General features: G+C 64.1%; 55 protein-coding genes and 1 pseudogene (1 of these 56 only partly in view). 24 read left to right on the top strand and 32 right to left on the bottom strand.

Features of this window, described 5'->3' with window-relative positions; translation table 11 throughout:
* From HWX36_RS12715 to HWX36_RS12695, 5 genes are all read right to left on the bottom strand, one after another.
* Window positions 1-252, bottom strand: the 5' end (the start) of a protein-coding gene (locus HWX36_RS12715; RefSeq protein ID WP_175952428.1) for a prepilin peptidase. 288 nt of this gene lie to the left of the window's left edge; the window shows 252 of its 540 coding nt (coding positions 1-252); the start codon lies at window positions 250-252; its stop codon lies off the left edge, out of view.
* 28 nt (window positions 253-280) lie between these two features.
* The gene (locus HWX36_RS12710) at window positions 281-487 is read right to left on the bottom strand and encodes a Flp family type IVb pilin (protein WP_175952427.1); all 207 of its coding nucleotides are present in this window, start codon (window positions 485-487) and stop codon (window positions 281-283) included.
* Window positions 488-578: 91 nt separating this feature from the next.
* Window positions 579-761 carry a Flp family type IVb pilin gene (locus tag HWX36_RS12705; protein WP_089444318.1) on the bottom strand — a complete coding sequence of 61 codons (183 nt, stop codon included), beginning with the start codon at window positions 759-761 and terminating at the stop codon, window positions 579-581.
* 140 nt (window positions 762-901) lie between these two features.
* Window positions 902-1,093, bottom strand: a complete 192-nt coding sequence (locus HWX36_RS12700; RefSeq protein WP_175952426.1) for a Flp family type IVb pilin — start codon at window positions 1,091-1,093, stop codon at window positions 902-904.
* A gap of 388 nt (window positions 1,094-1,481) precedes the next feature.
* Window positions 1,482-1,976, bottom strand: coding sequence for a hypothetical protein (locus tag HWX36_RS12695; RefSeq protein WP_175952425.1), 495 nt, complete (start codon window positions 1,974-1,976; stop codon window positions 1,482-1,484).
* 166 nt (window positions 1,977-2,142) lie between these two features.
* On the opposite strand from HWX36_RS12695, the gene HWX36_RS12690 reads away from it, so the two are divergent.
* From HWX36_RS12690 to HWX36_RS12665, 6 genes are all read left to right on the top strand, one after another.
* Window positions 2,143-3,384 carry a glycosyltransferase family 87 protein gene (locus HWX36_RS12690; protein ID WP_175952424.1) on the top strand — a complete coding sequence of 414 codons (1,242 nt, stop codon included), beginning with the start codon at window positions 2,143-2,145 and terminating at the stop codon, window positions 3,382-3,384.
* Window positions 3,381-4,760, top strand: a complete 1,380-nt coding sequence (locus tag HWX36_RS12685; RefSeq protein WP_175952423.1) for a glycosyltransferase family 87 protein — start codon at window positions 3,381-3,383, stop codon at window positions 4,758-4,760. The genes HWX36_RS12690 and HWX36_RS12685 overlap by 4 nt, the downstream gene beginning before the upstream one ends.
* 25 nt (window positions 4,761-4,785) lie before the next feature.
* On the top strand, window positions 4,786-5,829 hold the full coding sequence (locus HWX36_RS12680; protein WP_175952422.1) for a glycosyltransferase family 2 protein: 1,044 nt from the start codon (window positions 4,786-4,788) through the stop codon (window positions 5,827-5,829).
* Between the two features lie 15 nt (window positions 5,830-5,844).
* A complete protein-coding gene (locus HWX36_RS12675; RefSeq protein ID WP_175952421.1) occupies window positions 5,845-6,261 on the top strand; it encodes a GtrA family protein in 417 nt (138 codons plus the stop codon).
* 268 nt (window positions 6,262-6,529) lie between these two features.
* Window positions 6,530-7,033, top strand: coding sequence for an inclusion body family protein (locus HWX36_RS12670; protein ID WP_175952420.1), 504 nt, complete (start codon window positions 6,530-6,532; stop codon window positions 7,031-7,033).
* Window positions 7,034-7,098: 65 nt separating this feature from the next.
* Complete coding sequence (locus HWX36_RS12665) at window positions 7,099-7,620, top strand: AidA/PixA family protein (protein WP_175952419.1); 522 nt, start codon at window positions 7,099-7,101, stop codon at window positions 7,618-7,620.
* Between the two features lie 231 nt (window positions 7,621-7,851).
* On the opposite strand, the gene HWX36_RS12660 is transcribed toward HWX36_RS12665, so the two are convergent.
* Window positions 7,852-8,361: a GNAT family N-acetyltransferase gene (locus HWX36_RS12660; protein WP_208457801.1), complete on the bottom strand. Its 510-nt coding sequence runs from the start codon at window positions 8,359-8,361 to the stop codon at window positions 7,852-7,854.
* A gap of 148 nt (window positions 8,362-8,509) precedes the next feature.
* Between HWX36_RS12660 and HWX36_RS12655 the strand changes: the two genes are divergently transcribed.
* The 3 genes from HWX36_RS12655 to HWX36_RS12645 are packed head-to-tail and all read left to right on the top strand — an operon-like array spanning window position 8,510 to window position 11,686.
* Window positions 8,510-8,743 carry a hypothetical protein gene (locus tag HWX36_RS12655; RefSeq protein WP_175952418.1) on the top strand — a complete coding sequence of 78 codons (234 nt, stop codon included), beginning with the start codon at window positions 8,510-8,512 and terminating at the stop codon, window positions 8,741-8,743.
* Between the two features lie 32 nt (window positions 8,744-8,775).
* Window positions 8,776-9,978: an AAA family ATPase gene (locus tag HWX36_RS12650; protein ID WP_175952417.1), complete on the top strand. Its 1,203-nt coding sequence runs from the start codon at window positions 8,776-8,778 to the stop codon at window positions 9,976-9,978.
* Window positions 9,979-9,982: 4 nt separating this feature from the next.
* Window positions 9,983-11,686 (top strand): cobalamin biosynthesis protein CobT, encoded by a 1,704-nt coding sequence (locus tag HWX36_RS12645; protein WP_175952416.1) that lies wholly within the window; start codon window positions 9,983-9,985, stop codon window positions 11,684-11,686.
* On the opposite strand, the gene HWX36_RS12640 is transcribed toward HWX36_RS12645, so the two are convergent.
* From HWX36_RS12640 to HWX36_RS12625, 4 genes are all read right to left on the bottom strand, one after another.
* Window positions 11,649-13,463 carry a histidine kinase gene (locus HWX36_RS12640; RefSeq protein ID WP_175952415.1) on the bottom strand — a complete coding sequence of 605 codons (1,815 nt, stop codon included), beginning with the start codon at window positions 13,461-13,463 and terminating at the stop codon, window positions 11,649-11,651. The genes HWX36_RS12645 and HWX36_RS12640 overlap by 38 nt on opposite strands.
* An 80-nt stretch (window positions 13,464-13,543) precedes the next feature.
* The gene (locus HWX36_RS12635; protein WP_175952414.1) at window positions 13,544-14,956 is read right to left on the bottom strand and encodes an HD domain-containing phosphohydrolase; all 1,413 of its coding nucleotides are present in this window, start codon (window positions 14,954-14,956) and stop codon (window positions 13,544-13,546) included.
* 137 nt (window positions 14,957-15,093) lie between these two features.
* Window positions 15,094-15,543 carry a GNAT family N-acetyltransferase gene (locus HWX36_RS12630; RefSeq protein WP_175952413.1) on the bottom strand — a complete coding sequence of 150 codons (450 nt, stop codon included), beginning with the start codon at window positions 15,541-15,543 and terminating at the stop codon, window positions 15,094-15,096.
* A gap of 93 nt (window positions 15,544-15,636) precedes the next feature.
* Window positions 15,637-16,074, bottom strand: a complete 438-nt coding sequence (locus HWX36_RS12625) for a hypothetical protein (protein ID WP_175952412.1) — start codon at window positions 16,072-16,074, stop codon at window positions 15,637-15,639.
* 302 nt (window positions 16,075-16,376) lie between these two features.
* Between HWX36_RS12625 and HWX36_RS12620 the strand changes: the two genes are divergently transcribed.
* Entirely contained in the window at window positions 16,377-17,000 is a 624-nt protein-coding gene (locus HWX36_RS12620) for an ABC transporter ATP-binding protein (protein ID WP_175952496.1), read from the top strand.
* A 462-nt stretch (window positions 17,001-17,462) separates the two neighbouring features.
* On the opposite strand, the gene pntB is transcribed toward HWX36_RS12620, so the two are convergent.
* The 5 genes from pntB to HWX36_RS12595 form a co-directional block, all read right to left on the bottom strand.
* Window positions 17,463-18,875 carry a Re/Si-specific NAD(P)(+) transhydrogenase subunit beta gene (gene pntB / locus HWX36_RS12615; RefSeq protein WP_175952411.1) on the bottom strand — a complete coding sequence of 471 codons (1,413 nt, stop codon included), beginning with the start codon at window positions 18,873-18,875 and terminating at the stop codon, window positions 17,463-17,465.
* A gap of 13 nt (window positions 18,876-18,888) precedes the next feature.
* A complete protein-coding gene (locus HWX36_RS12610) occupies window positions 18,889-20,481 on the bottom strand; it encodes a Re/Si-specific NAD(P)(+) transhydrogenase subunit alpha (RefSeq protein WP_175952410.1) in 1,593 nt (530 codons plus the stop codon).
* A 580-nt stretch (window positions 20,482-21,061) separates the two neighbouring features.
* Window positions 21,062-21,574 (bottom strand): AAA family ATPase, encoded by a 513-nt coding sequence (locus HWX36_RS12605; RefSeq protein ID WP_175952409.1) that lies wholly within the window; start codon window positions 21,572-21,574, stop codon window positions 21,062-21,064.
* A gap of 44 nt (window positions 21,575-21,618) precedes the next feature.
* Window positions 21,619-22,422 (bottom strand): lipid II flippase Amj family protein, encoded by an 804-nt coding sequence (locus HWX36_RS12600; protein ID WP_175952408.1) that lies wholly within the window; start codon window positions 22,420-22,422, stop codon window positions 21,619-21,621.
* A gap of 110 nt (window positions 22,423-22,532) precedes the next feature.
* Window positions 22,533-23,438 (bottom strand): LysR substrate-binding domain-containing protein, encoded by a 906-nt coding sequence (locus HWX36_RS12595; protein ID WP_175952407.1) that lies wholly within the window; start codon window positions 23,436-23,438, stop codon window positions 22,533-22,535.
* A 168-nt stretch (window positions 23,439-23,606) separates the two neighbouring features.
* On the opposite strand from HWX36_RS12595, the gene HWX36_RS12590 reads away from it, so the two are divergent.
* The 6 genes from HWX36_RS12590 to HWX36_RS12565 all read left to right on the top strand — a co-directional run bounded on the left by HWX36_RS12590 (window position 23,607) and on the right by HWX36_RS12565 (window position 27,924).
* Window positions 23,607-24,149: a sugar ABC transporter gene (locus HWX36_RS12590; RefSeq protein ID WP_175952406.1), complete on the top strand. Its 543-nt coding sequence runs from the start codon at window positions 23,607-23,609 to the stop codon at window positions 24,147-24,149.
* 6 nt (window positions 24,150-24,155) lie between these two features.
* Entirely contained in the window at window positions 24,156-24,482 is a 327-nt protein-coding gene (locus HWX36_RS12585; protein WP_175952405.1) for a hypothetical protein, read from the top strand.
* Between the two features lie 18 nt (window positions 24,483-24,500).
* Window positions 24,501-25,346, top strand: coding sequence for an MBL fold metallo-hydrolase (locus HWX36_RS12580; RefSeq protein ID WP_175952404.1), 846 nt, complete (start codon window positions 24,501-24,503; stop codon window positions 25,344-25,346).
* 216 nt (window positions 25,347-25,562) lie between these two features.
* Window positions 25,563-26,309, top strand: coding sequence for an SDR family oxidoreductase (locus tag HWX36_RS12575; protein WP_175952495.1), 747 nt, complete (start codon window positions 25,563-25,565; stop codon window positions 26,307-26,309).
* Between the two features lie 153 nt (window positions 26,310-26,462).
* Window positions 26,463-27,317, top strand: a complete 855-nt coding sequence (locus tag HWX36_RS12570) for a DJ-1/PfpI family protein (RefSeq protein WP_175952403.1) — start codon at window positions 26,463-26,465, stop codon at window positions 27,315-27,317.
* A 124-nt stretch (window positions 27,318-27,441) separates the two neighbouring features.
* Window positions 27,442-27,924 (top strand): DUF4440 domain-containing protein, encoded by a 483-nt coding sequence (locus HWX36_RS12565; protein WP_175952402.1) that lies wholly within the window; start codon window positions 27,442-27,444, stop codon window positions 27,922-27,924.
* Between the two features lie 100 nt (window positions 27,925-28,024).
* On the opposite strand, the gene HWX36_RS12560 is transcribed toward HWX36_RS12565, so the two are convergent.
* Together HWX36_RS12560 and HWX36_RS12555 are read right to left on the bottom strand one after the other, a co-directional pair.
* On the bottom strand, window positions 28,025-28,972 hold the full coding sequence (locus tag HWX36_RS12560; RefSeq protein ID WP_175952401.1) for a GlxA family transcriptional regulator: 948 nt from the start codon (window positions 28,970-28,972) through the stop codon (window positions 28,025-28,027).
* A 189-nt stretch (window positions 28,973-29,161) separates the two neighbouring features.
* Entirely contained in the window at window positions 29,162-29,626 is a 465-nt protein-coding gene (locus HWX36_RS12555; RefSeq protein WP_175952494.1) for a GNAT family N-acetyltransferase, read from the bottom strand.
* A 150-nt stretch (window positions 29,627-29,776) separates the two neighbouring features.
* Here HWX36_RS12555 and HWX36_RS12550 point away from each other — a divergent pair, with 150 nt between their 5' ends.
* The 3 genes from HWX36_RS12550 to HWX36_RS12540 all read left to right on the top strand — a co-directional run bounded on the left by HWX36_RS12550 (window position 29,777) and on the right by HWX36_RS12540 (window position 32,239).
* Window positions 29,777-30,439, top strand: coding sequence for a GntR family transcriptional regulator (locus tag HWX36_RS12550; RefSeq protein WP_175952400.1), 663 nt, complete (start codon window positions 29,777-29,779; stop codon window positions 30,437-30,439).
* A complete protein-coding gene (locus tag HWX36_RS12545) occupies window positions 30,423-31,661 on the top strand; it encodes a dicarboxylate/amino acid:cation symporter (protein ID WP_175952399.1) in 1,239 nt (412 codons plus the stop codon). Before HWX36_RS12550 ends, HWX36_RS12545 begins: the two co-directional genes overlap by 17 nt.
* Before the next feature lie 173 nt (window positions 31,662-31,834).
* On the top strand, window positions 31,835-32,239 hold the full coding sequence (locus tag HWX36_RS12540; RefSeq protein ID WP_175952398.1) for a hypothetical protein: 405 nt from the start codon (window positions 31,835-31,837) through the stop codon (window positions 32,237-32,239).
* Window positions 32,240-32,649: 410 nt separating this feature from the next.
* Here the strand turns inward: HWX36_RS12540 and HWX36_RS12535 are convergent, their stop codons facing one another.
* From HWX36_RS12535 to HWX36_RS12525, 4 genes and pseudogenes are all read right to left on the bottom strand, one after another.
* On the bottom strand, window positions 32,650-33,078 hold the full coding sequence (locus tag HWX36_RS12535) for a MarR family winged helix-turn-helix transcriptional regulator (protein ID WP_208457800.1): 429 nt from the start codon (window positions 33,076-33,078) through the stop codon (window positions 32,650-32,652).
* Complete coding sequence (locus HWX36_RS12530) at window positions 33,071-33,493, bottom strand: SRPBCC family protein (protein WP_175952397.1); 423 nt, start codon at window positions 33,491-33,493, stop codon at window positions 33,071-33,073. The genes HWX36_RS12535 and HWX36_RS12530 overlap by 8 nt, the downstream gene beginning before the upstream one ends.
* A 129-nt stretch (window positions 33,494-33,622) precedes the next feature.
* Window positions 33,623-33,819: pseudogene (locus tag HWX36_RS37760) on the bottom strand (hypothetical protein); the annotation flags it as partial.
* 220 nt (window positions 33,820-34,039) lie between these two features.
* On the bottom strand, window positions 34,040-34,354 hold the full coding sequence (locus HWX36_RS12525) for a hypothetical protein (protein WP_175952396.1): 315 nt from the start codon (window positions 34,352-34,354) through the stop codon (window positions 34,040-34,042).
* 202 nt (window positions 34,355-34,556) lie between these two features.
* On the opposite strand from HWX36_RS12525, the gene HWX36_RS12520 reads away from it, so the two are divergent.
* The gene (locus HWX36_RS12520) at window positions 34,557-34,772 is read left to right on the top strand and encodes a hypothetical protein (RefSeq protein WP_175952395.1); all 216 of its coding nucleotides are present in this window, start codon (window positions 34,557-34,559) and stop codon (window positions 34,770-34,772) included.
* 107 nt (window positions 34,773-34,879) lie between these two features.
* On the opposite strand, the gene HWX36_RS12515 is transcribed toward HWX36_RS12520, so the two are convergent.
* Window positions 34,880-36,325, bottom strand: a complete 1,446-nt coding sequence (locus HWX36_RS12515) for a DEAD/DEAH box helicase (protein WP_175952394.1) — start codon at window positions 36,323-36,325, stop codon at window positions 34,880-34,882.
* A 380-nt stretch (window positions 36,326-36,705) separates the two neighbouring features.
* On the opposite strand from HWX36_RS12515, the gene HWX36_RS12510 reads away from it, so the two are divergent.
* Window positions 36,706-37,440 (top strand): ABC transporter substrate-binding protein, encoded by a 735-nt coding sequence (locus HWX36_RS12510; protein ID WP_175952393.1) that lies wholly within the window; start codon window positions 36,706-36,708, stop codon window positions 37,438-37,440.
* 415 nt (window positions 37,441-37,855) lie between these two features.
* Here HWX36_RS12510 and uvrA read toward each other — a convergent pair whose 3' ends face one another.
* From uvrA to HWX36_RS12490, 4 genes are all read right to left on the bottom strand, one after another.
* The gene (uvrA, locus tag HWX36_RS12505; protein WP_175952392.1) at window positions 37,856-43,759 is read right to left on the bottom strand and encodes an excinuclease ABC subunit UvrA; all 5,904 of its coding nucleotides are present in this window, start codon (window positions 43,757-43,759) and stop codon (window positions 37,856-37,858) included.
* Window positions 43,760-44,332: 573 nt separating this feature from the next.
* Entirely contained in the window at window positions 44,333-44,854 is a 522-nt protein-coding gene (locus HWX36_RS12500) for a GNAT family N-acetyltransferase (RefSeq protein ID WP_244136402.1), read from the bottom strand.
* Window positions 44,855-44,955: 101 nt separating this feature from the next.
* Entirely contained in the window at window positions 44,956-45,432 is a 477-nt protein-coding gene (locus tag HWX36_RS12495; protein WP_175952391.1) for a hypothetical protein, read from the bottom strand.
* Window positions 45,433-46,106: 674 nt separating this feature from the next.
* A complete protein-coding gene (locus HWX36_RS12490; RefSeq protein ID WP_175952390.1) occupies window positions 46,107-47,030 on the bottom strand; it encodes a LysR family transcriptional regulator in 924 nt (307 codons plus the stop codon).
* Between the two features lie 106 nt (window positions 47,031-47,136).
* On the opposite strand from HWX36_RS12490, the gene HWX36_RS12485 reads away from it, so the two are divergent.
* Genes HWX36_RS12485 through HWX36_RS12475 form a run of 3 tightly spaced genes read left to right on the top strand, consistent with a single transcriptional unit; the run spans window position 47,137 to window position 49,276 of the window.
* On the top strand, window positions 47,137-47,871 hold the full coding sequence (locus HWX36_RS12485; protein WP_175952389.1) for an SDR family oxidoreductase: 735 nt from the start codon (window positions 47,137-47,139) through the stop codon (window positions 47,869-47,871).
* A 13-nt stretch (window positions 47,872-47,884) separates the two neighbouring features.
* The gene (locus HWX36_RS12480) at window positions 47,885-48,652 is read left to right on the top strand and encodes an SDR family oxidoreductase (protein ID WP_175952388.1); all 768 of its coding nucleotides are present in this window, start codon (window positions 47,885-47,887) and stop codon (window positions 48,650-48,652) included.
* A gap of 27 nt (window positions 48,653-48,679) precedes the next feature.
* On the top strand, window positions 48,680-49,276 hold the full coding sequence (locus HWX36_RS12475; RefSeq protein WP_175952387.1) for an NADPH-dependent F420 reductase: 597 nt from the start codon (window positions 48,680-48,682) through the stop codon (window positions 49,274-49,276).
* Between the two features lie 701 nt (window positions 49,277-49,977).
* Here the strand turns inward: HWX36_RS12475 and HWX36_RS12470 are convergent.
* The 6 genes from HWX36_RS12470 to HWX36_RS12445 form a co-directional block, all read right to left on the bottom strand.
* Window positions 49,978-52,239: an EAL domain-containing protein gene (locus HWX36_RS12470; protein WP_244136401.1), complete on the bottom strand. Its 2,262-nt coding sequence runs from the start codon at window positions 52,237-52,239 to the stop codon at window positions 49,978-49,980.
* A gap of 1,174 nt (window positions 52,240-53,413) precedes the next feature.
* Window positions 53,414-53,779 carry a transposase gene (locus HWX36_RS12460; protein ID WP_175952384.1) on the bottom strand — a complete coding sequence of 122 codons (366 nt, stop codon included), beginning with the start codon at window positions 53,777-53,779 and terminating at the stop codon, window positions 53,414-53,416.
* Window positions 53,776-54,021 (bottom strand): hypothetical protein, encoded by a 246-nt coding sequence (locus tag HWX36_RS36830; protein WP_208457799.1) that lies wholly within the window; start codon window positions 54,019-54,021, stop codon window positions 53,776-53,778. Before HWX36_RS36830 ends, HWX36_RS12460 begins: the two co-directional genes overlap by 4 nt.
* On the bottom strand, window positions 54,008-54,220 hold the full coding sequence (locus HWX36_RS36825) for a hypothetical protein (protein ID WP_208457798.1): 213 nt from the start codon (window positions 54,218-54,220) through the stop codon (window positions 54,008-54,010). Before HWX36_RS36825 ends, HWX36_RS36830 begins: the two co-directional genes overlap by 14 nt.
* A gap of 82 nt (window positions 54,221-54,302) precedes the next feature.
* The gene (locus HWX36_RS12450) at window positions 54,303-54,542 is read right to left on the bottom strand and encodes a hypothetical protein (protein ID WP_175952383.1); all 240 of its coding nucleotides are present in this window, start codon (window positions 54,540-54,542) and stop codon (window positions 54,303-54,305) included.
* 55 nt (window positions 54,543-54,597) lie between these two features.
* The gene (locus HWX36_RS12445) at window positions 54,598-56,484 is read right to left on the bottom strand and encodes a hypothetical protein (RefSeq protein WP_175952382.1); all 1,887 of its coding nucleotides are present in this window, start codon (window positions 56,482-56,484) and stop codon (window positions 54,598-54,600) included.
* Window positions 56,485-56,592 lie beyond the last annotated feature (108 nt).

Genomic DNA, 56,592 nt, shown 5'->3' with positions numbered 1-56,592 from the left:
GTCGCCGGCCGCCATCCCGCGCAACAGGTAGAACGGCAGCAGCAGCGCGAAACCGGCCGCCGCGCCGGCAAGCCAGCCGAGTGCGCCTGCCAGGACGCCGTGCAGCAGGCACTGGGCGACCAGCGCGCCGGCGAGGCCGAACGCGACGAGGCGATTCGGAATGCGGCGGGCCGCGATGTCCGTGCCGGCCGCGGCGACCGCCAGCAGCGTCACGCACAACGGAATCGGGTAAGGCGGCGCAACGGGTAACATGGCGAACCTCGCGGAGCGAATCGAAGATTCAGGAAACCATCGCCAGCGCGGTGGCCGCGGCGGCCAGGACGGCCGTTGCGATCACTGCGTACGTATCGGCAAGCGAGCCTTTCAGCGTGACTGCGGTGCCCAGCACCGCAACGGCAAACGTCGCGGCGAGGAACGCATACTCGATCGACGCCATGCCCTGCTCGTCGCCGATCCCGAGGCTTGCGATACGCGCCCTGGTTTGCATGATGGTCTCCGGTACCGGGTGATCAGACGCGTGGGAGCGGCTCGAACGCTGCACCGGCCGAGCCGTCCGCACGCTCTGCTTTTCAACGGCCTCAAACGGCCGCGGTCAGATCGGCAGCGATCGTGGTGAACACGGTCTTGAGTTGCGTGCCGACCGCGGTGACTGCCACGATGATGCCGACTGCGATCAGTGCTGCGATCAGGCCGTATTCGATGGCGGTCACGCCGTCTTCATCGCGAACGAAACGGGCGGCTTGTTGAATGAACTTGGACATGATGATCTCCTTGCGTGGTGACTTTCAAAGCCCTCGCGTGCCGGCTGGTCGGATGACCTTGCATCGATACGTCGAGAGTGGGTGTTGATGCCGTGTGGTGCCGACGAGCGATTCGGATGCGCCGTTCGTCGTACCGTCCATCAAAGTGCTGTTACCGCCGAGTCCAGACTTGAAGTGATCGTGCTGAACACGGTCGACAGGTCCGTACCGATCGCCGTCAACGCAACGACGATGCCAACTGCGATCAGTGCCGCGATCAGGCCGTATTCGATGGCCGTCACGGCGTCCTGATCCTCAGCGAACCAGGCAATCTTTTCGATGACTCTTGGCATAAATAATCTCCTTTCGGACTGCTACTAATTCCCCGTCGTCCTTCAGGACGTCGGGACGGGCACCACCGGCACTACTCGAAAAATCGGAACGCGCCGTTCAGCTGCGGGAACGGGGATGCACACCCCTGTCCGTGCGAACGGGTATCAGCGAGGCTGAGCGCGAGAGAGGCGTGTACGGTGCGACCGGCCGGATGAACCGGACGATCCGATCGACCTGAACGGCACGACTGCCGTTCGACGCATGGAATCCAGTTGAACGGGAGAGAAACGCCCCGCAAAGCTGCAATGTGTCTTTAATGCGGTTTGCGAACCGCGATGTGCTGTGGTCTTTCATTTTTATTCCCCGTATTGGCCATGCCAATTTCTTATTGCCCGACGATACCGGGCCTCATGGGTCATTCGACGAAAGCTCGTGCGGTCGATCGGCCTGGAGCTGCGTATTCCCCGACGCGCTCCGGCCTTCCTTTCCGCGGGTGATTCCGAAGCCGGTTCCGTCCGTCTTTTGCCGGAACCGCCTGCTCGTCACCTCGTCGACTGCCGTGCCAACGCTTACGCAAAGAGCGGGCCACCCGGAGCGAAATCGAGGCGCATCAAGGGTTCCGGCGATGCCAGCGCTCTCCGGCCCGGGGCCCGATACGCGAAATGTTTCAAATTTGACATATGTTTTCCCGCAAGCGTTGTAAGCCGGAATGCCCGTCGCCGCGCTGCGCAAAGGATCGAAAATTTTTACTCGGGACTTTCCCGAACGCGCGAAGCGGCCTGCGTGCCATGCCGCCAGCGGGATGCGGAGCCGGTCAAAATGGCCGAATGTTTCAAAACAGAAACACGAAATCCCGCCGCATCGATTTCTCAACCCTGAAAACGCGGTTTTCACGTGCGTCATCGGCCAATCCAAATGCCGGCTTTCAGTAGGCGATTTGCATCACGCGGTTTTTTCTTCAACAATGAATTCACCGGACAGCGCCATTTGAGCGCGATTCGATCCGAAGGCACGACAACATCAAACGGCTGCGACACGCCAGGCAGCCTCTACACACATACGGGGAATCATGTACACAGCCAATCGTGGGACGCGCGTTCGCGCCATACGCTGTGCTCAATGGCTGACAGCCGACCGGATCATTCCGTACAGCTGCATCATGCTGATGCTCTTCGTCGCGTTGGCGGTCGTGTGGGGTGTCGTGTCCGATGGCTTTACCTCGAGCGACACGGTCCGTCCGGGTATCGACTTCTCGGTGTTCTGGACCGCATCGCATCTCGTGTTGCAAGGCCATGCCGCATCGGCCTACGACGCTTCGTCATTCCTGCAGGCCGAATCCGCGCACTTCGGTGCGTATCTGCAGCATCGGCCGCTTCCCTGGCTCTATCCGCCGACGATGTTGCTGTTCATCGCGCCGGTTGCCCTTGTGCCTTTCCTGCCCGCTTACTTCCTCTTTTCGGCGGGCAGTCTTTTATGCTACGCGTTCGCTATCTCGCGGTTGTCGGGATTGCGCGCGCATCTTCCCGTGCCGCGCGCCGCGGCGCTCGTCGTGATCGCGTATTCGGCGGTGTGCCTGTCCGCACTGTTCGGCCAGAACAGCATCCTGACCGCCGGCCTCGCCGCACTCGCGCTGCATCTGCTCGGCAAGCGCCCGGTCGCGGCCGGCGTGCTGATCGGGCTGCTCGCGATCAAGCCGCAACTGGCCGTCGTGTTCCCGTTCGCGCTGATCGCGGCGCGTGCGTGGCGCGCGTTCGGCGCCGCGGCAATCACCGCGATGCTGTTCGCGGCGGCCGGGATCGCGCTGACCGGAGCCGGCGCGCTGCACGGGCTCGGCGCGGCCGTGTCGACGGTGCGCGACCAGCATTTCATGCTGCCGTCGTACTGGCTCGCGTCGCCGACACCGTTCGCCGCGCTGCGGCTCGCAGGCTTGTCGGTGCCGGTCGCGCTGGCCGCGCAGGCGGCGGTCGCACTGCTCGCCATCGCGGCGACCGTCGACGTGTGGCGCCGCACGCCCGACATGCGCTTACGCGGCGCCGCGCTCTCCGTCGCTACCTTGCTGACCTCGCCCTATCTGTGGCACTACGAACTGACCTGGCTCGGGATCGCGATCTTCTGCCTGATCGCCCTTGGCTTCGAGGAAGGCTGGCGGCCCGGCGACCAGGCGGTGATCGTGCTCGCCTGGCTGCTGCCGATCTTCGAGATGCTGAACCGGTTGATGAAGCTGCCGCAGATCGGTCCGGTCGTCCTGCTTGCCGTGCTGTTCGTCATCGTTCGCCGCACGGTGCGGCACTCGCCCCGGAATTCGCGATGAAGACGCCCCTTTCCGCTCGCCACGCCCATCCTGCGATGGATGCCCATCCGGAACTCCCGATCGCGGGCCCGCGCCGTTACCCTCACTGGCTCAATCGCGACCGCGTGCGCGTCTATGCCGGCGGGGCGTTGCTGGCCGAGCTGCTGTGCCTCGGCATCTACCTTGCCCGGCTGTACTTGCAGCATGGCGCTTCGCTGGTCCCGCTGTCGCAGGATTTCTCCGCGATCTGGAGCGCGGCGTGGCTCGCCGCGCACGGGCGTGCCGCCGACGTCTGGCATTTCAACGCGCTGTTTTCGATCCAGCAGCTCGCCGTGCCGGGAATCAATCTCGAGGACGGCATGCTCCTGTGGCTCTATCCGCCCAGCATGCTGTTGCTGGTCATGCCGCTCGGCTGGCTTCCGTACACGCTGGCGGTCACGCTCTGGCTCGGCGTCACGTACGCGCTGTTCGCCGTCGTCGTTCATTCGACCGTGCAGCGCGGCGCCGCGTGGCTGTGCGCGCTGGCCTTCCCCGCCGCATTCGTGACCATCGTCGTCGGGCAAACCAGCCTGTTTACCGCCGCGCTCGGCGGCCTCGGCCTGCTGCTCCTGAATCGTCGCCCCGTGTGGGCCGGGATCTGCTTCGGCATGCTGACGATGAAGCCGCAGATGGCCATCCTGTTCCCGCTCGCGCTGCTGTGTGCCGGCCAGTGGCGTGCGCTGGCCGCGTGGGCCGCGACGATCGCCGCATGTGTCGCGCTCGCCGCGCTCGCGTTCGGCACCGGCTCGTGGATCGCCTTCGCCCACGGGATGCACGATGTCTACCAGGTCGTCGGGGCCGGCCATGCGAAGCTCGCGCGGATGCCTACCGTGTTCGCGCTGGCCGCGATGGCGGGCTGGCCCGCCTACGTCGCCGGCGGCCTGCAGCTGCTGTCCGCCGCGATCGCGGCGATCGCCGTCGTCCATGCATGGCGCGGCGCATGCTCGTACGCGCTGCGCGCCGCGACCCTCGCGTGCGCCTGCCTGCTCGTCAGCCCCTATCTGTACGACTACGACCTGACCTGGTACGGCATCGTGATCGCGTGGTACGCACGCTATGCGTGGACGCACGGCTGGCGGCGCTTCGATCGCGAATGGCTGCTGCTGCTGTGGCTGATGCCGCTCGCGGGCCTCGCGGTCGTGCCGCATCTGTCGTTCCAGTTCATGCCGCTCGTCACGCTGGCGTCGCTCGGGCTGCTCGTCAGCCGGATCGCCCGGGAACGACGCGACGTGCCGTCGATGCCGGACGCGCACGATCACTCGACCGAAACCGCGTTCACCCATCAGGCCAGAACGCACCACCGCACGGCGTACGGATTGCGCCGCACCGGCCGGCCCGCCATCGGCGCGCATCGGTGAAACGGACATCACAAGGGGAATCATCATGCGGGAATCGCTCTATACACCGCTCGTATCGCTGGTCGTGCCGTTCTATAACGAAGGCGAGGCCGTCGAGCGCTTCTTCGACGTCGTGATTCCGCTGATGACGTCCATCGACGCGATCCGTTTCGAAATCGTCTGCGTGAACGACGGCAGCCGCGACGACACGCTCGAGCGGCTGATCCGGATCAGCACCGGCGAGCGGCGCGTGCGCGTGATCGATCTCACCCGCAACTTCGGCAAGGAAGCCGCGCTCACGGCCGGCCTCGACGAAGCCCTCGGCGATGCCGTGATTCCGCTCGACGCCGACCTGCAGGATCCGCCCAGCCTGATTCCGGTGATGATCGAACACTGGCGCGACGGCGCGGAAGTCGTCGCCGCGAAGCGCAGCAGCCGTGCGTGCGATTCGTTCGCGAAACGCACGGCGGCCGCGATCTACTATCGTGTGCACAACCTGCTGTCGGACGTGAAACTGCCGGAGAACGTCGGCGATTTCCGGCTGATGGACCGCAAGGTCGTGAACGCGCTGCGGAACCTGCCCGAGCGGCATCGCTTCATGAAGGGGCTGTTCGCGTGGGTCGGCTACCAGACCGTGATCGTCGAATACCAGCGCGACGCACGCAGCGCCGGGCACTCGAAGTTCTCCGGCTGGAAGCTGTGGAATTTCGCGCTGGAAGGCATCACCAGCTTCAGTACCGTGCCGCTGCGCAGCTGGACCTACATCGGCGTCGGCATCGCCGCGCTCTCGTTCCTGTACGGCTTGTTCATCATCGTCCGCACGTTGCTGTTCGGCAATGCGGTGCTCGGCTACGCGTCGCTGATCTCGGTCACGCTGTTCATCGGCGGGATCGAGCTCATCGGGATCGGTGTCGTCGGCGAATACATCGGGCGGATCTACGACGAGTCGAAGCAACGGCCCGTCTACCTGATCCGCCGCCGCTACCAGGCGCACAGCAAGGTGATCGACCTCCGGGTCGCGCGCGATGCGCGCCGCCAGACCGCACGCCGGCGCGTGCAGCCGGCCCGTGCGCGGATCGGCGCACGCTGACGGGCGCCGGCGGCCATGATCGGCCTGCTCCATGGCGAGCGCACGCGGCTCGTGCGCTTCGGCGTGTCCGGGCTCGGCTCGACCGCGATCCACACGCTGGTCGCGGCGGCGCTGTTCGCGCGGCTCGATGCGACGCTGGTGACGGCGAACGCGATCGCCTTCCTCTGCGCGACGGCGTTCTCGTATCTCGCGAATACGCTGTGGAGCTTCTCGTCGACGATGTGCACGCGCAACGCGGTGCGCTTTCTCGCGGTCACGCTGGCCGGCTTCGTCGAAACGATGCTGCTCGCGCGGGCTGCCGAAGCGCTCGACGTATCCCGCGGGATGAGCATCGTCGCGATCGCGCTGCTGGTTCCGCCGACCACGTTCGTGCTGCACCGGTGCTGGACCTACCGGCAAGTCGCTCCCCTCCCCAGCCGCTCCCGAAATTAATCGGCCACTCAATTAACAGGTTCAATGTCGCCACATTTAAGTAACACATCGAATCGATTGAATTAGATTTCAAAATTACCGTATGAAACAATATTAAATACCCTGTTTACTTTTACAGCTCCCAGAATTAACCGAACGGGATAACCTGCATTCGCCATCTCGACTGCACATGGCTTGATCGGAACAAAGCCTTGCAGGACAACGCGATGGCGGCCGCACGAAGCAATTCGCGCAACAATAAGTCCCATTCATTCAAACGGGAGCTTCTATGTCACGCGTTACCGATGTGCTCGTCTCTTTCGATACCGAAACCATTCTCAAAAAATATCCGAATCCCAGCAAGAATCCGAATAGCCCGACGCTGATCGACTGGAAGCACGTGTACATGGTCACCAACCAGGACAACGTGGTTTCGGGTCAGGCGGGCGGCGAACTCGACCTGAAGGCGCAAGTGGGCGACCTGATCCGCTGGCGGGAAACGAGCCTGTCGCTGGGCTTCGAGAACCAGGTGGTGTTCTACAAGTTCATCGGCAACGTCGGCAACGAGCTGATCTCGACGCCCACGCCGCGGGTCGCGGAAGCGTCGATTCCGGTGCCGAACACCAGCAAGCCGGACGTGCCGACCTGCCAGAAGGTCGCGAACTACTACTGGTCGTCGGAATGCCTGAAGGTCGGCCGCGTGACCTATCACTTCCAGTTCCAGATCATCGATCGCAACTGCCAGAGCCAGGGCTGCTTCTCCTGGGATCCGTTCATCTCGATCCATAACTGATCGCGGCAGGCGGGCGGCCGCACGGCGGCTGCCCGCGTCACCCACTTGTTGCGGAGGAAGCGCTCATGCCTGGTCTTCGTTGCGATGTGCTCGTGATCGTCGACGCCGTCACGCTGCTGTCGGCCTACCCCGAGGCGAGCCGGAACCCCGACGCGCCGACCGCGATCGACGGCCGGCACCTCTACGTGGTGAGCCCGGGCGACACCGCGCAGCTCGGCCACAACGACAGCCGGCTCTTTACGGGCCTGTCGCCCGGCGACCAGTTGCACCTGCGCGAAACCGCCCTGGCATTGCGCGCCGAAGCAAGCGTGCTGTTCGTCCGGTTCGCGCTGAAGGATGCGGGCATCGTCACGCCGATCGAACCCGAAGTGCGCGATGCGGCCACCCCGGTGCCGGTCGCCGACGACCTGCTGCATCCGTCGTGCCAGCCGATGAAGGACCACTACTGGCGCAGCGACGTGCTGGCCGCGGGCGCCACCACGTGTACGGCCGATTTCGCCGTGTTCGACCGCGACGGCGCCGTATCCGGTTATTTCCGCTGGGAAACGTCGATCGAAATCGCCGAGGGCCGGACGGACGCGAAATAGCCCGGTTTCAAACCGTCGCCGGATCGTCACGGCAACTTCTCGCGGCCACCGAAACCCGCGTTCCAGGCGATCTTTCATGCGAATGCCGCCGACCGGCAGGGCCTGAAACGCTTCATCGACAATGCGCCGGAACCGGCCGCGCCCCATTGCCGCCCGGTACGGCGGCCGTTTCATGGGCTGCGCGTTGCCCGTCGGCTGATGGGCCGCACGCAAAGTCGCGGCCACGCACCGTCACACGCTACGTCCCAACAACTGCCCCGGCCAGCCGTCCACGTCGAAGGTTGAAATTCGCTCATACCCGCAGGACTCGTAGAAGCGCACCAAGGCGCCCGTCCCGCCGCCATAGCAGTCCACCCGCAAGCGCCCCACCCCGGCCGCCCGGGCGCGCTCATCCGCGAAGGCCATCAGGCGCCGGCCGACACCCCGCGCCCGTGCATCGCGCGACGCCACCAGCACGCGCACATAGATCTCCGGCTCGGTCGCCGGCGGCACGTAGGGCATGGACTCGCCGAGGATCAATGCGCCCAGGACGCGACCCTCCCGATCCTCCGCGACCCACGCGTCGGGCAGCGCACACGCTTCGGTCACGAACGCAATCCGCCCGGGTTGCGTCGACCATGGCTCGCGGCCCCATTGCCCGTCGTTGCCGATGGAAACGAACCACGCTATCACGTCATCGAAGATCCCCAGCACGGCCGGCGCATCGAGCGCACTGGCGCGACGAATCACCTGTTCGTCCATTCCTGACTCCTTCACGCTCAACCCTCCTTCGCCGGATTCGACGACCGGCGCGCAACTGGATGTCGTGCCGAGCCGCCCGAGGACGCGCGATCGAAACCCGGCGATCAAGCCCGCTACGGTACCGACATTCCCCCCGGTCGAGCAAGACGTGACGGCCCGCGAGCCGCAACCTTGCCGGCGGAGCGGCACGATAAAAGCGGTTCGGCGCCATGCCGAGGGGGCCGAAAAACCCTGCCGCAACGCACACTCCATCGCGCTCGCCCGATCCGGCTGGCCGACGCGCCGCCTGCGCCGCACCGGATCGCAGCGGATCGATTCCCGCGCGAATGCCCTCCTTGACGACAAAAATATCTACAATCGACGCGATGCATCGCAGGCATGACGCGCCAGCCGCCCCCACTCTCGCTCGCCACCATGAACGCACCCGCTGATTCCCCCCCGTCCGCCCCGTCGGTACTCGGCGTCTATCGTCAACTGGCGGATCCGTCCGCCGGGCAATGGATCGTCAGCCGCTCCGAGCGTGCGCACCTGTACCGCATCCAGCATCACCGGCCCGACGGCAGCACATCGGTCGATACGGTCGTCGATGCGGACAACCTCGACGCGAAGCTGCACAAGTGGATTCAGGAAGGCTTCGTCCGGCGCGAAGCCGGCGACCGTGCGGCGCCCGCCCATCGCGGCGCGTTCATGCTGGACCTGCGCCGCGCGCACGCCGCGCGCCCGGCCGCAGCCGGCGCTGCGGCGCACGTCGTGCAGGTGGGCGGCGTGCCGATGCCGCGCGGCCCGGGCGGCCCGCTCGTGCCGCCGCTGAACCCGGCCTACCTGTTCACCGCGCGCGTGACGAACGTGCTGGAAGACATCGTCGAGAACCGGCGCATCCTGCTGATCGGCCACACCGGCACGGGCAAGACGAGCCTCATCGAGCAGGCCGCCGCGCTGGCCGGCCATGGCGTGCTGCGCTCGAACATGAACGGGCAGACGACGGTCGGCGACTTCGTCGGGTTCTGGACCGTCAAGGGCGGCGAGACGATCTGGGTCGACGGCGTGCTGCCGACCGCGATGCGTGAAGGGCTGTGGCTCATCGTCGACGAAATCGACTTCGCGGAACCGGCGATCCTCGCGGTGCTGACGGCCGTGCTCGAACCGGCCGGCCGCTTGTTGCTGAAGGAAAAAGGCAACGAGATCGTCGTCCCGCATCCGTCGTTCCGCCTGTTCGCGACGGCCAATGCGGTGGGCGCGATGGGGCAGTTCCGTCATCTGTACCAGGGCGCCAACGTGATGAACGAGGCGTTTCTCGACCGCTGGCGCGTCTACCGCCTCGACTACCTGCCAGCCCCCGACGAGGCGCGCGTGCTGCAGCGCACGTTCGGCGCGGCCATGACCGCGGCGATGGCCGACACGCTCGCGGCCATCGCGGCCGACTGCCGCGCCGCGTTCGTCCGCGAGGATCTGGCCAGCGCGTTCTCGACGCGGCGCCTGATCGACTGGGCCGAGCTGATGCTGCGCACCGGCGACCCCGAATCGGCCGCCGGCCCGACGATCTATGCGAAGGTCGGCGCGGAAGACGCCGACCTGATCCGCAGCATCATTCGCCACTACATCGACGTCGAGGCCTGACGCGATGGACCGGGACGACGACGCGCGCTCGCTTCACCTGACCCGGCTGGCCCGCACGCTCGCGCAACGGCACGGCATCGAGGTCCGGTTCGCGCGCCACGGGCACGTTGCGCGGCCAGACCTGCTGGTGCTGCCCGACACGCTGCTCGCCGGCGACGTGGACGACGACGCGATCACCGGTCTCGTCGACCTCCACGCGGCGCGCGCCCGCTTCGGCGCGATCGACGAGGTTGCCGCGCTGGCGTCGCCCGCGGTGCGGGCCATTGCGCAGGCGATCGACGATCGGCGCGCGGCCGGTCGCCTCGCCTCGATCTATCCCGGCGCGATGACATTCCTGCGGCGGATGCGGGCAGCGGCGTCCGCCGACACGCTCCATCGGTGGCCGCGCATGGCGTGGCGCGACCGGCTGATGTGGCGCATCGAGCGCGCGCTGTGGGACGAACCGCCGTCCCCCATCGAGCGCGTGCCGTCGCTCGACGCGACGATGGCGGCTTCGGACGATCTCGTCGACGAAGCCCGTGCGGCCACATCGACCGCCGACAGCATCCGCGCCGCGCACCGGATCGTCGAGCGCGTGCGCGCGCTGGCGTCGGCCGGCGCGAACAACATGATGTTCACGGCCGATCCGGTCGGCACGATCGACAGCGACAGCATCGCTGCGGAATTCGAATCGGACGGACAGGGCGCGCCGGACGACTCACGTGCGCCGGTTTCGGCCGAATCGAGCGCCGGTGCGATCGCCGATACCGAATCGTCGGCCGAGGCGCCGCCACCGGGCGATGCAACGCCCCGCACGATTCCCCTGTCGGCCGACCGCCGGCCGCTGCTGTCGGTCCCGCTGACCACCGCGTTCGACACGGTGACGGACTTCACCGGCAAGGGCGAGCCGGCGCGCTGGCACCGCCTGCGAAGTGCGGCCCGCGCGCAGACCGAGCCGCTCAAGCTGCGACTCGAACGCGCGTTGAAAGTGGACGAGCAGACGCGCTGGAAGCGCGAACAGGAGCGCGGCGAGCTCGACCGGATGTCGCTCGCCCACCTCGTCACCGCGCCCGGCTATCGCACGCCGTTCCGCGTCCGGCGTGCGGCGCCCGGACGCGACGCGGCCGTCAGCCTGCTGATCGATTGCAGCGGGTCGATGACCGGCAGAAAGATCGAGCTCGCCACGCTGTGCGCGGCGGCGCTGTGCGATGCGCTGACGCAGCTCGGCTTCGCGTGCGAAGTGCTCGGCTACAGCTCCGTCGAGGATGCCGCGATGCGCGCGCACTACCAGCGCTGGATCGACGCCGGCCGCGACACGTTCGGCTACAACCGGTTCGTCGAACGGCTCGACCTGCGCGTCTACAAGCGGTTCGATTCCGACAACCCGAGCGGCCTCGCCTGCATCGAATGCGGTCACGAGAATCCCGACGGCGAGGCGTTGAGCTGGGCCGCCGAGCGGTTGCTGGCGAAGCGCGCGCGGCGGCGGATCCTGATGGTGCTGTCGGACGGCTATCCGGCAACCGGCGACGGCAACCCGGCGATCCTGCGCTCCGACCTGCGCGCACGCATCGATGCGCTGCGCGAGCGGCGCGTCGAACTGATCGGCGTGGGGATACTCGACGATTCGGTCGAAGCGTTCTATCCGGTCAGCAGCGTGGTCGAGCATCTGCACGCGTTGCCGGGCGCGGCGTTCAGTGTGCTTGGCGATACGCTGCTGGACCGGCGCTAGCCTCCGCCACGGCCGCGGTTGCAATCGAACCCGCACTCGCATTGCCGCCGGCCCGCCGGATCGGTATTCGCACGCAGAACGTCGAGCCGCGGCCGGGCTCGCTCGTCACGTCGATGGTGCCGCGATGGCGCTCGACGATGCCGTGCGATACCGACAATCCGAGCCCCGTGCCCTGCCCGACCGGCTTCGTCGTGAAGAACGGATCGAAGATCCGCCGGACGACGTCCGGCGTCATGCCCGTTCCGGTGTCGCTGATCGCGATCGACACCTGCTCGCCATCGCTCGACGTGCGGATCGTGATCACGCCGCGCTCGGGAATCGCGTGCGCCGCGTTCACCAGCAGGTTCATGAAAACCTGGTTCAACTGCGACGGCAGGCATTCGACCTGCGGCACGTCGCCGTAATCGCGCACGATGTCGGCCTTGTACTTGAGTTCGTTGTGGACGACGTTGAGCGTGCTTTCCAGGCCCGCGCGGAGATCGACCACGCTCCACTCGTCGCTGGCCGGACGCGAGAAATCGCGCAGGTCCTGCACGATGCGCCGCACGCGCAGCGCGCCGTCGATCGATTCGTCGATCAGGGTCTCGATCTCGCCGCGCACGTAGTCCAGGTCCGCCGCGCGGCCCATCGCCGCCAGCGCGTCGCGCGCGGCCGGGTCGAGCTGCGGCAGCGCGGCTTCATGCGCGGCGATCACGTCGAGCAGACCGTGCACCCACGTCTTCAACGTATTGAGGTTCGCACTGACGAAGCCGATCGGATTGTTGATCTCGTGCGCGACACCGGCCGCGAGCTGACCGATCGACGCGAGCTTTTCCGACTGCAGCAGTTGCTCGTGGGTGTCTTCGAGTTCATGCAACAAGCGCCGCTGCTCGTCCTTCTCCTGTTCGAGCCGTGCCTGCGCGACCTTGCGCTCGTCGATCTCGGTCGCCATGATCTCGCGCGTGTGCTGCAGTACCGTCGTCGTCTGTTCGTAGCGATGCAACGCGCGTTCGAGTTCCGCGGTCCGCACCCGCACGAGCCGTTCGAGCGTATCGGTCATGCCGCGCAGGAAGGTTGTGCGCGCATCGAATCGGCTCAGCAACAGCGTGACGACCAGCGTCCCCATCGTAAACAGCGCGACGGTCGTCGCGAGCCACGGCGCGTCGACCCCGTTCGCGGCCCCGCACCGTGCGTCCGGCGCGAAATGGGCGGCCGCCATCGCCGTGTAGTGCATGCCGGTGATGGCGATCCCCATCACGAGGGCCGCGCCGACCCGCTGGGCGGTCGCATGGCGCGCGTGCTGCACGCGCAGCGCCTGCGCGATCCACAATGCGGCGGTCGACGCGATCACCGCAATGCCGATCGAGGCCGCGAACAGCCCGGCATCGTAGCGAATGCCGGGCTCCATGCGCATCGCGGCCATCCCCGCGTAATGCATGCCGGCGATCCCGCCGCCCATCAGCGCGCCGCCCGCGAGCAACCGCCGCCAGCCCAGCCGCGCGCGCGTGACGACAGTCAGCGCGAAGTACGACACGAGCACGGCAATCGCCAGCGACGCCCCCGTATCCGGCAACGCGTAGCCGAGCGGAATCGGCAGCGAGAACGCGAGCATGCCGACGAAGTGCATCGACCAGATGCCGGCGCCCATTGCCACCGCGCCGCCGCCCAGCCACGCCCGCTTGAGCTTCGGGTTGTCGAGCAGCGAGATGAAGGCGGCCAGGTCGAGTGTCGTATAGGAGGCCAGCGTCGCGATCGCGAGCGACAGCAGGACGAGCGGGAGATTGTAGGTGCCGTACATGATCGAGCGCCCGGATCGAGGTGAGTGCGTTGCCGCGGCGCCCAGTCGCGCACCGCGCCCATCAGGCCGCGCCTGCGGACTCAGGCCGGCGCCGCCCCCGCGTTCGACGCCGGCTTCGAGGCCGCCTGGCCGGCCAGCACGAGGATGTCGAACGACGTCCCCTCGCGCGTCTCGAAGCGGCGCACGAGTTCGATCTGGTGCGCCGACATCACGCTGCCCTTGGTCATCAGCAGCACGCCGCGATGCGTGCGCAGATCGTCGGCGAGCTGCATCCCTTCGCGCAGCTGCGCGGACTTGATCTCCGCGACGGACGCCGCGATGCCGAGGCCTGCCGGGTCCCGCATCAGTTCGACCAGGCTATCGACGACCAGCGCGTCGTAACGCACGCCGGCCTGCGAGCGCAGCGCGTCGATCGCCTGTTCGACCGAATGCGGCACGCCGATGTCGCCATTCCGCAGCCCTTCGAAATCGCGCGCGATCGCCACGATCCGCGAGCCGAGCGGGATCGCGTCGCCCGCCAGCCCGTCCGGCGTGCCGCGTCCGTTGAAGCGTTCGTACTGGTGCAGCACGATCGACGCGACCTTGTGCAGTTGCGCGACCGGCGTCAGCACCATCTGCGCGCGCAGCGGATGCTGCAGGAACAGGCCGTGTTCTTCCGCCGTCATTTTCGCGAGCGGCTTGTGCAGCAATTCGTCCGGCAGCGACAACTTGCCGATGCCGTGCAGCAGCCCCGCGAAATAGACATCCTGTGCATGCAGCTCGCTCATCCCGGCGGCCAGCGCGAGCCGCCGCGCAATCTCGCCGACCCGCATCGCGTGACCGCTGGCGGACCCGCAGCGCATCTCGATCATGCTCGCGCAGACCTGAACCATCGCGGTGAAACTGCTTTTCAGGTCACGTTGCGCGGCTTCGAGGAACATCACGGTCTGGCCGAGCTCTTCGGTGCGCGCCCGAACCTGCGTTTCGAGTTCCGTATTGAAGCGGCGCAGCGCTTCGTTCTGCGCTTCCGTCAGCGCGGCGAGCCGGGCCGCTTCACGCCGCAAGCGCCGCTGCTCCAGCGCCTGTTCGAGAGTCAGCAGCAGGTCGTGATCGTCCCACGGCTTGTTCAGGTAGCGATAGACGCCGCCGTCGTTGACGGCCTGCACGACCGACGCGATCTCCGCATAGCCGGTCAGCAGGATGCGCATCGTGTCCGGGTAGAGCGCCCGGGCCCGCGCGAGGAACTCCGCGCCGCTCATGCCCGGCATCCGCATGTCGGACACGATCAGGTCGACTTCGGTCGATGCCAGTATCTCGAGGGCCGCCTCGCCGCTTTGCGCGGTCAGGATCTCGTAGCCGGCAGGCCGGAACACGCGCTTGAGCGCCGACAGCATGCTTGGCTCGTCGTCGACCAGCAGGATCGACGGTACGCCACCCGCGTCGTCGGATGTCGCCGGCGCCCCGCTCGTTTCAGGCGATACCGCATTCGGTCCGTTTGTTGCAGATGTCGTCATGATAGGCCTCGGATCGCTTATTTATATTCTCTCTGTATCATCGGCAGACACTGCGGATTCGATATCCGGGAAAACGCCGATGCGCTCGTCCGGAACACGCCGCGGATGCGTCACCGCGGCGCGCGGCCGCATGCGATCTACCCCGCCGCCGAACCCGGTTCGCGCACGTAGAAGATGTCCCACTCCGCTTCGTCCGCCTGCACGAAGCCGTGCCGCGCATAGAAGCGGTTCGAATCGCTGCCGCGCAGCGCTCCGACGCGTACGGGCACGCGCATCTCGTCCGCCTCGGCAAAGATCCTGCGCAGCACGGCCGCGCCGATGCCCTTTCCCTGATGCTCGGGCACGATGTACAGATGATCGAGCAGCCAGTGGTCTGCCTGCCGCCGAACCACGAAAAAGCCCGCGTTCACTCCATCGGCTTCGATGAAGCGGCACAGCGCCGGGTCGAACGACGCGAGAAAGCGTTCGCGCGCACGCCGGGGATCGAAGCGGCCGATGCGTTCGAGGCTGTCGCGCATCGCGGCGATGCGGATCGCAACCAGCGTTTCGGCGTCGGATCGGGTGGCGACGGGAAAGGTCAGGTTCATGGGCAAGTCGCGCTCACGCGGAGAAAAGGCCCGGCGTCGCAGCGCAAGCGTCGAAGCGTTCTCGCGACGCCGGCCGCCGGCACGAACGGCACGTCAGGGCGTCTCGATGCCTTCTGCCTGCGTCGCCAGGAATCGCAGGTACTTGCCGTCCTCGTCCTCGAACAGTTCCGGCCCGCCACCCATGTACGCGCGCATCAGCTCGTCGGCCGCGCGGTCGAGATTGCCCAGTTCGAACTGGCATTGGCCGAGCCTCAGGTGCAGGAACGGGTTGCCGGTCGCGTTCGGAAAATGCATCGACTGGGCGAGCGTGTCGCGTCCGGCCGCGTAGTCCCCTTGAAGAAAATTCGCGTCGCCGATCGCGGCCATCAACCAGGTTCCGGCTTCCCATTGGGTCTTGGGTTCGGGCAGCAGGTCGAATCCCGCCCGGAATTTCGCCAGCGCGCTTGCGTAGTCGCCGTCTTCCATCAATGCATCGCCCGCGTCGCTCAGCGCGCCGATCCGTTCGTACAGCGCGTTGTCCAGTTCTGCCATGTCGAGTCCCTGTTCCGGAGTTGAAATCGGCCCGGTGTGGCCGGTGATTGCGATGCAATCGCGGTGATTGTGTGCAGTTTTGCCGTCCGGGTCGGTCATCCGGACGGCATTCGTCCAGCATACTCGAGCCGTATGACGCGCGCCGCGACTTTGGGTTCACCTTCGTGTGCCCGGGCGCACCGCGCCTCGCATTACACTATCTGCCGCAACGCTACGCGTCCCGACAATCCGTGCTGCCGCGCAGCCTGCTGACCGTGGTCCGGTCACGCTCGCCCGGCAAATTTTCGTTTGACTACCGATCCATGCTCCGCTTCGACAATCTCGGCAAGCGCTACGACAAGCGCGTCATCTTCAAAGGACTCAGCCACGCATCCGGCGCCGGATGCGTGGGGCTGTACGACGAAACCGGCAGTGGCAAATCGACGTTGCTCGCCATTCTCGCTGGCGCGATCGACGCGGACGAAGGCGAGGTGTGGATCGGCGGCCATTCGCTGCGCACCGCGCTGCACGATGCGAAATCCGCGCTGGCGTATGTGCCCGACGATTGCCTGGCGTATCCGTCCCAGACCGGCCGCGAGTTTCTCGGTCTCGTGGCGGCCGCCAGGAATGCCGTCGTCGATACCCGCACGCTCGAGCTGGCGGATCGATTCGGGCTTGCACCGCATCTGGAGAAGCGCTTCGAGCAGATGTCGTTCGGCACGCGCAAGAAACTGTTCCTGACGGCGACGACGCTCGGCGCGCCCGCCGTCGTGATCGCCGACGACCCGGACAGCGGGCTCGACGCCGCGTCGCGTGCGGTTCTGATCGATCTGTTCAGGACCCTGGCTGCAGACCGTACCGTCTTCTTTTCGAGTCACGATCCGGCATTGGCGCGCGCCTGCGACGCAAGGATCACCTGTTTTGCGGCGCTTGGATTCGCGGGGTAGACGGGTTCGTCGCCGGCGCGGTCACGGGGATGGACAAGGCGCGGCGGCATGACACGGGGAGGAAAGGCGCCGGTATCGTTCGCGGCAAGTACGGTATCGCCGGCAGGCGAGACCTCGGTGTTCGTCAAGTGTTCGTGCGATCAGGCGCGACCGCGCTTTGCGGCAGGAAGGACCGCGGCCGACCGGAACCATTCCGGCAACCGGAGAAGCCGCTGCGATCGTCACGCCAACGATGCGGCGGCCTCCCGTTCCAACGGCATCATGCTCATTGATCGTCGATCTACGCGCCGGCAATCGATCGCTGTCTTTTGCCGGCAGGCAGTGCGAAACGTACCACCCCGCTTCGCACTTCCATGCCTTCCCCGATGCGCATGCGCGGCGTGCCGGGCCCCGATCGGCCGACTATCCGACACCATGGCCGGCTATCGTTCGACCCGCGCACGCCCCCGGCCTTGCTCCGCGTCAGGCCTTCAACGCCCCGAACACCTCGTCCAGCATCTTCTTCGCATCGCCGAACAGCATCCGGTTGTTGTCCTTGTAGAACAGCGGATTGTCGACGCCCGCATAGCCGGACGCCATGCTTCGCTTCATCACGATCGAGGTCCTGGCCTTCCACACCTCGAGCACCGGCATCCCGGCGATCGGGCTCGCCGGATCTTCCTGCGCCGCCGGGTTCACGATATCGTTCGCGCCGATCACCATCGACACGTCGGCTTCGGGGAAATCGCCGTTGATCTCGTCCATCTCCATCACGATGTCGTAAGGCACCTTCGCCTCGGCGAGCAGCACGTTCATGTGTCCCGGCATGCGCCCGGCCACCGGATGGATCGCGAAACGCACGTCGACGCCCTTCTCGCGCAGCACCTTCGTGAGTTCATGCACGGTGTGCTGGGCTTGCGCCACGGCCATCCCGTAGCCGGGCACGATGATCACGCTCTTGGCGTCGCGCAGCAACTCGGCCGTCTCCAGCGCGCTCACCGCCACCACTTCGCCGGCCGGCTGGGCACTGCCGCCCGCCGCCGCGGGCGCACCGCTGCCGGTGCCGAAGCCGCCGGCAATCACGCTGATGAAGTTGCGGTTCATCGCGCGGCACATGATGTACGACAGGATCGCACCCGACGAGCCCACCAGCGCGCCGATCACGATCAGCAGGTCGTTGCCGAGCATGAAGCCGGTGGCCGCCGCCGCCCAGCCCGAGTAGCTGTTGAGCATCGACACCACGACCGGCATGTCCGCGCCGCCGATCGCCATCACCATGTGCACGCCGAACAGCAGCGACACCACCGTCATCACGATGAGCGGCGTCATGCCGTCCTGGATCGTCTCCGCATGCAGGAAGGCGCGGCCGAACACGATCACGATCACCAGCGCGGCCAGGTTCAGCCAGTGCCGTGCCGGCAGCAGCAGCGGCTTGCCGCCGATCTTGCCGGAGAGCTTGCCGAACGCGATAACGGAGCCCGCGAAGGTCACCGCGCCGATCAGGATGCCGACGTAGATTTCCACTTCGTGGATCGCGTGCTCGGCACCCGTGAACTGCACCGACGTATCGATGTAGCTCGCGAAGCCCACCAGGCACGCCGCCAGACCGACCAGGCTGTGCATCAGCGCAACCAGCTCGGGCATCTGCGTCATCTGCACCTTCTTCGCGGCGTAGAGGCCGACCGCGCCGCCGACCACCAGTGCAGCCACGATGTACGGAATGCCCCCGGCCGAGACGCGCGGGCCGAGTACCGTGGCGATCACGGCGATCAGCATGCCGATCATGCCGAGCAGGTTGCCGCGCCGTGCGGTCTCGGGATTGGCCAGCCCGCCCAGGCTGAGGATGAACAGAATGGCCGCGCCGATATAGGAGACGGTAGTCAGATTGGAAGTCATGGTTGTCGTCTCCTTACTTGCGGAACATCGCCAGCATGCGTCGCGTCACCGCGAAACCGCCGAACATGTTGACGGCCGTGAGCGTCAGTGCGCCCACCGCCAGGCCCAGGATCAGTCCTGACGGACGGCCCTCCGCCGCCGCGTCGCCCAACGGCGGCGCGACCTGCACCAGCGCGCCGATCGCGATGATCGACGAGATCGCGTTGGTGACGCTCATCAGCGGCGTATGCAGCGACGGCGTGACGTTCCAGATCACCATGTAGCCGACGAAGCAGGCCAGCACGAAGACCGTGAAGTGCGACAGGAACGTGGCCGGCGCGAACTGGCCGACCAGCAGGAACGCCAGTGCGCCGACGGCGAACACGATGGCGAGCGACTTCGCCGACATCGGCGCGCCGCTGCCGTGACCGTGCCCCTTGGACGCGCTTGCCGCGACAGGCGGCGCGGCGGGTTTCGGCGCGGCGGCCGGCTGCTGGATCGGCGGCGGCGGCCAGGTGACGTTGCCTTCCTTGATGACCGTGAGGCCGCGGATCGCGTCGTCGTCGAAGTTGACGTCGATCGTGCCGTCCTTGGCCTTGCACAGCTCTTCGACCACGCGCAGCAGGTTGGTCGCATAGAGCGTCGACGACTGCCGCGCCAGGCGCGACGCGAGATCCGTGTAGCCGATGATGGTCACGCCATGACGCACCACGGCCTCGCCCGGCACCGTCAGCTCGCAGTTGCCGCCCTGCTCGCCTGCCATGTCGACGATCACGCTGCCCGGCTTCATCGATTGCACCATCTCGGCCGTAATCAGCTTCGGCGCCGGCTTGCCGGGAATCAGCGCGGTGGTGATGATGATGTCCGCGTCCCTGGCCTGCTGCGCGTACATCGCGCGCTGCGCCTGCTGGAAGCCTTCGCTCATCACCTTCGCATAGCCGCCGCCGCCCGAGCCCTCTTCCTCGTAGTCGACCTTGACGAATTCGCCGCCCAGCGACTTGACCTGATCGGCCACTTCCGCGCGCGTGTCGTTGGCGCGCACGATCGCGCCGAGGCCCGCGGCCGTGCCGATCGCCGCGAGGCCGGCGACGCCCGCGCCGGCGATGAACACCTTGGCCGGCGGCACCTTGCCCGCGGCCGTGATCTGCCCGCTGAAGTAACGGCCGAATGCGTGGGCCGCCTCGATGACGGCGCGGTAGCCGCTCACGCCGGCCATCGACGTCAGTGCGTCCATCTTCTGCGCGCGCGACAGCGTGCGCGGCAGCGAATCGATCGCCAGCACCGTGGCCCGCTTCGCGGCCAGCTGCTGCATCAGTTCAGGGTGCTGGGCCGGCCAGACGAAACCGATCAGCGTGCCGCCCTCGCGCATCAGCGCGACTTCCTCGCTGCTCGGCGGGCGCACCTTGAGGACGATATCGCTACGGCCCCATAGATCGGCAGCCGTCGCCACGACTTCGGCCCCGGCCGCGCGGTAGTCGTCATCGCTGAAGTTCGCGCCGGCGCCGGCGCCGCTTTGCACGGCCACCGAGAACCCGAGCTTGATCAGCTTCTCGACCACGTCGGGAACGGTCGCTACGCGCCGCTCCTCGTGGGCCGTCTCCAGAGGGACCCCAATCAGTAATGTCATATCCTGAACTGTCAGTAGTGGCCGTCGCAAGGAATTACGGCCTGCGTTTCAAGTCACCCAACCCAATCAATCCGTGTACGACTTTGCTCCGCGCGCAGCTTGGCACTCCCGCGCAGATTTCACAAACGTTCGATCCTCTAATCGACCCTCTAGTCGATCGTCTTGCCGGAGCAAACCGGTTCATGCGCTTGCCTGATTACCCTGACGAATATCCGGCATGTGTTCCGAGCGGACAAGGCCCGCTGAGCATATCCCGTGCCAGGGTCTTTCCGAAATTTATATTTTGAATCGATGCGCATTCAATCCATGAATCCCCTGCCTGGACACGAAGGGGCGGCAACGCCCGTTCACCCGCCAGAGCCGCGCTGGCCGCCGCGTCAACACGGCAATCCGTTTGAAACGTGAATAAATGGCGATCGGCATAAAAACTCCGGAATCGGTTTCATCGAGAATTCCCCGCGTGTCGGCACAATGCCATTTGTCGCGCGCCGACGACATAATCCGCGGGGCCGACGCGCTTCAGTGCCGGCGAGTTTAAAGGAGAAGGCTCACTGACTGCCCGGCCCCCATCCGGTGACGATCATTCGCGCTGCGCGTCGACGTGCGCACGTATGCGGCGCGCGCCTTCCTCCGGCGTGCAGGTCGACGTGTCGATGCGCAGCGAGTACGGACGTGAATACGCCGGATGCCCGAACTGCGATCGAGCCATGCCTTCGCCCCGATCCGGTCTCGCGCGTTCGCGCTGCTCGAGGATGTCGAGCGGGCACGTCACGCCGATGACGAAGGTCTGTCGCGGCGACAGCGCGGCGATGCACTCGTCGAGCGCGGACCAATCCCGAAGCACGAGGTCCAGCACGATCTCGAAATGGCTGGCCGCGATCCGTGCGAGCGTCGACTGCAGGTTGAGCAGGTGAAGTCTCAGCGCCTGATTCCGTTCTTCGTCCGATCGCATGTCACGCCGGCGCGACATTTCGACGAACGCGTCGAGCGACACGTGAAACGTCGGCACGCCCGAACTTTGCTGGAGCGCCCGCGCCAGACTGCTCTTTCCTGCACTGGTCGGGCCGTGCAATACGACAGCGACGGGTTTCATGGCGATGGTCCGCTGGTGAGATTGCCGGTTGCCCGGTTGCCGCGCTAGATCAGCTCGGCGACGCGCACGATGACGAGCGCGGCCGGCACGAGCACCGCCTGCGCGCACACCGTGCCGAGCACGCGCGCGAGCGCGAGTGTCGTGATGGCGCGCCGAAAGCTGTTCTCCGATATCCGCCCTTCGATGACGTCGTCGGTCATGACGGAAACCTGCGGGTCGATGACGACCGCCAGCACGACGGTCGCGAATCCGTTGATGACGGACGACAGGTTCGCGCATGTCACTCGCAGGTCGGGTTTCAGATAGCCCGCATACAGCGACGCGAACACGCCGACCGTCCAGATCGCCATCGCGGCAACGTTCAGCGCAATGACGCCCCATGACACGCCGATGTTCGCGGTCAGTTGCGTGACGTTCTGGCTGGACGGCAGTCGTGCGCCGACGCGGAGATAGTTGATACCCGCACGACTGCACGCGTGCAGCAGCAGGCGGGGAATCGAGCGGTTCACCTGGAAGTGTTCGACAGCGCGACTGAAATAACGCTGGAACGTCGGGATCAGGAACGACCCGGCGATGGTCGCCGCGGTGGCGGCGAGCAGGAACCACCGGAAGTCGGCCAGCAATCCGCTCCCCATCCGGTGCGCGATGTCCATTTCAACCCGTTTCGCGATGAACGGCCCCTGAAAGGAATTGGCCGTTCGCGACACCAGCGCGATGATCCCGAACAACGAAAACGACAACGCAATGCGACGCGTGCGAACGCCGGCGATGCGCACCGCATACGCCAGTGTCGCGATCACATGGATGACGAAGGTAAGCCCGCAGATGATCCAAAGCTGACTGTCCATGCTGGTGCCGCGTGCGTGACGGGATCACGAGTGTACCCGAGCGCAAGCCGCGCCCGGCGCATCGGCCTGACGAGGCCGCTTTTGCAACGGTAACAGTTTGGCGACGCGCGTCAGGCGCGACCGTGTGGCGCCGAGGCCCGCGCTTCATTCAGGATCCAGGTCGCGAACGCCTGCAACGGCCCCTCGGCCAGTTCGATCGGCTCGGGCAGGACGAGGCAGAAGTTTTTCGTCACCGCCGTGCCCACCGGCCACGGTGCGACCAGGCGGCCCTGCTCGAGCTCCGCGTCGATGTAAAGGCGCGGCACCAGCGCGACACCCAGGCCGGCCAGCGCCGCCTCGATCAGCATCGAATGAAGGTCGTAACGCGCGCCGACCGCGGAATGGGTCAGCACGATGCCGGACTCTTGTGCATAGGCCTGCCACGCGTCCGGGTTTTGTCGCCGGTGAAGACGCGGCAATGCATCCAGCGACGGGCTCGCCCCGGCGCTGGCGAGCAGCGCCGGACTGCAGACGGGCACCAGCACTTCGTCCAGCAGCGGATGCAGATGCATCCCCGCCCATGCCGGATGCGCGAAATGAATCGCCGCGTCGAAACCGCTCCCGGCCAGCAGGAACGGTTCCATCCGCTCGGCGATATGCACGGTGATGTTCGGATGCCGGTCCTGAAAGTGTTTCAGCCGGGGGATCAGCCAGCGGGTGGCAAAGGTTGGAATGGCGGCGATATCGATGCTCGCGCCTTCGATCGGCTGCCCCATCAGGTACAGGCTGTCCCGTTCGAGCCGATCCAGAATCTCGCGAACCTGCACCGCATAGCGCGCGCCGTTCGGCGCAAGCCGTACCCGATTGCCGATCCGCTCGAACAGGGCGACGCCCAGGAACGCCTCCAGCCGGCCGATCTGACGGCTGACGGCGCCCTCGGTCCGCGCCAGTTCCTCGGCGGCGCGGGCAAAGCTGCCGTGTCGGGCCGCGGCTTCAAACGCCTGGAGCGCGGCATTGCTTGGGATCTTGCGGGACATGGGCGTCGTGTCGGTCAGGGTGTGTTCGCCATCAGCTTGAGAAAATATCACTGAAGGCTGACTTTAATTCGTTTTATGGCGCGAAATTGCGAGCTTAGCATTACGTTACTGCACTGAACATCGGACGTTCCCGGATGGATGTGCATCCTGCCCTAAGGACAATCCCCCATGATCTACACCGTGGAATGCAGCTTCGCCGACCGTGACAGCGAAGCCGAATGGAACGACTTCTATACGCATGAAAAGCTGCCCGCCCTGATCTCGGTGACGGGGTTTCACACGTCGCAGCGGTTCCAGGCGATCACGGGCGGTTGCCCTGTCTATCTGGCGATCCACACGATCGACGGCTTCGATGTCCTGACCGGCGACGAATATCGCCGGAAAGGCGGCGGCAATTTCGCGAAGTGGCAACACCACATCACCGACTGGCATCGGAATCTCTATGACGATATCGGCCTCGCGCCGGCGGTAAAGGAAGGTGAACACCTCGCACTGAGTGCCGTCGGCCCCGATCCGTTGATTCGGTCGGGCCTCGAACCGCTGGCCATGCAGGCCGTTGCGCTGGAGAAGTTTCCGGAGCGACGTTGGCTCGCCGTCGTGCCACCGCATCGCGCGCGGCTCGTCGAGGCGCGCCCGGAAGGCGTTCACCTTTACACGCCGATGACGCAGCAGTTGACAAGCACACGCGCCCTGTCGATCGCGCAGGAGTAGGCCACGATGCCGAACGTCACTTTCTCGATCGATGCGAAGCGAATGCCAGCTGATGAAAATCTCGCCGGGTTGTCGCGCGACTGCGTCGAACTCTGTACGCATGTGCTCGAGGCGGAGCTCAACAACGTCCACGTCATTTTTCTGGCGGTTCGCCACGGGCATGGACACCCCGTCTTCGCAGACATCCGCTATCGCGACGGGGCGTCTCGCACACCAGCGGTCATGGAACGGTTCATGGCAGCGCTGGACCAGGCGATCGCTCGCCGCACCGGCCTCACGGCGCGCATTCGGTGTTTTGGTTACACCGCGTCGAACATTCACGCTCGCAACTAGCCGATTCGGAGAAACACGATGTCCACCCTTACCTTTCCGAGCCAGCAAGTCGGGGACTTCACGATTACCGCCATCAGCGACGGGTATCTCACTGCCAGCCTCGACTTCCTGTCGAATATCGATCCGGACGAGGCGTCGAGCATGCAGCGTGACGCGGGACAGAAAGAGCCGTCTGCAGTGCATATCAACTGCTACGTCGTACGCGGAGCGGGCCGCACCGTGCTCATCGATGGCGGGGCGGGCGGGTTCAAGCAATGGGGCGGCCAACTCCGGACGAACCTGGTGCGTGCCGGTATCGAACCCGCTGCGATCGACGCCATCCTGCTTACCCACGCCCATCCCGATCATGTCGGGGGGCTGGTGAATGATGCGGGCCAGGTCGCGTTTCCGAGCGCGGAGCTGGTCGTGCATCAGCGGGAGGTCGGGTTCTGGCAGGACGACGGAAACCTCAGTCGCGCCAGCGCGCGGGCTCGCGGCAACTTTGCGAAGGCGCGTCAGGTGTTCGATGCCTATGGCGACAGGCTTCGCATGTTCGAGAACGGACACGTGCTCCCCGGCATCGGCGCGCTGCCGCTGCCGGGACACACCGATGGCCACACCGGATATGTTCTTGAATCCCGCGATCAAGGCCTTCTCGTGTGGGGGGATGTGGTTCATTTTCCGCATATCCAGATTCGGCGGCCGGACGTATCGATTGCCTTCGATCACGACGCATCGCTGGCAGCAGGCACCCGATCACGGCTTCTCGATCGGGTCAGCTCGGACGGGCTCCTGATCGCCGGCATGCATTTGGGGGAGCCCGGGTTCGCCCGGGTCAAGCGCACGAGTCGAGGATATGAATTGCTTTACGAGCGTGAAGCATGAAGCCACACGTATCCAGACGTGCGACGCCGCCGTCCAACGCCGATATCCATTGGTCGCCCGATCAAGCCGAGTGACGCTTTTTGAGGGTTATTCGACCTTTGCGCCATTCGCCTCGCGTTCCATACTTCGCGTGGACGATCGAGCCGAGAAAGGTAAAAACGCGATTGCGTTTTGAGCTTTCGGCCCGATCAATCACGACGGAGAAAGGAGCAGAAAATGAGGCTTAAAAACAAGTCGGCGTTAATCACGGGTGGTACCAGCGGCATCGGTCTAGCCACCGCGAAGCTGTTCATTGCCGAAGGCGCCCGGGTAGCGGTGACGGGTCGCGACGAAACGGTGTTCGAGCGCGTGAAGGCCGAACTCGGCGAGCGTGCGCTCGTTCTCAAGGGTGACGTTCGTTCGATCCAGGACATGCGGGCAATCGCCGCCGAGATCAAGGAGAAGTTCGGCGGCCTGGATATCGTGTTCGCGAACGCCGGCTGGGCGTTCCCGTCCGCAGCCAACGACATCGACGACGCGCTCTACAACGAGATCATGGACATCAACGTCAAGGGCGTGGTGTTCACGCTTCAAGCGGTGCTGCCGGACCTGCGCGAGGGCGCGTCGGTCATTCTCAATACCTCGTTCGTCGCGCAGACCGGCAAGCACGGCATCTCGTTGACGGCAGCCGCGAAGGCCGCCGTCCGATCGCTTGCCCGCAGTTGGTCCTACGAGTTTCTCGACCGGAAAATCCGCTTCAACGCGATCGCGCCAGGCGCGATCGACACGCCGCTGCTCTCGAGGTGGGGCATGCCGGACGAATGGGTTCGCGATCGCAAGGCCGAGTTCGCCGAAGCCATTCCGGTGGGCCGCATGGGCAAGGCCGATGACATCGCCAACGCCGCGCTCTATCTCGCCAGCGACGAATCCTCGTACGTCGTCGGCGCCGAACTGGTCGTCGATGGCGGCGCCTCGCAGCTTTGAGCCTGCGGCGCCCGATTCCCGAGCCCTGCCTGTCATCGCGGCTCATCCCCCTATCCGCTCTCACGTCCGCCACGCATTGCGTCGCGGCGGTTATTCCATCCGGCCCAGCCTGGTTGCGCTCGCACAAGGGCCGACGCGCAAGGAGAAATGATCTTGACCGACAGTAGCGAAAACAAACCGTCCGGACAGCCACTCACCGTGGCCGGTCGTTCCCGCCGCGATGTGCTCAAGTTTGGCAGCATCGCCACGCTCGGCGCCGTCCTCGGCGGCGGAGCCCTGCTTGGGCACGCCACCCCTGCGCTTGCACAGACCGGCAGCGCCGGAGAACTTGCCCCGAGTGACCCGCTCAATATCCTGATCGTTAATTACGACGGCGGAACGCTGCTCGACTTCGCCGGCCCCAGCGAGATCTTCCATCGGCTACCGAATACGAACGTTCGCTATGCGAGCCTCAATGGCGGCAACGTGACGCTCGAATTCGGCGTCGTGTACGGCAAGACCGAGCGGCTGGCCGATATCGACAGGACAGACGTGCTCCTGGTCCCCGGCGGGTCCGACCTGTCGGCGCCGATGCGCCCCGCGTATCAAGCGCAGATCCGGCGTCTGGCGGAAAGCGCCAAGCACGTGACGTCCGTATGCAACGGATCGCTCGTGCTCGCCGCAACGGGCGTTCTCAAGGGCAAGCGAAGCGCCTGCCATTGGGCCTTCGTCAACAAGCTGGCCGAATATGGCGCCATTCCCGTGCCCGATCGCTTCGTCGAAGACGACAACGGCCGGTTCATGAGCGGCGGCGGCGTGACGGCCGGCATCGACTTCGCTCTGCGCGTGGCCGCGAAACTGCGCGGTCAACAGGCCGCCGAATTCACGCAGCTCGCGATCGAATATGATCCCGCGCCGCCGTTCCACTCCGGCCACCCGAGAGACGCGCGGCCGGAAGTCATCGCGATGGTCGACAAGGAACTGCCCGGTGCATCCAGGGGGCTCGCACGCATACCCGGCGTTCGTTGAAACGCTTGCAGGCAATGTGGGCCCGCCCATCTGCAAACCGGGACGAACACCTCAACCGACATTGCCTGCCCACCCTTCAATTTTCGCAGTCCTCTCAATTCAAGCCACGATTGGAAACCGTTCGATGAAGAACACGCGTATTTTCACTGCTGCGCTTGCAGCCAGCATCACCTTTTTCGCGTTTGCTGCGCCGGCGACTGCCGGTGGTGCGCAACGTCCGCCCGAAGCGGCCATCAAAGCCGAGAATGCGCGATGGGCGAATGCCTTTGCGCGAGGGGATTACGAGGCGATCGGCCGCCTCTACACCGCCGACGGCACGCTTTTGCCGCCCGGAGGCGACAAGGTAACCGGGAGCAGCGCGATCGTCGCGTACTTCACCAAGGGGTATGCCGGATCGAAGCCCGCCACCGTTTCGTTCAGTAATTACGAGTTCTACGGTAACGACCGGATCGTGACGGAAGTTTCGGACGCGGAGATCCATGACCACGATGGAAAGCTCAAATACCGCGGCAAGCAGATTCTCGTCTTTCTGAAAGAGGGCGGCGCGTGGAAGTTGCATCGCGACATGTGGAACGATGACGGCCCGCTGACCACGGACGACCATTGAGCATCCGGCGAAACGAATAGCGACCTGCCCGGCGCGCCGCGAGTCCGTCAGAAGGAGGTTGGCCACGCAGCGCGCTGATCGGCCGGCGGCCGACGGTCGATCAGCGCGCGCCGTTCGAGCGGCTCTCGCGTCGAATCGCTTGCGGCGGGTGCCCGTGCAGCTTGATGAAGGCCCGCCGCATCCGTTCCGGGTCGGTGAATCCCACCGCCAGCGCAATCTGTTCGATCGGTTCGCTGCCGCCCTGCAGGCGCAGCCGCGCCGCTTCGACCCGCAAGCGCTCGACCGCCTTGGCGGGTGTTTCGCCGGTTTCCCGGCGAAATGCGCGCCCGAACTGCCGCACACTCAAACTTGCGGCCTCGGCGAGCCGTTCGACCGGCAACGCTTCCGCCAGATGTTCCCTCGCAAAATTCAGCGCGATGCGGATGCGATCCGATTCCGGCTCCATCTGCGACATGGCCGAGAATTGGGACTGACCGCCCGGCCGACGATACGGAACCACCAGGAGCCGGGAGACAGCGCGCGCCACTTCCGCGCCCATGTCTTTTTCGATCATGCCGAGCGCCAGGTCGATTCCGGACGCGATGCCCGCCGACGTCCAGATGCGGCCCTCCTCGATATAGATACTGTCGCCCTCGACCCGGGTGAGCGGGAAGCGCGACTGCAATTGAGCAGCGTATCGCCAGTGCGTCGTCGCTCTCAAGCCGTCCAGCAAGCCGGTTTCCGCAAGCAGAAACGCCCCCGTACACACGCTTGCCACTCGCGCGGCCCGCGCGCCCAGTTTTCTGGCGGCGGCGATGTTCTCCGGTGTCTGCATCGGGTCGATATCGCCGCCCACGAAAACGACCGTGTCGAACGTGCGCCTGCCGATCGGCCTCGTCTCGATTGAAACGCCCGTATTGCCCGGAACCGGGCCGCCGGACTGCGAGATGACATGGAGATCATAGGGCGTATGGCCCGCCGCCGTGACGACCTGATTGAAGGCCGACAGTGGCCCGCCCAGATCAAGCGCGTCGTAGCCGCGGCAAACGAAGAATCCGATTCGATGCATCACGCAATCATCAACTGAGAACCCCGGAAAGTCGCATTTTACGAGGAACCCTCAAATTGCGCCACCTGGCCTGAAATGAGGGAAAAGCGTCGTTTGCGATCCGGCCCAATCGGAGACGGCTCAACATGGAAGGCAGAAGCAGATCGCGCAGACAGCGTCAGGTTGTCTGACGTCGGTAGCAGACGGAAATCAGCATGCGATCTGGAACTGCATTAAATAGAATCTCATGTCGTCGCGACCACGTATTGAAATCGGTTCCGGATCGCGATTAAAGCCGAGCATTTCATAGAATGGGTATGCCGATTCGCGCGCCGTGCACCAGAGCAGCAATCCATGCTGTTCGCGGACATGGCGAATGGATAGATTGACCAGAAGGCGTCCGAATCCCAGACCGCGTACCGATGGATGGACAGCCATGCCGCGAAGGCGCCAGGCTTCAACGCTCAAAATACCGGATTGCCCTTCTTTACAGACAGACGCCACGGCAACAATGCCGCCGGTATCACGAACGGCAAAGTGCCTTGTCGTCGGGGCGAGATCTCCGTGTAAAGCGCTGCCCTCCTCGTCTCCGGCCATCAGGATTGCGGCCCGGAGGGGATAAGTTTCTTCCGCACGGACGGCGCAGATGGTAAAGCACACATCTTGTGAAGTCATTTGATTATCAGCTCCCTTCGTAACGCCGATTTTCTTCAGGTGCTCTTTCGGCATACCCGCTGGCAAAAATAGCAGTTGCCGGGCGCAACCAGTAAGGGTAATTTTCTATCCGCCATCTCTTTTCCAATCATACGGTAACTGCGATCACAGATGACGTCGAAAGTCTCGACCGATGCAGCGCTCGCCTACGACGAGATCCGATCGAGGATCTTTGACGGCCGCCTTGCGCCTGGGCAGAAAGTTTCCCATCGAGGCCTGTCGGAGGAACTCGGCTTCGGCCAAATGCCCGTGCGCAGCGCATTGCATTTGCTTGAGTCCGAAGGGCTGGTCGTCGTGATCGAAAAGAGTGGGACCTATGTCGCATCGCCGACGACGAGCGATCTCCGCGAAATTTTTGAAATGCGGCTGGCGCTCGAGAGTACCGCGGCGTTTCTTGCAGCCAGGTCGGGAGTAACGGCCGACCTTCGCGAAGCGGCAGAGAAAATGCAGGCGCTGATTGACCAGGACGTCGCGGACATCATGCTCGAGCAACGTATCGGCTGGGTGTTTCATCAAGCGTTGTTTGCCGCCGCAAGGAACGCGCGAATCTCGACGGCGTATGGTCTATTGCGGGCTCAAACCTTGGCGCTGAACGAACTCCCGCGGAGCGACGCCGAAACCGTTCGGCGCGGCACGATCGAGCACCTGCACATCTTTCACGCAATCGAAGCCAACAACGGCGAGCTTGCACGTCAGCATATGTGGAATCACATCGTTGACGGTACGCCCGCACGGATAAAACTGTTAAAGGCGCGGCATGAACACGAAAAATAAGGGGCTTTCCCTTCCGATGCAAATGCTTGGCGGGCTTGTCCTGGGCGTCGCTTGCGGCGTGTTTGCCCCTGGCTTTGCCGCGAAGCTGGGCTTTCTAAGCACCATGTTCGGCCACGCGATCAAGATGGTCGTCATGCCATTGATCTTCCTGTCGGTCACGGTCGGGGTCTTTCGTGCGGGCCGACTTCGCGAGCGGCTTGGAAAGGTCGCACTATCCAGTATCGGCTTCTTCGTTCTCATGACTGGCCTGGCTGCATCGCTAGGCCTGCTGCTCAACTTTGCATTTCGACCGGGTCTCGGTGCGAGCGTCATTCACTCCGGATCGATGCCCACGGCGCTCGCGTCCAGCATCGACTGGACGAAATTTCTCGTCGATTTGATCCCCGCAAACATCGTCGCTGCACTCTCTGCAGGGAACTCCCTCCCGGTACTCGTTTTCGGAGTCATTTTCGGTGCGGCATTGGCGGCTGCCCCGGAGCGGGCCGAGCCTGCGATTGCCGTTTTCGAGGCGCTGCTGTCGGGACTGTTCAAGATGACCCAGTGGGTGATCGCATGGTCGCCGCTCGCGATCTTCGCCGCGATCGCGCAGCTGTTGTCGGCCAAGGGTTTTAGCGGCGCGCACTCGCTTATCGAACTGCTCGGCGTGGCCTATCTCGGCATGGCGATTCTGGCGGTTGTCCTCACCCTCGTCATTCGCGTTTCCGGTCAGTCGCCGCTCGCCGTTTTCAGAAAGGTGAAGGAACCCCTGATCCTGGGTTTCACGACGCGTTCGTCTGAAATTACCTACCCGTTGCACCTGAAGAAACTGGTTGAATTGGGCGTTCCCCACGGCGTGGCGTCCACGATCTTGCCGCTCGCATATATTTTCAATCGCGACGGCGCGGTCCTCTACACGGCCCTTGCGGTCGGCTATCTGGCCGACGCATATCATCTTGCCTGGTCCTGGCCGCTGGCGATCACGATTTTGATCTTGACGATCATCACCATCGACGGCGCAGCCAATGTGCCCTCCGGGGCGATCGTAGCCATCACCATCGTTCTGACGTCGATCGGGTTGCCGGCCGATGCGGTGCTGCTGCTCTTGGGCGTGGATGCCTTTTTCGACATGGGGAGAACCGCCCTCAACGTCTACGGGAGCACGGCGGCGGCGGCTGTTGCGGTGAGACTTTCCGGTTCGGACAGTCTCGCCGCAGAAACCGTGACCCGCCAGGCAAGCGTGTAGGTGCTTCGGAAGCTGCGGGTGCAGGGCGCTTCGATGTTGCGCCCGCCCGTTGCAAGGCGCCGGGGCGCATCCACTCGAGCATCCAGGTACGGCGAGGCGAACAGGATTGGATGAACGTTCGTTTTTATTGATCTTCAGTAAGTAGAGCGATGCGTATTTGCAGGAGAAACAGTATGGTTGGCTCAGAATCTGCAGATTATTTTATGCTGCGCTTAGGCACGCCGCATCCGACGTGGGCGTTGACTGATGACAGCAACATGATTGGCTTTGGCGATTGCGACGGCGTGATGAGTGCCATGTTCGAACTGGATCGCGACCAAGTCGCCCGGATTAGAGGATTGGGCCAATCGGTGGAGAGAATCAGGTGTATTTGTGAACGCGCCGGCCGTCAGCTGCACTTTTATCTCCATGGCAGACAGGTGTCTCAAGGCGTGTGGGCCGGGGTCGCGTCGGCCGATCCCGACTATCTGCCGACTGCCGCGACGATCGCAACATGGGACGTGCCCAAGCCGCCCTACGATGCCTTCAAGCTTCCGGGCGTGAGTGCGCGTCTGGTCGCATCCGCTAGCCCAGCCTAAACTGCGATCACAGATTGTTGCGCAAGCTCGGGCCGGAAAAGCCCCGATTTTCGGAACCGATCGTTTGACATGCCCGTCTGGCTGCATGCGCACGCCGTTCAGTGTCTACGGTCCTGGCACACCTCAACCTCGGATCGCCAGGACCATTTTGCTGGCCAGTTCACCGGCCAGCGCTTTTCATTCATGGGGATGCGGTCATTGAGCGACGCCCTTTCATCGCGAGGCTCAATCACGGGACTGCGCGAAAGCCCGCAACAATGCAGCAGTACCTGCGCCGCACCTGACAAGGTCAACGGCCACCGCTCCGGGTGCCGGAGGCGCTTCACGAACCGCCCGATGCGTGACGACGGCAGTTCCTGGCCTTCGGGGCCCAATAGCACCGGTGCGCGAGGCTATCGGACGGGGCAGATTCATCGACTTAGGGTGCCTAGAACGCTCATCAGCACCTGTTGGTCCACGGCCTTGAAGAAGGCACGATCCGCAGCTTCAACGACCTTCACTGCGCGGACGGCGAGGTCCGCCCCGTCTGGCGTTACGTCAACGATCTGAGCTCGCGAGTCAGAAGGGTCGGGCGTTCGCGTCAACAGTTTTCGTTCGGCAAGGGCGCGGAGAACCTGTGAGGTCATCATCGGGTCCGTATTGGCGTGCTCGGCGATACGGCGTTGACTCGGGGTCTCCTTGGCAACGCTCGTCAGCCACCAAGTACTGGCCAGCAAGACGAACTGCACATGGGTCAGCCCCAACGGTTTCAGTGCAGCAGTGATGCGACGCTGCCAACTCAGCGTCGCGCGCCACAGAAGCAGACCTGGGCTTTCGCCAGGTTCCAGGGATTTACTCACCGAGCAGTTCTGCCCGTGCGCCGAGGGCAGCAATCACATCGGCGAAGTCGGAAGTGACAGCTTCACCCAGCTCTTTCGCTACGTGCTCGGGCCCGTCGATTTCACAGCGATACGTAATCCGAGTCCCCAGTTCCGTTGGCGACAGTTCGTGCCGAACGCGAACAACCGCGCCAGCGTCGGGGACCTCCGTGACGTCCTCGAAGCCTTTGTCGGCCTCAACCCACTCGAAACGGAACGGCAACGTCGTCGAGTCAGGTAGAACCATCACTGCCGTCGTACCGGACTGGAATGGGCCGTGCATCTCGATTCTAAGGACGCCAGGATTCCACTCCGACCACCTCTGCGGCTCGGCCAGGATGCTATAGACCTGCGCCGGGGTTGCTGCACACTCACCTACGACCTCAATTGACCACATGTCAGCTCCTTTCGATAAATACTATGCGCGCATAGTATAACGGCGCGGATCCGTGCGCAAAGCCAAATACGTGTGTTGGCACGTAGCCGGCGTCGTAGTGCAGGTTGTGCGCGATCGGGATTTGCGGTGCTATCGGATGTCTTTCATGGTCCAGAGCACCTGGTCCTCGGGCTTTACGGTTCGGTTGCAGGTCGACACGGGTTACGCATGATCAGGCCGGCGTCGCGAGCCAGGAACACCTCGCCCACGGAGGGGATCGCCCGACCGACCCGCGCGCCGAGGCGGCGCGCGAAGGCGATCCGAGTACCGGACGACCCGACGCCCGTGTGAGGTCGGACGGAATTCGTGGAAGCCAAGCGGCTAAGCAGCGGTCCGATTCAAATAGAAACGCTGCGTGAACGCGTTCAAGTGACGATAGCGGCCTCGCACCGCGTCTTTGGCCACATGGAACGGATTTTCAAAGCGGTGTCGATATATCCAGGCTGAGGCCGCCGAATCCCGTATTGATCGCAGCGATCCCCTTGGATTTATCCCAGTCCCTATCAATCACCGCATTCCCGCCCAAGCCCCCTGCTCGCCCCGGGCACTCCCCGTTCGAACAAAATCCGAAGCATTCAGCGACACCGTGTCGGCCTTCGCCTTTGAGCGCGTCTTCCGCGCGACTGCCAGGATCGGCGCCAAATGCTCGTAAAAACATTCGAGCTGTCGTGCGTCAGACGCCAGTCGCTCAAGGTCGCACGCCTTCTCGAGAATCGATCGAGCAATATGAAAACGCTGAAGCCCGCGGCCGACCCGAATCTGAAACACGACGCCGTCGCTGCTATGCGGCACCCCCGCCCATACAAGCGAACTGCGATCCATAAAGCCTCCGAACAATCCTAATCGTCACATCAATATGCCAGTCATCTCCGACGTTGCATATTTGTATTTCAAAATTGTGGCGATTCATGCGTTGGCATTTTCGCGAGACTCGAATATTGCGCCGCAGCAAAAGTGTCCGTAGACTGGGTTCGCGCGTCCGATGTAGTTGCCCCGCAGTCGCCCCACGACGGGAGAGCACGCCATGACGACTTCTTCACCCGCACTGGCCCAAGCGCCTCCTGCCCTCCACGTGTTCCAGCAAGATGGAGGCTGGCACTGGGGCATCACGGTCCCTCGCGCCGCGGGATCCGGCTTCAAACTGATCGCATTCAGCACCGACATCTTTTCCACGGAAGACACTGCCCAACGCGACGGCGATCGGGCGTTGGCATCCATCGTCGCAAGCGATGTGCATTGAACCTGCCGAATCGGGCAGCTGCGCTGTCCTTGGGTTTTCACAGCCGGCAGCCGCGGCCCCCAAAACGCAAACCCTGCTCCATGGCTGGCGTGCCTCACCCCGACGAATCAGGACGGGCGCTTGCCACGGCCGCCAGCAGGTTTGCCGGCCGGCTTGCGCGCGCCCGCAGCCGGCTTGCCGGCCGGATTGCCGCGTGGCTTCTGCGCGCTGAATGGACTGCCACTGGACAAGCGCTTGCCCTGACCCGCAGACCCAGCGCGCGGCGCCGCAGCCTTGTGCTGGTTCTCACCACTTCGCGGACGCGGCTTTTTACCCGGCGCCGGCATGGCACCCGACGCCGCTTGCGGCACTTTCGGTTTCTTGGGCTTCTTCGGTTTCTTGATGATCTGGCCCGTCGCGCTGGTTTCCGGCACGCGGTGTTCCGCCTCGAAACCCGGCTCTTCTTCACGGCGCAGCGTTTGCTTGATCAGCGCCTCGATCGCGGCCAGTTGCGGCGCTTCGTCGGCACACACCAGGGACACCGCCACACCGCTGGCGCCGGCGCGGCCGGTACGGCCAATACGGTGCACATAGTCTTGCGCCACGATCGGCAGGTCCACGTTGATCACCAGCGGCAGGTCGTCGATATCCAGCCCGCGCGCGGCCACATCGGTGGCCACCAGCATCTGTACTTCGCCCGTCTTGAAGCGTTCCAGCGCACGCAGGCGCGCCGGCTGCGGCTTGTCGCCGTGGATGGTGTCGACCGCATAGCCCGCTTCGTCCAGCATGGCCGCGAGGTAATCCACGCCGTTGCGCGTCTTGACGAATACCAGCGCATGCTCCCACTGGTTCTCGGCGACGAGGTGCATGAAAAGGTCGGGCTTGTTCCGCTTGTCCACCGTCACCACCCACTGCTTGATCTTGCTGGCCGTGGCATTGGGCGGGCTGACGCTGATATTGACCGGGCCGCGCAGAATGGTCGCCGCCATCGCGCGGATGTCGTCGCTAAACGTGGCGGAGAACAGCAGGGTCTGGCGCTGGGCGGGCAGCGCGGCAAAGACGGCGTTGAGTTCACGCGCAAAGCCAAGATCCAGCATGCGGTCGGCTTCGTCCAGCACCAGCGCTTGCACCTGGTCGAACTGCACCGCGTTCTGGCGATTGAGATCCAGCAGACGGCCCGGCGTGGCCACGAGCACATCCACGCCCTTGCGCAACTTCATCATCTGCGGGTTGATGCTCACGCCACCGTAAGCGGCCAAAAATCGCAAATCGAGGCCCTTGCCGTAAGCGACGAAGCTTTGCAGCACCTGTTCAGCCAGTTCACGCGTGGGGACCAGCACCAGCACGCGGGCGCGGTTGCTGGACACCGCCGGGCCGTGTTGCACCAGCCGCTGCAGCAGCGGCAGCGCAAAACCCGCCGTCTTGCCCGTGCCGGTCTGGGCCCCCGCCATCACGTCCTTGCCACCGAGCACGGCAGGAATCGCCTTGGCCTGCACCGGCGTAGGGGCCTGGTAATTGAGGTCCTGCAGATTACGCAGCAAGGGATCGATCAGGCCGAGCGAGGCAAAAGACATGGACGTATTCCGGACTAAAACCGCAATTCTAGCGGTTGCCGGGCGAATCGAAGCCCACTGCCGCCGGCTGGAAGGCGCCGACGCGGTGCGACGACACAGCCAACCGCCCGCCGCCGCTGGCGCGGAGCAAGCAAATCCCCCATCTTTTCCCGCATCCACTCGCCTCTCGTAGCCGTTCACCCACTTTGCCCATCGATAACTGTTCGGGCCACAAGATGAGGGGAAGGCGCATATATCGCGTCTCCCGGCTGGCGACGAAGGCCGGCTTGCGCGGCTCGACGCCGCTCCATGACGAAAGCCCGGTGATAAGCTCGATGCCGACGCGCCGTCGTACCTCGACGCGCCCCGAACCCTTCCCCCACGACCGCAACGAGCCTCCCATGCCCCTCGCCCCTTCCGTTCTCTCCGCGTTCACGCCGACCGGCAAGCTGCGCGCGTCGATCAACCTCGGCAACCCGATCCTTGCGAACCGCGACCCGGCGACGGGTGAACCGTTCGGCGTGTCGATCGACCTCGCGCGCGCGTTCGCCGAGCGCCTGTCGGCCGAACTGGAGCTCGTGGTGTTCGACACCGCCGGAAAGTCGGTGCAGGCGCTGACCGACGAGCATGCCGATTTCGGCTTCTTCGCGGTCGATCCGCTGCGCGGCGAAACGGTCGCGTTCACTGCGCCGTACGTGCTGATCGAGGGGTTCTATCTGGTGCGTGACGCGTCGCCGATCCGCACGAACGCGGACGTCGACCAGCCGGACAACCGCGTGACCGTCGGCCAAGGCAGCGCCTACGACCTGTTTCTCACGCGCGAACTGAAGGCCGCGCAGATCGTGCGTGCGCCGACGTCGCAAGCCGTCGTGCCAACCTTCCTCGAACAGCAGCTGGAAGTGGCGGCAGGCGTGAAGCAGCAGCTCGAGGCCGATGCAGCGAAAACGCCCGGCCTGCGCCTGCTCGACGAGCGGTTCATGGTGATCCGGCAGGCCATGGGCGTGCCGAAAAGCCGCGGCGAAGCGGCCGCGGCGGCGCTGAATGCGTTCGTCGAGGACATGAAGGCGTCGGGCTTCGTCGCGGATTCGCTGCGGCGGCATGGCATCACCGGCGCAACCGTCGCGCCGCAAGCGTGATTGCATGGGGCGCGGCGCAGCGATCCAGGACTGCGATCGCCCCGCTTGCCGGCCGTTCGACTTCGCGCGGCCGCCTCGGGCGCGGGAAGCCACGATCGCTTCGCGCGGATCATCATCCCCATCGCCCTCGTTCGTTGGTGGCGATGCTGCCCGGCGGCTCCACGGTGAAGCCATGCCCTGACGCTTCCGGCGACGCAAACTCCCGCGGATGAATGGCCCCGCTGACCTGCCGGAGTCCCAGGCAATTGGGCCGGACCAGATCGGCCGGCGTCTCCGGCTCGTCGTGACGCTTGAAAGAAAACACCCCTCGAAGAGGGGTGTGTGGGCCGGATCGCGGTGCCCCCCAGCCACTCGCAAGTTGGCTGGGGGAGAGATCATCGCCCGGCAGCGGGGCCGTCGGTACGAAGCGCCACGCTCACCCTACCCGCGCTTCCCCCTCGTGCTCGGCTTCCCCTTCGTCCGTACCCGTTCGCGCCAGCACCGGCTTGAGCGCCTGCCCGGTGTGGCTCGCGCTCACCTGCACGAGCGCTTCCGGCGGCGCCGCCGCGACGATCGTGCCGCCGCCCACGCCGCCTTCCGGCCCGAGATCGATGATCCAGTCGGCTTCCGCGATCACGTCGAGGTCGTGCTCGATCACGACGACGCTGTGCCCCGCATCGACGAGCCGGTGCAGCACGCGGATCAGCTTCGCGACGTCCGCCATGTGCAGGCCGACCGTCGGTTCGTCGAGCACATACAGCGTATGCGGCGCCTTCTGGCCACGCCGCGTGATGTCGTCGCGCACCTTCGTCAGCTCGGTGACGAGCTTGATGCGCTGCGCCTCGCCGCCCGACAGCGTCGGCGACGGCTGGCCGAGCGTCAGGTAGCCGAGGCCGACATCCTTCATCAGCTGCAGCGGATGCGCGATGTTCGAGATCGGCGCGAAGAATTCCACCGCCTCGTCGATCTCCATCGTCAGCACGTCGCCGATGTTCCGGCCGCGCCACGTGACGGCGAGCGTTTCCGGGTTGAAGCGCTGCCCGTGGCACACGTCGCACGGCACCTTCACGTCGGGCAGGAAGCTCATCCCGATCGTGCGCACGCCTTGCCCTTCGCATGCGGGGCAGCGCCCGTCGCCGGTATTGAACGAGAAACGCGACGCCGTGTAGCCGCGCGCCCGCGCTTCGAGCGTATCGGCGAACAGCTTGCGGATCGTGTCCCACACGCCGATATAGGTGGCCGGGCACGAACGCGGCGTCTTGCCGATCGGCGTCTGGTCGACTTCCAGCACGCGATCGATCTGCTCCCAGCCGCTCAGCGACTCGCAGCCCTGCCACGCATGCGTGACGTTCAGCGACGGCCGCGGTGCGCTGCGCGCAAGCACGCTCGAACGGCGGTTGGCGCCCGGCGTGTCCTGCTGCGCGGCCTTGCGTGCGCGGCGCGTGGCCGGCGACGACAGCACCGAGCGGCCGACCGCGTCGAGCAGGTTCGTCATCAGCACGTCGCGCGCGAGCGTCGACTTGCCCGAGCCGCTCACGCCCGTCACCGCGACGAGCCGCGCGAGCGGAATGCCGACCGTGACGTCACGCAGGTTGTGCAGCCGCGCGCCATGCACGGTCAGCCAGGCTTCCGGCACCGTGGCGCCGCCCTTCTTGCCCGGCAGGCTCACACTGCGGCGCGGCTGCAGCGGGTGCGTCATCGGCTGCGCGAGCAGGCGCCCCGTCACCGAATCGGCCTGCGCGGCCAGATCCGCGACCGCGCCCTGCGCGACCAGCGTGCCGCCGCGCTTGCCCGCGCCCGGGCCGACGTCGATGATGTGATCGGCCCGGCGAATGGTGTCCTCGTCATGCTCGACGACGACGAGCGTATTGCCCTTGTCGCCGAGCTTGCGCAGCGCGTCCAGCAGGATCTGGTTGTCGCGCGGATGCAGGCCGATCGTCGGTTCGTCGAGCACGTAGCAGACCCCCTGCAGGTTGCTGCCGAGCTGCGCGGCGAGCCGGATACGCTGCGCTTCGCCGCCCGACAGGCTCGGCGCCGCGCGATCGAGGCTCAGGTAACCGAGCCCGACCTCCTCCAGAAACGCGAGGCGGCTGCCGATCTCGCTGACGATGTCGCGTGCGATCTGCGCATCGCGCCCCGTCAGTTCCAGCCCGTCGATCCAGCGCCGCGTGTCGGACACCGTCCATTGCGCAACCTCGACGATCGGATGCGCGTCGAACGTGACCGCGCGCGCGGACGGGTTCAGCCGCGTACCGTTGCAATCCGGGCATGGCTCGTTACCCACGCCTTCCGGTTCCTGCTCGTCGGACGGCAGCGTCTGCTCGCGGCCTCGATCATCCCCGGCGAGCACGGTGTCGTCGTACGCCGCGCGCTGTTCGCGCGTGAGCGTGACGCCGGTGCCGACGCAGGTCGTGCACCAGCCGTGCTTGCTGTTGTACGAGAACATCCGCGGGTCCAGCTCCGGGTAGCTCGTGCCGCACACCGGGCACGCACGCTTCACCGACAGCACCTTGACCGTGCCGACGCGCGCGGTCGAATGATCGTTCTGCATCGCATCGTGCAGCCCGTCGAGCGGCGCGAGCAGATGCATCACCCCCTTGCCGAGCTCGAGCGTCTCGTCGAGCACGCGTCGCAGTTCGGCCTCGTTGTCCGGCGACACGACGATGTCGGCCACCGGCAACTCGATCGTGTGCTCGCGGAAGCGGTCGAGCTTCGGCCACGGATCGACCGGCACGAACTCGCCGTCGACCCGCAGATGCGTGCTGCCACGCGCCTTCGCCCACTTCGCGAGATCGGTATAGACGCCCTTGCGGTTGACGACGAGCGGCGCGAGCAGCCCGACGTGCTCGCCGCGATGATCGCGCAGCAACTGTGCGGCGATCGATTCGACGGACTGCGACGTGACCGGCGTGCCATCGTGGATGCAATGCTGCAGGCCGAGCTTCACGTACAGCAGCCGCAGGAAGTGCCAGACCTCGGACGTGGTCGCGACCGTGCTCTTGCGGCCGCCGCGCGACAGCCGCTGCTCGATCGCCACCGTCGGCGGAATGCCGTACACCGCGTCGACTTCGGGGCGGCCAGCCGGCTGCACGATCGAGCGCGCATACGCATTCAGCGATTCGAGGTAACGGCGCTGGCCTTCGTGGAACAGGATGTCGAACGCGAGCGTCGACTTGCCGGAACCCGACACGCCGGTGATCACGTTGAACTTGCCGTGCGGGATGTCGACGTCGAGCGATTTCAGGTTGTGCTCGCGCGCGTTGACGATCCGCACGACGTCCTCGCCTTCGATCGCACGCCGCTCGCGCGCCGCGTTCAGCACGGCCTGCAGCGGCTTGCCTTCGTCGGCGGCCGCCAGTTCGGCATCCATCGCGCGGTCGTATTGCAACAGCGCCACGCCGGTATGCGATTCGGCGCAGGCCTTCACGTCGTCGGGCGTGCCCGCGCACAGCACCCGACCGCCGCCGTCGCCGCCTTCCGGGCCGAGATCGATCAGCCAGTCTGCCGCGCGGATCACGTCGAGGTTGTGCTCGATCACGATCAGCGAATGGCCCGCCGCCAGCAGCTTGCCGAACGCCTGCATCAGCTTCGCGATGTCGTCGAAGTGCAGCCCGGTGGTCGGCTCGTCGAACATGAACAGCTTCGCCCGCGCGATGCGCGCCTCTTCCGTGACGACCCGGCGCCCGTTGACGGCTGCCGCCGATTCGGCGAGGAAACCGGCCAGCTTCAGGCGCTGCGCTTCGCCGCCCGACAGCGTCGGCACCGGCTGGCCGAGCTTCACGTATTCGAGGCCGACATCGACGATCGGCTGCAGCACGCGCAGCACCTCGGCGTCGGCCGCGAAGAACGCGGCCGCTTCGCTGACCGTGAGGTCGAGCACGTCGGCGATGCTCAACGCGCGGCCGTTGCGCTCGATGCGCACTTCGAGAATCTCGGCGCGGTAGCGGCTGCCGTCGCAGTCCGGGCAGCGCAGGTAGACGTCGCTCAGGAACTGCATCTCGATGTGCTCGAAGCCCGAGCCGCCGCAGGTCGGGCAACGGCCGTCGCCCGAGTTGAAGCTGAACGTGCCGGCGCCGTACCCGCGTTGCAGCGCGAGCGGCGCCTTCGCGAACAGCTTGCGGATCTCGTCGAACGCGCCGACGTAGCTCGCCGGGTTCGAACGCGTGGTCTTGCCGATCGGCGACTGGTCGACGAACACGACGTCGCCCACCTGGTCGGCGCCCGCGAGGCCGCGGTACGCGCCCGGCGACTCGGTCGCCTTGCCGTGGTGCCGCGCCATCGCCGGATAGAGCACGTCCTGCAGCAGCGTGGACTTGCCGGACCCCGACACGCCCGTCACGCAGACGAGCCGCTGCAGCGGAATCTCGACCGTCACGTCGCGCAGGTTGTGTTCGCTCGCGCCTTCGAGCACGATGCGCGGCGTGTTCGCATCGACCACCCGGCGCGCCCAGTTCGACGCGTGCGCGACATGCTTGCGGCCGCCGAGATACTCGCCCGTCAGCGTGCGCGCCGATCGGATGTCGCCCGGCGTGCCGTCATAGACGATCGTGCCGCCGCGCTCGCCCGGGCCGGGCCCCATGTCGATCAGCCGATCGGCCGCGAGCATCACCGACGGATCGTGTTCGACCACGACCAGCGTATTGCCCGCGTCGCGCAGCCGCTGCATCGCCTCGACGATCCGCGTGAGATCGCGCGGATGCAGCCCGATGCTCGGTTCGTCGAGCACGAACAGGGTTTTCGTGAGCGACGTGCCGAGTGCCGTCGTCAGGTTGATCCGCTGTACCTCGCCGCCCGACAGCGTGCGGCTCTGCCGGTCGAGCGTCAGGTAGCCGAGCCCCACGTCGCACAGGTATTTCAGGCGCGTGCGCACCTCGGCGAGCAGCAGCTTCAGCGCATCGTCGAGCAGCGCGCTCGGCAATGAGATTTCATCGAAGAAGCGGCGGATGCGCTCGATCGGCAGCAGCATCAGGTCGTGCACGGTCAGGCCCGGCAGCGCTTCGAGCTGCGCGCGGCTCCAGTCGACGCCGCGCGGCATGAAACGGCCGGCGGGCGCGAGCACGCCGTCGGCGTTTTCCTTCGAGCCGAGCCGCCATTGCAGCGATTCCGTCTTCAGGCGCGCGCCGCCGCACACGTCACACGGCGTGTAGCTGCGATATTTCGACAGCAGCACGCGGATATGCATCTTGTACGCTTTCGACTCGAGATAGCCGAAGAAGCACTTCACGCCGTACCACTGGCTCTGCCACTTGCCGTTCCAGTCCGGCGACCCGTTGACGACCCAGTCGCGCTCGGCGTCCGACAGCTCGGCCCACGGCGTGTCGCGCGGAATGCCGGCTTTCGCCGCGTAGCGCATCAGGTCGTCCTGGCACTCCTTCCAGGCGGGGGTCTGCATCGGCTTGATCGCGCCGCCGCGCAACGTCTTGCGCGCGTCGGGGATCACGAGGCCGAGATCGACGCCGATCACGCGGCCGAAGCCGCGGCAGGTTTCGCACGCGCCGTACGCCGAATTGAACGAGAACAGCGCCGCCTGCGGCTCCGCATAGCGCAGGTCGCTGTCGGGATCGTGGAGCCCGGTGGAGAAGCGCCACACCTGCGGCTCGGCGGCCGCGCCATCCGGGCTTTCCGGCTCCGCCGCGAGCACGTATACGTTCACGCGCCCGCCGCCGCGCTTCAGCGACGCCTCGATCGCCTCGACGACGCGCACCTTGTCGGCGCCCTGCACGCGGAAGCGGTCGGCCACCACGTCGAGCACCTTGCACGGCCCGGTGGGCGACGCGACCTCGCGCTGCGCCTGCACGCGCGTATAGCCGCTCGCCGACAGCCACTGTGCGATTTCTTCATCGGACACCGCTTCCGGCAGCTCGACCGGGAACGTGACGACGACGCGCGGATCGTCCGCCTGCGTGCGCGCGACGAGATCCGCGTAGATCGTCTCCGGCGTGTCGTGCCGCACCTGCCGCGCGGTCTTGCGGTCGAACAGCTCGGCCGCGCGCGCGTACAGCAGCTTCAGGTGATCGTTCAGCTCGGTCATCGTGCCGACGGTCGAGCGCGAACTACGGACCGGGTTGGTCTGGTCGATCGCGATCGCGGGCGGCACGCCGTCGACGCGCTCGACCTGCGGGCGATCCATCCGGTCGAGGAACTGCCGCGCGTACGCGCTGAACGTCTCGACGTAGCGCCGCTGCCCTTCCGCGTACAGCGTGTCGAACACGAGACTCGACTTGCCGGAGCCCGACGGGCCGGTGACGACCGTCATCTCGCCGGTGCGCAGGTCGAGATCGAGATTCTTGAGGTTGTGCTGACGCGCTCCGCGAATGCGGATCAGATTGCTGGATGACAATTTGCCTGCCCGTCTGAATGAGTTAGCCGGATTTCACGGTGCCGGAACGCTGCGGCGGATGCCCGCAGGCGCGGCGCACGTGCCGCAAGGTCGTACCCGTGCGGCTCGATTTCGACGGACACTATACTGTATATTCATACAGTTTTCCATGGCGACCCTGGGGGCGTCATGGGCACGCGGTTGGCTATCGGGATTCACTTCAGCCGGAACGCTGTTCGCTGAAGCTGGGGCCCGGTCTGGACATGGCGCCGGCCCCGATGCGCTCGTGGCCCGCCATCCCGGGTCGGAGCGATTGAGGCCCGGTTCAAGGCGGCCGTCGAGATGGGGAGGACCGGGAGCGGCCAAGTCCGGCCATGTCGACACGTTCGACATCGAGGCGGCGCCTTCGCCGGCGGCATTTTTAAATATCCGATGCAACGCTTCCTCCGTCTTTCTCCTGGCGCCTGACGAAGTTCGTTTCGATACCGTCATTTTCGACGATTCGTGCAACGTAGCCGAATGACCGGGTGTGGCCGACTGATGCCGATAACGAACAGACGCGAGGTATCGAACGCAATGGGACAACGATCTGCCTTAGATGGATATTGCGGCCGGTAGCGCACGCTCCATCACGATTGCCTGGGCGGCGAAATCCATCGCTGGTTTGCGAAGCAACTCAATGAAGCCTTCGCGTTTCCAGAATTCGAACGCTCTCGGATTGGTATCGATGACTGCAATGCGTAATGCGCGACACTGCCAGCCCATTCCGATTGCTTCGGCGAGACGCAGAACCTGCGGGCCCAAGCCCCGTCCCTGCGAACTTTCCCGGAACAACAGCAGGCCGATGAAAGCGATATCGACCTCCGGATAGCCCCGCACCATTTCCATACATCCAACCGCCTCGAGATCGTGAGAGATTTCGTAGACGAATTTGTCCGAGTGGCTTTTGCCGGGCGGTAGCGCATCAAGGACCTCGATGGCGGCGTTCGGAGGGGGCAGCCTGCCTTCCACGGCCAGGCTATAGCCTGGCGCACCTTCGAGCACAGCTTGCAGACGTTCGATGTCGTTCGACGACTGGCGGTCGATTAGGCGTAGCGTAGGCGTGTACATGGTCATGGCGGTTCGGGCGGAAATCTGCGATGCCGATTGTGGACGATCAGGGCGTCGAAGTCGAAGGGCCGCTTCTGGGCGAATCGAGACCGACGAACTCGCTTCGGCTAGGATTTGTGTTGCATATCGCCGAGAGGCACCGACGCCTCCAGCTCGCGGCGAACTTTCCTCAGAAAGCGAATGTTCCGAATGCTCCACCCGAATACAGCGATCATCACTACCGCGATTATCGACAGAGTCAGTGACCGGTCCCAAAAGCCGCGCACTGTCGCGCAAAGAACCAGGATGCTCCACACGCAAAAGAAAATTGCCCCACATTCCGGCTCGCACACGATCTCACCGTTCTTATGGTCGCGCCACCCGATCAAAGTCTGCCAATTTCCGGCCTCTTTGAGATAGGCGGTAATCGTCATTCCGGATTCGATACGGGGCTTGCCGGGTGCGGCTACCGAGTACTCCTTGCGACTTGCACTTTCGAAGCCGAATAGAGTGACCTGCCTGCGGTTCTGCGACGTCTGTACGACGCCAAAAACGCGATCCAGTCGTACCGTTTCAAGAGGCATGGCAGTCTTCCCTGTCTTCATCCTTTCTGCACAGCGCACGCTGCTTTTGCACGAGAAAGAAGATTACTCTCCGCCGCAACCGCGTGCTCCCATTGCAGCGAAGATAGAACGGAGCCCCTCGTGCTCGCCCAAGGAATCGGTCAACGCGACTCTGGCGACTGTCCCACTACCCGGTACCTCGTGAATCGCACGTGTAGTGCAAACGCACGGTGCCGCAGACTCTGAGGAAAACGTCGATTCTGGTAAATTTCTCGCAGTACGTCGCCCATCTCGTCGTCAACATCAAGACCTTGTTCCAACCAACCGATCGCAAGGTCACACCAATATGGCGTTGGCCATCGTAGTCCAGCCAAGACAACTTCGCGAGCAGAATCGATGCCCGATGAGAATGCATCCAAGGGGTGTTCAAGCGGCTTGACTATCGAGGGTGATTTCATTTGTGTCGATCCTCGCCGGTGGCGAATGAATCAAGACCTTTAGCTGGAACAGGGGCCGCGCAAGTTTCAATGCGCGTCGGAATCTATCCGCAGTCGATCCGACGATGACGGCGGCCATGCACCTGGCGGTGGCGCTTTCCGCCGTCGTCCGGGGCGATGAAGGTGGGCTCTACCCTCTTGCCGGCTGAACGGGTGCTGCCCATCAACACCGTGACCGCCCCATCAGCGACAACTGCAATTTCCGAAATCGCCCGCACATTACGCAGACTTCACTCTCCCCACCCTCTGCGAAGGGCACTTGCCAAGAAGCTCGACCAGCCGTGTCTCGCATCCGGAGAACGCGTACCCGCGCCGCTGCGAGATCATGAACGTCAGCGGGTGCATGTGCCATCCGCGCCGTTTGAGCTCGACGAGCGTTCCCTTCGCGAGGTCTGCCTCGACCATGTGGCGCGGCATGTGTCCCCAGCACAAGCTCCCCCTGAGCAGGTCGTGCTTCGCGCCGAGGTCGTTCACCCACCACTGGCGTTCACTGGCAACCCCTTGCTGGGTCTTTTCCGCATCGGGCTGATTGTCGGTGACGACGAGCTGGATGTGCCGGCCGAATTCTTCCCGCGGGATCGGCTGCGCCATGACGGCCAGCGGATGCGACGGCCCGCATACGGTCACCATCTGTGCATCCCATAAATGATGCCGTTCGATGGTGCCCGGGCTCAGCTCGGGCACGTCCGTGATCGTCACCGCCAATCCGCACGTGCCCTGCAGAACCAGGCGCTCGCCACCCTGCATGGTCGTCATGCGCAGATTGATTGCAATCGTTGGAAACTCCGCCTGCAGCGTGCGCAGGCATTCGATCAGGTGCGCACGCGAAAAATAGGTGTCCACGGCGATCGAGACCTGCGGGATGCCGGTTTCAGCAATCGCGGCCGCACGCATCTTCATTTCCTCGGTGCGTGAGATCACCCCGCGCGCATCGGGCAGCAGGCTGCGGCCTGCGGCCGTGAGCGTCGCCTTGCGCGTGTTGCGCTCGAACAGCACCACGTCGAAGGCACTCTCGAGCGCGCCGATCGCGTGACTGATCGCCGACTGCGCTCGCCTCAGTTCCCTTGCCGCTCCGGAAAAGCTTCCCTGGTCGCACACGGCGACGAACGCCCGAAGTTGGTTGATGGTGACGTTGTCCAGCATATCTATCTAGAAAGTAGATGGCAATTATAGATATTCAGTCAATTTTCTTCATGAATCAAGCGCGTCAGAATGAGGTTCATCGCTTTTGTTTCGAAGGATGCACGACATGAACAGACTGAACGGAAAGACCGCCGTGATCACCGGTGGCGCAACCGGCATCGGCCGCGCCGCGGCAAAGCGCTTCATCGAGGAAGGCGCGTTCGTCTTCCTCTTCGGCCGTCGGCAGGAAGCGCTCGACGCCGCGGTGGCCGACCTTGGGCCCCATGCCCGCGCGGTGAAGGGATCTGTCTCCGATTCGACCGATCTCGACCGGCTCTACGCGGCAGTGAAGGCGAAGCGCGGGACTCTCGACATCGTCTTCGCCAATGCGGGGACGGGAAGCCCGCTTCCGCTCGGCCAGATCACCGCCGAGCACATCGACGACATCTTCGACACCAATGTGAAAGGGACGATCTTCACGGTCCAGCAGGCGCTGCCGCTGATGGGCGCGGGCGGTTCGATCATCCTGACCGGGTCGAGCGCCGGGACCACGGGAGCGCCCGGATTCACGGCTTACAGCGCAAGCAAGGCCGCCGTGCGCAACCTCGCCCGGACGTGGGCGGAGGACCTGAAGGGCACCGGCATCCGGGTCAACGTGCTGTCGCCCGGGGCGACGGCAACCGAACTGGCCAAGGAGGCGCTGGGCGAAGAAGGCCAGCGGGCCTACGGTGCGCTGACGCCGCTCCAGCGTATGGCCGATCCGGCGGAGATCGCGGCGGCGGCCGCCTTTCTTGCGTCGTCGGACAGCAGCTTCATGACCGCCAGCGAGGTCGCCGTCGACGGCGGCCTGGCACAACTCTGAGGAGCAGGACACCATGACCCAATCGCTAAAGGGCAAGACCGCGCTCGTGACCGGCGCATCACGGGGCATCGGCCGCGCGATCGCCGAACGTCTGGCCAGGGACGGGGCGACAGTCGCACTGACCTACAACGCCAGCCGATCGGGCGCGGACGAGACGATCGCGGCCATCGAGAAAGCGGGCGGCGCGGCGTTTGCGATCCATGCGGATCTCGTCGCCCCGGCGAGCGTCCCGGCCTTGTTCGAAAGACTCGACGACGAATTCACCCGACGGCACGGCAGCAAAACCCTCGACATCCTGGTCAACAACGCCGGCAATTCCGGCTGGCTTGGTTTCAAGGACGCGACGCCGGAGAGCTGGGACACCCTGATGGCGGTCTACGCCCGCGCGCCCTTCTTCATCATTCAAGCCGCGCTGGATCGCCTCGCCGACGGCGGACGCATCGTCAACATCTCTTCCGCTGCCGCCACGAAGCCCGTTACGGCGGCGCCCGTCTACTCGATGGCGAAAGCGGCGATCAACACGCTGACCCATGTGCTCGCCATCGAGTTGGGGCCGCGCGGCATCACCGCGAACGCCGTCGCGCCGGGCTTCACGCGAACGGATGCGAACGCCGCCCTTCGGGAGAACCCCGAACTCGTCAAGGCGCTCGAGGCGCAAATCGCGCTGGGCCGCGTTGGCGAGCCTTCGGAAATCGCCGATGTCGTGGCGTTTCTGGCTTCCGATGAAGGCCATTGGGTGACCGGCCAGACGATCGAGGCGAGCGGCGGCTACAAGCTCTGAGCCCATCGCGAAACGAAGGAGAAACCCATGCGTTACGCAATCATCGGCTTCGGCAAGATCGGCCGCGCGCTTGCCAGGGCGTTCGCCCGCCACGGCATCGAAGTGGCCGTTGCAACCACACGCGATCCGGCAAGCTTTGCGGCCGATGCCGCCGCGATCGGGCCAACGATCGTCCCCACCACCCTTGCGGAAGCGGTCAAGGCGGACATCCTCTTTCTGGCGGTTCGTTTCGAGTCGCACCCGGCGGTCGCCCAAGCACTGGCCGACTGGGCCGGGAAAACGGTCATCGACGCGATGAACACGCAGGCCCCGCTTGACGAACTGGACGGCCTCCCGTCCTCGGCCTTCGTCGCGAAAGCGTTCGCCGGCGCGAGGCTGGTGAAAGGCTTCAACCATCTGGCCGCTGCCGTCCTCGACCAGGACCCGGCCGTCCACGGCGGCCGGCGAGTCGTGTTCCTGGCGAGCGACGATGACGGCGCCGCAGCGGAGGTCGGTGCGCTTGCGGAACAACTCGGTTTCGCGCCGATCCAGCTTGGCGGGCTTTCAACAGGCGGATGGCTGGTGCACGCGCGTGGAAAAAGCTGGGGACACCTGATCTTCAAGGACCTGATCAGGTTCGACTGATCGACCGCCACGATCCACCCGAAGGCCATCGGACGATCGCTTGCGCGAACGACTGCGGATACTTCATGCCCGTGTCGCACATGATCGTCACGATCGTGGCGGCCGAGTCGGGCCGTTCGGCGAGTCGCAATGCGCCGGTTACGTTGGCGCCGGTCGGGCGCCCTGCACCACCGTCCGCTTCGCGCCGGCGGATGGCCGTCAGGACCGGCGAGGGACAATGACCGATGATCGTGGGCTACTGCATGATGCGGTCGACCGTAGTCGACCCAACTCGGTCTTTCGACCTGCCGTGATCTCAACGGGGCCTTTCAAGGTGGAACGGTCGTTCATGCAATCATGTCGACAGGCAAGTACTCGGCCGAACCAGTCGGTCGGCTTTGGCACTATCGAAGTCCCATGAGTGTCTTTTTTCGGTTTTCGTGAACGGGTACTCGTGATGTCGCCTCGCCTCCGCACCACAGCCAATTGGATTTCTCAGCCTGGCTCGAGGTCACGTGGGCGGCTGCTGGCAAACCGTCGATCCGCGCAACGGCATGTCGCGAAGCGGCCCGGCGTCGATGGCGCGCGGAATGCCATCGACACCGCCATCAGTAACGCCCTTCGGTCCAACCAGGCTCGTCAGGTTCGACGTTCGCTGCGTAACCGAATGAACCGACAGCACCGTGGGCCTGGCGAAACTTGCAGCCGCAACAATCGAACGCCTACTCTTCCGAACCAGGCCCCGCGCATGGCGCGATGTGGCCTTGGTGCAGGAGCTCGCTGGCTCGAGCGGCCCCCACCGCTTCGCTGAAACGGAATCCTTGCGCGCTCGTCGCCCGATTCGTCGCAGCCAGCAGCGCTCGCTGTTGCTCGGTCTCCACGCCTTGGGCAATGACCCCGGTCCCGATACTGTTCGCAAAGGTGACGATGGCCCGGATCGTCGCCGCACTCTCAGGATCGCTGGTAGACCGGTGGATGAGGGATTGCGCGATCTTGAGATGGTTCACGCGATAAGCCTTGACGTACTCAAATGACGCGTAACTGACGCCGAAATCATCGACGGCAATCTTCGCGCCCAGCTCATGTAGCTGGGGGAGTATGTCGCTTTGCGCCCACGACAGTCTGGCCAGAGTCGCCTCAGTCACGTCGAATTCCAAATCGGAGGGGGCGAGACGCCACTTCGCGGCCGCTTCGGCGACATCGCGCACGAACGTTTGAGCGCTCCTGAGCTCGAACAGAGACAGATTGATCGCGATCATCAGCGGGGCCACCCCCTCGTCGCGCCACGCCCTCATTTGCCGGCACGCCTGATCCAGCACCCAGCGCCCAAGCGCTGCCATGGTGCCGTCCCTCTCGGCGATCGGAATAAACACACCGGGGGCAATAAGGCCCCGCGTCGGGTGATGCCAGCGAACCAGCCCTTCCATCCCTAGAATGTTTCCGGAGGACAACTCGACCTCGGGTTGGTACTGGAGTTCCAGCTCGCCGCGATCGATCGCGCCTCTCAAGTCGTCGGCGAGTGCGACGCGTTTGAATACTTCCTGGTCGAGTTCGTCGGAATGAAAGCAATACCGGTTGCCGCCCTGATGCTTCGCACGGCAGAGCGCCAAATCGGTTTGCGTCAGCATGGCGTCTGCTCCACTGTCACCCCTGACGTACGCACGGATGCCAATGCTCACCGAGATCCGCACATCGTTGCCATCAAGCAGATAGGGAGCCGCCAGCGCCGCCTGGAGCATCGCAGCCAGTGCACCGGCGTTCGCCGGCTCGACCATCTCGCCCTGCAGCACGGCAAACGAATCGCCGCCCAACCGGGCAACCAGGTCGCTTTCGCGAACGCAATTCCCGAGACGCTCTGCCACCTCCCGAAGCAACAGGTCGCCGATCGGGTAACCCAGTCTGTCATTGACCCGCTTGAAGTGGTCGAGCGCCACAAAGAAGATCGCAAACGGCATGGTGCCGTGTTGGGCTGCAGCGAAAGCCTGGCGCACCCGCGCAAGGAAGCTGGCCCGATTCGCCAATCCCGTGAGCGCATCGGCGTGAGCGAGCCGCGCGATTTTATCCTCCGCTGCCTTGCGCTCGGTAACGTCGATGATGATCCCTTCAACTTCGATTAGCCGTCCATCCTTGTCGCGGACCGGAACATAGCGATTCTCGACACAACGGTAAGCGTCGTCGCCAGTGCGCAAGCGGAACTCGATCGAGACGCCTTCGGTGTCCTTGTCCAGTACTCGCGCCAGTGCCGCATCGACTTTGGCCTGGTCGTCCGGTGCGACAAGCTCGTTGGCCCAGACTGGCGAAGCGAGCAAGGCAGCGCGGTCGTGGCCGAACCTGGCGATGTCATGCGATATGTAGATGAGCGGAAACGACGGCACGCCGCGCAGACGGTAAAGGACGACTGGACTGTTCTGGACGATGATGTTGGCATCGGCAAGCGCATTGATTCTTTCCTCGACGACCGCTTCCCGATCGCTCGCCTTGAAGGTCGCCTCTTTCGTCATCTGCCACTTCGTGGTCAGCACGCTGGCCGCCTGACGGACCTCGGCGTTGTTCAATGGCTTCTTGAGAACGAGCAGCCGGTCGTCTGCGCCCAGCCGCCTGGCCAGGGTGCCCCAAGGGGGATCGGAATGCGGGCTGCATAGGGCAAACTGCAATTTCGGGTCTAATTGCCAGAGTCGCTCGATGGTCTGAAGGCAGTCCCAACCGTGCAGCATATGCGTGTCAACAAAGGCCATCGCATAGGGTTTGTTCTCCGCCAGTGCGTGTACGACCCGCTCCAGTGCTTCCCGACCCTGATAGGCGGAATCGATCTGAAACGCCGCGCAACCGGCTGGAACCTCGCTGGAAAAGGACGCCTGGCTTGCGGCCAACGCAGTTTCGCTGTCCAGTGGGCGAGCGAGAATCTTGCGGAAATTCCGGTGAGCCGCAACATTTTCGTTGATCACGAGGACGCGACGATTGACTGGATCGCTCTGCGCGCTCACGCACGATCCTTCACGGTGCCAGTGGTGGGTCCAGGGCAACGATCTCGCCTTTGCAGGCGTCGTCGCAGCGGGCCTGCCGGGACGCATGCTCCTGGGCAGCCAGTTCGGTTCCATGTAAGCCCCGGCGTGAGGCCAGGACCGTGCCTCCCCCTGTCCGTGGTGAAGCCTAGATTGAAAACGCATGCCAGGTTCTCCCCGCAATCCCGCTAACGGTTGCCGCTGAAACGAACCGATCTCAAGTGTTTCGCCGACAAAAAGTGCGCCGGACACATAGAGGGGCGCATCGATCCCGCCCGTCGCGATCGCACTCGTATCGAATCGATCGGCGGTGTGAGGTCGGTCGAAGGCTCCACGGCGACGGTTCAGGCCGCAGATACACGATTGCTTAGGACAGTTGGACGATTCCGGCCGCTCGGCGCTTGCGGCGATTTTGGTTCAATGCGTCAACGTCGACTCGCCGCAGGATCCCCTATGTCGGGCGCGCAGGTGTCGTGGTCAAGCCCCGCCCCAAAGATTGGCCCAGTTTCGTCAGACGATGGAAGTATAGTCGCGCGCATCCATCCGACAAACTTCAGTGACTGGAAACCTCATTCGTGCTTGACGACGAATCGAGGGTCGGACGCGGGATGGTCAGATTGCGGGGTTGGTTGTGCCTACTCGGGTTAGCCGCGAGCCGACATTCGGGACCGTTAACTTCGTCGATTACCTGAACGGCCGTTATTGGCCGAACCCGATCCGTGGCTGCACAGACAAAGCGCGACTGGCTCAATACGACCCGTTTGAGGCATTCGACGCGCGTTATGCTATGTCCGCTAGTTTCTGTACTCCGGACATTGTTTGAGGCGTGCCGGTGCTTATGCGTGTCAAACCTTGACTAGCGCGTCGTGCGGACTGTTAGGATGAGCCGTCAAATAACCGGCAACGTAGTGGACGATCAACGCACCCCTGTAGTTGTCGCAGTTGATTACAGGGAAGGGAGACACAAAGCCTTAAGTGTTCAGGAAAATTGATTTGAAAATCGGGGCCGTACCTGCTTAGCAATGCTGCAAGTTCGGCATCGCTGGTTTCGCGTGTCCAAGTGAAGGCTCGATGCCATCGGTATTTCAGGTGACGCCAGGCGATCTCGATCATGTTGAGCTCGGAGCTATAGGCAGGCAGGTAAAACACGATGACGTTAAGTTCGAGCAGCCAACGTTGGCGCGTCGCTGATACCGTGATGGATGCTGGCATTGTTTGGCACGATCACCGTGGGCAGACCGTTCCCGGTGGCGAGCACACTGTCGATGAAGCACTCGACATCCTGGGCATTAATGGTGCCGGCATGCGCGGCGTGGATCAGCGTGTTCTCGCCGAAGTCTAGTGCGCCGATCACGCTGCGGCAGCAGTGAGGGTTCGGTTCGACCTGTTGAGGCAAGCCTCGTGGTGACCAATTACGTTGAACCGGCGGCGATCCGTGGAAGCCCGCCTCATCGAGATACAGCAACCGCACGGCGTCCTCGCGTGCAGCCTGCTGGAGTTTCTCGAGTGCGGCCTGTTTCATGGCAAACGCTTCTTTGTCGCGCTTTTTTTTGCGCGTAGCGGTTGCGCTTGAACGAAAAGCCGTTGCGCTTGAGAGCTTCGCCCAGGCGTTTCGATCTTGCAGGGCAACGGCTCGTCGAGCGCGGCTTCGACGCGCTGGGCAATGCCACCAAGGGTCAGCGCTTCGGCGCGGGCGATCTCAAGGGCCACAGCGATCTGGGCTTCGGTCAGCAGCGCATGCCGGCCGCCGTTATGTGCGCCCATCAAGCCGCGTATGCCCCGCTCGCGCCATGCGTGCCAAGTTGTAGACGCTCTGGCCACTCATGCCCAGTTGCGCTGCAATGGCACGGGCCGTGAGGCCGCGGCCGAGCATGAACAGGCCCGCCGCGCGTGTGCGCGTATCCCGATGACGGTGATTGATCGACATCTGCTGCAATGTCAGCTCCTCGACTGCCTTCAACACTACGACACACTTCATTGACGCCCCCGGCACCGACCAACACGCCGGGTTAGCCAAAGTCAAACCGTTTTACCAGGAACACTTATCAATAGGTAAAGCTATATCCATCGCCGTCTATGTCTTGGTCAAGACCTAGACTTTTGTCTCCACGGACATTTACCCGGCCATGCCCATCGGCCCCTGCCCAACATGTTATCGCAGAAGATTGATCATTGTGGTTAATCGGCCCGACGAAGATCGGATTGCGTGAATTATCAATGAGATCCGTTACAGTGATCGTTTGATCATCCTGTGAATTTTCAAACGTAAAGTTGATGTAACTCATGTTTCCTTTCCTCTCGATTTTAGAATTCACTCCGTATTGGTCATCATTATAAAAACTAACAGAATTGCCCCATTCGTCCACATGGATAATAAGGCCGTGGCGGCGGATTATTTTTCTCCTTCGTAGGCTTGGGTGCCGGCGCGGGTAAAGGTGCTGGCGGGGAAGCCGGGAAGCCTCGATCGGGCCCAAAATTTACTGGAAGAGAGGCAACCAAGTTTTGCAACTCGTCCGGCACCCGACACATCAAGTTTTCGGCCGAATTTGAACAAAATGCTTGCGATAATGGCGCCAAGCGAATTCTTAGAATATAGTCTCGCAAAATACCCGTCGCCACGGGATTTTCTGCGGAGTTCGACAAGACCGTCGAATAATCCAACGCTGCTGTGCACCTCGTATCGCCGTAAGTAGCTCCGCATACCTGACGGACGAGGAGAAGTTCATCGCCCCCTATTGCGTTCGCCGGGTGCAGGGCATCCGAGACCTGACGACGCAAGGGTGCCGACGCAAGCAACTGATAGTACAAATAGAAAGGTGTCCGTTCGGTGGGTTGTTGGTCTCCTGCTGGAAGCGGGAGGGCACTGCTGGTGAGTTGTTTCCAGACCTGATTTCGAATATTGGGCACGGGCTCCACGAGAGACAAAGCAAGACTTGCCGCAGAGGTCAGCGATTCTGCATCCGCGAGCTTCGCTGCGGTATCGGCCGCTGCCGGGGCCGCCCCCGTTATAGCTTTCGTAACTGCTTTAGAGCGATATAACGCCGGTTGCCCAGAAAGGATTGCCAGAGAGCAGGTCCCACTGCCAATGGAAGCGTTCCATGCATGTGCTGGAAGACAATCGCCGGTCTGTGAACAATAAGTTAGAAATCCATCAAGACACTTCACCGCCATGTGCAAAACGGTCGCTTTGGCGCGGACGTCATCCTGAGAGAGAAATGGTGTATAGTAATTCTCTTGACTATTTGCAGCTCGCGAATATAGTGCGTATAAATCCTGAAGACGAAGATATTGTCCGTAATACTCACGCGTAGTAGCGTTAGAGGTCTGCGTAGTTGCTGCCGATGGAGGCCAATTGGGGAGTGTCTGATAGGGGGTTACAATGATCTGATATGGGACAGCTTCTGCCTCTGGAAATCCAGCGAACGATACCAATTTTCCAGTCACGTCAGTTGGAGTCGTTGGCATACTCGAAAGATCGCCGCCAATCTGCAAATCCCGAACTGTGACTCCATTCTGACTAATGGCAGATCGGACCGTATTACTATACGAAAACGACCCCGACCCTCCCCAGCCATGAGCACTTATACTGAGCCCGAAGTTAGTTGATTTATTAAAATCACTGGTCGTCTGTTGATAGAGCGCATCATAGCGGCCACCACTTCTTATTGTGCCAACAAACGAATCACCACATCTCCGCCTGAATTCAGGGAAATTGTTTTTTTTGAGCAATGCCAATGCATCGTCAGCCAACCAGATATATTGCTCGCCATTGGCCTGTTTAGGGTTCGCCGTGGGGGCAAGTTGCTTTCCGCCCTTATCGACGATCGTCGAGCCCAAGATATAAGTATTAGAGTTATCCAGATCAGTGTTAGACACAAAATTGCTTGATACTGAAACGCCAAATCCAATACCCCCGTAAGAGGCCGAAGCGGAAGTCGTCAGATCGTTGAAGAGTTGCTCCTTATCGAATATGTAGCGAAACTCTAATGAAGCTGCTGCGGATGGGAGTGTCGCTTCTGTTCCTCTTACGCACACGCCTCCAACTTTTCTACCCAAGGCCGAGTCGAAGCCTTGAGCCAACACCACACCTTCGCTTGGGTATGGAAATACTAAAGATTGCGAATCTGCTAAAGACGCGTCCGAGTTGGATGCGGCGACTGATTGACCACTGCAAAAAACAATAAAGAATGAAAATCCAGCGAAATATTTTTTTAAGCAGCCTTCCACGGTTTTCCCCTTTCTTGTGATTATTTCGGATGGCGGGAACAACTAGGCAGTGCACTGCAATCAGGGTAGTACCAAAAGTAATGTGCGACAAGATTTTTGACGGCACTC

The sequence above is a fragment of the Burkholderia sp. BCC0405 genome (assembly GCF_902833075.1).
Taxonomy (GTDB): Bacteria; Pseudomonadota; Gammaproteobacteria; order Burkholderiales; family Burkholderiaceae; genus Burkholderia.
Note: the sequence above shows the minus strand (reverse complement) of the source record. Positions and strands in the feature narration are given on the sequence as shown.

Coding starts and splice junctions, on each gene's coding strand:
- HWX36_RS12565 (WP_175952402.1), top strand. CDS start 27,442: ATGAAGAACACGCGTATTTTCACTGCTGCGCTTGCAGCCAGCATCACC.
- HWX36_RS12475 (WP_175952387.1), top strand. CDS start 48,680: ATGCGTTACGCAATCATCGGCTTCGGCAAGATCGGCCGCGCGCTTGCC.
- HWX36_RS12650 (WP_175952417.1), top strand. CDS start 8,776: ATGAACGCACCCGCTGATTCCCCCCCGTCCGCCCCGTCGGTACTCGGC.
- HWX36_RS12450 (WP_175952383.1), bottom strand. CDS start 54,542: ATGAGTTACATCAACTTTACGTTTGAAAATTCACAGGATGATCAAACG.
- HWX36_RS12660 (WP_208457801.1), bottom strand. CDS start 8,361: ATGGACGAACAGGTGATTCGTCGCGCCAGTGCGCTCGATGCGCCGGCC.
- HWX36_RS12515 (WP_175952394.1), bottom strand. CDS start 36,325: ATGTCTTTTGCCTCGCTCGGCCTGATCGATCCCTTGCTGCGTAATCTG.
- HWX36_RS12710 (WP_175952427.1), bottom strand. CDS start 487: ATGCAAACCAGGGCGCGTATCGCAAGCCTCGGGATCGGCGACGAGCAG.
- HWX36_RS12490 (WP_175952390.1), bottom strand. CDS start 47,030: ATGCTGGACAACGTCACCATCAACCAACTTCGGGCGTTCGTCGCCGTG.
- HWX36_RS12630 (WP_175952413.1), bottom strand. CDS start 15,543: ATGAACCTGACCTTTCCCGTCGCCACCCGATCCGACGCCGAAACGCTG.
- HWX36_RS12690 (WP_175952424.1), top strand. CDS start 2,143: ATGTACACAGCCAATCGTGGGACGCGCGTTCGCGCCATACGCTGTGCT.
- HWX36_RS12520 (WP_175952395.1), top strand. CDS start 34,557: ATGACGACTTCTTCACCCGCACTGGCCCAAGCGCCTCCTGCCCTCCAC.
- HWX36_RS12555 (WP_175952494.1), bottom strand. CDS start 29,626: ATGACTTCACAAGATGTGTGCTTTACCATCTGCGCCGTCCGTGCGGAA.
- HWX36_RS12675 (WP_175952421.1), top strand. CDS start 5,845: ATGATCGGCCTGCTCCATGGCGAGCGCACGCGGCTCGTGCGCTTCGGC.
- HWX36_RS12585 (WP_175952405.1), top strand. CDS start 24,156: ATGCCGAACGTCACTTTCTCGATCGATGCGAAGCGAATGCCAGCTGAT.
- HWX36_RS36830 (WP_208457799.1), bottom strand. CDS start 54,021: ATGGGCGCACATAACGGCGGCCGGCATGCGCTGCTGACCGAAGCCCAG.
- HWX36_RS12620 (WP_175952496.1), top strand. CDS start 16,377: ATGCTCCGCTTCGACAATCTCGGCAAGCGCTACGACAAGCGCGTCATC.
- HWX36_RS12560 (WP_175952401.1), bottom strand. CDS start 28,972: ATGCATCGAATCGGATTCTTCGTTTGCCGCGGCTACGACGCGCTTGAT.
- HWX36_RS12705 (WP_089444318.1), bottom strand. CDS start 761: ATGTCCAAGTTCATTCAACAAGCCGCCCGTTTCGTTCGCGATGAAGAC.
- HWX36_RS12510 (WP_175952393.1), top strand. CDS start 36,706: ATGCCCCTCGCCCCTTCCGTTCTCTCCGCGTTCACGCCGACCGGCAAG.
- HWX36_RS12485 (WP_175952389.1), top strand. CDS start 47,137: ATGAACAGACTGAACGGAAAGACCGCCGTGATCACCGGTGGCGCAACC.
- HWX36_RS12605 (WP_175952409.1), bottom strand. CDS start 21,574: ATGAAACCCGTCGCTGTCGTATTGCACGGCCCGACCAGTGCAGGAAAG.
- HWX36_RS12500 (WP_244136402.1), bottom strand. CDS start 44,854: ATGACCATGTACACGCCTACGCTACGCCTAATCGACCGCCAGTCGTCG.
- HWX36_RS12550 (WP_175952400.1), top strand. CDS start 29,777: ATGACGTCGAAAGTCTCGACCGATGCAGCGCTCGCCTACGACGAGATC.
- HWX36_RS12610 (WP_175952410.1), bottom strand. CDS start 20,481: ATGACATTACTGATTGGGGTCCCTCTGGAGACGGCCCACGAGGAGCGG.
- HWX36_RS12645 (WP_175952416.1), top strand. CDS start 9,983: ATGGACCGGGACGACGACGCGCGCTCGCTTCACCTGACCCGGCTGGCC.
- HWX36_RS12635 (WP_175952414.1), bottom strand. CDS start 14,956: ATGACGACATCTGCAACAAACGGACCGAATGCGGTATCGCCTGAAACG.
- HWX36_RS12600 (WP_175952408.1), bottom strand. CDS start 22,422: ATGGACAGTCAGCTTTGGATCATCTGCGGGCTTACCTTCGTCATCCAT.
- HWX36_RS12530 (WP_175952397.1), bottom strand. CDS start 33,493: ATGTGGTCAATTGAGGTCGTAGGTGAGTGTGCAGCAACCCCGGCGCAG.
- HWX36_RS12625 (WP_175952412.1), bottom strand. CDS start 16,074: ATGGCAGAACTGGACAACGCGCTGTACGAACGGATCGGCGCGCTGAGC.
- HWX36_RS12665 (WP_175952419.1), top strand. CDS start 7,099: ATGCCTGGTCTTCGTTGCGATGTGCTCGTGATCGTCGACGCCGTCACG.
- HWX36_RS12495 (WP_175952391.1), bottom strand. CDS start 45,432: ATGAAGACAGGGAAGACTGCCATGCCTCTTGAAACGGTACGACTGGAT.
- HWX36_RS12460 (WP_175952384.1), bottom strand. CDS start 53,779: ATGAAACAGGCCGCACTCGAGAAACTCCAGCAGGCTGCACGCGAGGAC.
- HWX36_RS12575 (WP_175952495.1), top strand. CDS start 25,563: ATGAGGCTTAAAAACAAGTCGGCGTTAATCACGGGTGGTACCAGCGGC.
- HWX36_RS12685 (WP_175952423.1), top strand. CDS start 3,381: ATGAAGACGCCCCTTTCCGCTCGCCACGCCCATCCTGCGATGGATGCC.
- HWX36_RS12700 (WP_175952426.1), bottom strand. CDS start 1,093: ATGCCAAGAGTCATCGAAAAGATTGCCTGGTTCGCTGAGGATCAGGAC.
- HWX36_RS12590 (WP_175952406.1), top strand. CDS start 23,607: ATGATCTACACCGTGGAATGCAGCTTCGCCGACCGTGACAGCGAAGCC.
- HWX36_RS12695 (WP_175952425.1), bottom strand. CDS start 1,976: ATGACGCACGTGAAAACCGCGTTTTCAGGGTTGAGAAATCGATGCGGC.
- HWX36_RS12480 (WP_175952388.1), top strand. CDS start 47,885: ATGACCCAATCGCTAAAGGGCAAGACCGCGCTCGTGACCGGCGCATCA.
- HWX36_RS12680 (WP_175952422.1), top strand. CDS start 4,786: ATGCGGGAATCGCTCTATACACCGCTCGTATCGCTGGTCGTGCCGTTC.
- HWX36_RS12670 (WP_175952420.1), top strand. CDS start 6,530: ATGTCACGCGTTACCGATGTGCTCGTCTCTTTCGATACCGAAACCATT.
- HWX36_RS12580 (WP_175952404.1), top strand. CDS start 24,501: ATGTCCACCCTTACCTTTCCGAGCCAGCAAGTCGGGGACTTCACGATT.
- HWX36_RS12540 (WP_175952398.1), top strand. CDS start 31,835: ATGGTTGGCTCAGAATCTGCAGATTATTTTATGCTGCGCTTAGGCACG.
- HWX36_RS12545 (WP_175952399.1), top strand. CDS start 30,423: ATGAACACGAAAAATAAGGGGCTTTCCCTTCCGATGCAAATGCTTGGC.
- pntB (WP_175952411.1), bottom strand. CDS start 18,875: ATGACTTCCAATCTGACTACCGTCTCCTATATCGGCGCGGCCATTCTG.
- HWX36_RS12525 (WP_175952396.1), bottom strand. CDS start 34,354: ATGGATCGCAGTTCGCTTGTATGGGCGGGGGTGCCGCATAGCAGCGAC.
- HWX36_RS12640 (WP_175952415.1), bottom strand. CDS start 13,463: ATGTACGGCACCTACAATCTCCCGCTCGTCCTGCTGTCGCTCGCGATC.
- HWX36_RS12595 (WP_175952407.1), bottom strand. CDS start 23,438: ATGTCCCGCAAGATCCCAAGCAATGCCGCGCTCCAGGCGTTTGAAGCC.